We start from the raw sequence: 56,541 nt of genomic DNA on the forward strand, positions 1-56,541 counted from the left end.
CTTGATGTAATCTTGCTCGCGGATGCCGGAATTGCGCAGGCGTGAGGTGAACAACTGCTTGTCGAACTGGCCATTGGTGTTCTTGAAGGCCGGGTCGTCGCCGATCAACTGCGCCAGCCGATCCTGCGACAGGCCCAGATTCATGTCCGATGCCAGCTGATCGAGCGCAGCACCGGCTGTCAGCTGCTGGTAGACCTGCGATTCGATTCCGAGCTGACGGGCCTGCTCGCTGGTCAGCTGCGTACCGAAGCGGCGGCTGAGGTCGGAGATCTGGCGCTGATAGGCGAGGCGGAACTCATTGGCGTTGATGCTCTGGCTACCGACCTTGATTACCTTGTCGGATGTATCGCTCATGATCGAGCTGGAGATACCCCAGATCCCGAAGGACGCGACGAGCAAAAGAAGAAGCCCTTTTGCCACCCAGGTGCCGGCAGCTTTTCTCAGGAACACGAGCATCGAAACGAAAACCTCATCAATATTCTTCGCCGAATGCGAAGCAGACGTCGTTGCTTAAAGCAATCACCGAACAAATTGAAGGCTTCGTTGCGGGAAAACCCCAGCCGGATGGTGCGAAATGCGAATGAGGTGCCGCAAACTTACGAAAAAGCCCGGCGGAGGGAACCGCCGGGCTGTTTTCTGCGACTGAATGCGTGCCAGTTAGCGCTTGGCAACAGCCACGTAGTCGCGCTTAGGAGCGCCGGTATAGAGCTGGCGAGGACGTCCGATGCGCTGCTGCGGATCTTCGATCATCTCGTTCCACTGGGCGATCCAGCCGACGGTGCGGGCGAGTGCGAAGAGAACGGTGAACATTTCCGTGGGGAAGCCGAGCGCGCGCAGCGTGATGCCCGAATAGAAGTCGACATTCGGGTAGAGCTTCTTCTCGATGAAATATTCGTCGCTCAGTGCGATCTTTTCCAGCTCCAGCGCAACCTGCATCAGCGGATCGCCGGCATTGCCGGTGGCTTCCAGCACTTCATACATGGTCTTCTGCATGATCTTGGCGCGCGGGTCGTAGTTCTTGTAGACCCGGTGACCGAAGCCCATCAGACGGAACGGATCGTTCTTGTCCTTGGCGCGGGCGATATATTCCGGAATGCGGTCAACCGTGCCGATTTCGCGCAGCATGTTGAGCGCTGCTTCGTTGGCGCCGCCATGAGCGGGGCCCCAGAGGCAGGCAATGCCGGCCGCGATGCATGCAAACGGGTTGGCGCCGGAAGAGCCGGCCAGACGCACCGTCGAGGTCGAGGCGTTCTGCTCGTGATCCGCATGCAGAATGAAGATCCGGTCCATGGCACGGGCGAGAACCGGGTTGACTGCGTAATCCTCGCAAGGCACGGCAAAGCACATGTGCAGGAAATTGGCAGCGTAATCCAGGTTGTTCTTCGGGTAAACGAAGGGCTGGCCGATATGGTACTTGTAGGCCATGGCCGCAATGGTCGGCATCTTGGCGATCATGCGAAGGCTGGCGACCATCCGCTGGTGCGGATCGGTGATGTCGGTCGAGTCGTGGTAGAAGGCCGAGAGCGCGCCGACCGTCCCGACCATGACGGCCATTGGATGGGCGTCACGACGATAGCCAGAGAAGAACTTCGACATCTGCTCATGCACCATCGTATGGTGTGTGACGCGATGATCGAAATCCTTTTTCTGTGCAGCCGTCGGCAGCTCACCGTAAAGCAGAAGGTAGCAGACTTCGAGGAAATCGCCCTTTTCGGCCAGCTGTTCGATGGGGTAGCCACGATGCAGCAACACGCCTTCATCACCGTCGATATAGGTGATCTTCGATTCGCATGACGCCGTGGAGGTAAATCCGGGATCGTAGGTAAACTTGCCGGTATGCTTGTAGAGGGCGCCGATATCAATGACATCGGGGCCAATTGTGCCGCTTCGCACGGTCAAATCGACAGCCTTGTCCTCAATCTTCAAGTTTGCGCTTTGTTCCGTCATGGTGATCCTCCGGATATAGGCGGGAGACGCGGCTTTCGCTTTGCCTCAGGTTAAGCGTTGGCAATTAGCTATATGATCCAGAGGTTAATGCCAAGCTATCCGAAGGACAAAGTGTGCATTGCAATAAATCGCCACTTGCACATCAGGCATGCGATAATGCCGCAGCTGGGTTTATGTGCCATGGCCTCTATCTCGTGCACCCTTTGATTGATAATCTGCGCCAAGAGAGCCTATCGAAATTCTTGAAGTTAATTTGATCTAAGCGATTTTCAAAAGTGTCCATTCCGGGATTTGCGCCTTCGTCGCAGGTCTTCAGCGAATGGCACCGGAGCGGCGGCAGAATCGATGCCGGACACGGCGGAATGGGAACTGGTCAGGGAGGAGGCGAGGCCGGCGGGACCGGTATCGCCACGGCGCTCCCGTGCCTCGACCGGCCTGTTCGACGAGGTGCTGCGACGCCCTGCCGTAGAGGCGGAAGATGCCGAGGACGACGAGGGATACGGTAGTCCGGCGCTACAGATCTCAACGTGGCGGCGGCTCGGTCAGGGCCTCATCGCGGACATTCGCCAGGAACTCCTTCACGGCCGGCCATTCTTGTTCCTGCCTGTCCTGATCGGGCTTGGATCGATCTGGTGGTTTACCCGGCCGCAGGATTTGCCGCGCCTGCCGATCTTGCTTGCTTTTTGCGCGGCCGGTCTGGTCTGGGTAAGGGTCCGCTTCCGTCATCCGATGCTCGGCCTTGCCTTCGGCATTGCAACCGTCGGTCTCTCCGGCATGTTGCTGGCCGACGCCGAAACCTGGCGGCTCGGCACTGTCATAATCGACTCTCCAGTGACCACCGTTATCCGCGGGCGGGTGCTTTCAAGCGAGCCGAATGCCTCGGGAAATCAAAGATATGTGATTGCGCTGCAGCAAACACGTTTTCCGAGCCTCAAGCGTATGCCGCAACAGGTGGCCCTGCTCGCCAGGGGACGGCACGACTTACTGAAGCCTGGAGACTGGATGGAGGGCAGGGCACGCCTTAGCCCGCCATCCGGGCCGGCTTTGCCGGGGTTGAATGACTTTGCCTTTGCATCCTATTTCGAAGGCATCGGTGCAATCGGCTATTTTTATCAGCCGCCAAAGCGAATCGAGCCTGATGCCAGTGCCGCTTCGCTCGGCCTTATAGAGCGTGCCGGGAATGTTTTTCAGGAAACGACGGAGGACGTCCGAAATGCCATTTCGGATCGAATTCGTTTTCTCGTGCCCGGCGATTCCGGCGCTTTCGCAGTCGCTATCGTCACGGGCGAGCGGCGCGGTTTGTCTGATAAGGCCAATAACGATCTGCGCGTTTCCGGTCTTGCTCATATCATTTCGATTTCCGGGCTGCATATGGCGCTTGCGGGCGGCCTGTTCTTCGTCGGCATACGCCGGTTACTGAGCCTCGTGCCTGGCATGGCAGAGGCATGGCCAATCAAAAAAACCGCCGCCGCCGGCGCCATTGCCACAACGACCGGCTACTTCCTGATTTCAGGCTATGACATTGCCGCTCAGCGCGCCTATCTGATGATGGTCATCATGTTGTCGGCCGCTTTCTTCGATCGGCCTGTGCTCAGCCTGCGCAATGCGGCGCTGGCTGCTTTCCTTGTCATTCTCCTATCGCCCTCGCAGGTCATGGGACCGAGCCTGCAAATGTCGTTTGCCGCGACCTTCGCACTGATTGCCGGCTTCGATCTCTGGCGCCGACGACCGCGCCTGCCGGCGCTCTTGCCGCCAATCCCCTTGTTGGCTCCACTTAAACCGCTGGGAACGGCGGTCGTCGGCAGCTTGATGACGTCGGCGCTGGGTGGCGTATCGACCGCAATTTTCTCGGCCGCGCATTTTCACCGGGTCGGTCTGCATGGTCTCGAGGCCAATCTGTTTGCTGCTCCTATTATCTCAATGCTGGTCATGCCTGCGGCGATGATCGGCGTGCTGCTGATGCCGTTTGGTCTCGACCGATGGCCGATTGAGGCGATGGGCCTCGGGCTTGATGCGGTGCTGGCCATTGCCAGGCAAGTCGCGACTTGGGGCGCAGGCTTTACCTTTGGCCGGTTTGAATGGTGGTTTCTGCCGCTATCGGCCACCGGGTTGATGGTGCTGGCCCTGATGAAGACCCGATTGCGGTTGATTGGCTTGGCCATGATGCTCACGGCCTTCGTTTATGAAGCCGTCAAATCTGATCCGCCTTTGCCCAATCTCGCCGTGACCGAGGATGGCCAACTCTTCGCTATCCTGCGTCAGGGCGATCGCAACATGGTGACCGCAGCGACCAACAGAGCAAAGCCGCCAGGCTTTGTCTTCAGCCAATGGCGTTCGGTGATCGATATTGCTGACCCGGTCCCACCCGAAATGCTGAAAAAACCCGCATCGGCCGGAGAGCCGGCGGAAAAGGGCAAAGCCAAACCGCCTAAAAAGAACCGCGAACGAGAGCAGACTGACCCGCAGCAGGCCCTTGCGGAGATGCAAACCGCAAAGGCAAAGGCCGCCACACAAACAGACATCTTCCATTGTCGCTCAGACGGCTTCTGCATAGCTAAGCTCAGCAATGGCTGGACCGTCAGTCTAGTCCAGAACCGTGATTTTGCGCAGGCCGCATGCCAGTTATCGGACTTGGTCGTGGCCCCACAAGTGGGCTCCGCGCAAATAGAAGCTGCAAAGACTGATTCCGATCAGACCGGCCGTCACGATATGCGAGCGAAACAAGGTAACCAGCCAAAATCAGATGTTTATACCGCCTGCATGCCAACATCACGCCCGGCGCTGACATCGATGACGCCAACAAGGCCAGAAACGGCAAAGGATGAAGCACTGTCTTCCCAAGAAGAACTGGCGCAGACAGAGCCGGCCTCGCAGGCCGAGTTCGGCCAGAACGTGTTAGCGTCTTCGACTCAAGAAGCTCAGCAACCAACTGCTTCAACGTCACGCTCGGCGCCTGTGGTGCTAACGCGTGACGCGCTACGCCACTTCGGTGCCATGGAAATCACCCTCGGCGATCCCGTTGCCCGCAAACTGCACATCCAGACCGCCTTCAACGGCGAATATCGGCCCTGGACGCGCCATCGCTATTTCGACTGGCGCAAAAACACCTACGAACAACCAGTTCCAGACGATCGTCCCGGACAAAGGCAGAGCGTTGACGCCGCTCTCCTCGACAAATCTACGCAAAGCTCAAACACGCCAGCACAAGACGGCGAGGGCAGCAAGGACGATCCGCTCGCCGATATCGCGCCTTTATCCGGCGCTAGTGATAGCGGCGAATGAGGCCGACGAGCTTGCCCTGAATCTTCACCCGGTCCGGCCCGAAAATGCGCGTTTCATAAGCCGGGTTGGCGGCTTCCAGCGCAATCGAGGCGCCGCGGCGGCGAAAGCGTTTCAGCGTCGCTTCTTCATCGTCGACAAGCGCGACAACGATGTCACCGGGATTGGCAGTGGTTGCATTGCGGATGATGACCGTATCGCCGTCGAGAATCCCGGCCTCGATCATCGAGTCGCCCTTGACCTCCAGCGCGTAGTGCTCGCCATTGCCCAACATCTCGGCCGGCACGGAAATATCATGGGTATTGTTCTGAATGGCGGAAATCGGAACGCCGGCGGCTATCCGCCCCATGACTGGAATAGAGGATGAGCTGCGCACTTCTTCGACCGGCTTTACCGGCGCTGACGGCACAGCTTGCAGCTTGCCACGGCTGCCTTCAATGACGGAAGGAGAGAACCCTGTGCGACGCGGCGGTATGCTCGTCGTCATCGCTTCCGGCAGCTTGATAACCTCAAGCGCTCGCGCCCGGTTGGGCAAGCGGCGAATGAAGCCGCGCTCTTCTAGGGCGGTGATCAGCCGGTGAATGCCGGACTTGGACGCCAGATCGAGCGCGTCCTTCATCTCGTCGAAGGAGGGCGGCACGCCGGACTCCTTCATGCGCTCGTGTATAAACAGCAAAAGTTCCTGTTGCTTGCGAGTCAGCATCGGGTCCTACCCTTGATTCATGAAACAAATACAGAACATACGCTATCTGTTCCAGTTGTGTTCCGCAAGGCCCTCTCGTAAATTTCATCGTCACTCGGATCGCTGCTGTAAACCAGGCAGAGATTTTTGGGCTTATCGCGCATTCACGGCGAGCGCGACTCCTTCACCGCGCGGGTCATGGGCGCCGCTGAGGTTTCCGTCTTGGGCAATAGTGATGACGCCAGCCTGACCGGCAATCGGGCTTTGCGGTGGGATGGACGAAAGCTCGTGGCCGAGTGCAGCCAGGCGCGATAAGACCTCGTCGCCGCAATCGCCCTCGATCTTCAAGCTGTCGCGGCTATCGGAAAAAGTCTTGCCAAGCAGGAAGCGCGGGCCGGCCAGCGCCTCTGAAGGGCTCTGGTGGTAATCGATCAGCCGTGTCAGCAGCATGGAAAGGGTCTGCGGCTGGCCGTCCGCGCCTTGGGTTCCGTAAACCAGCGCCGGCATTCCATCCTTGAGTGCGATGCCTGGATTGAGGGTGTAGAAGGGACGCTTTCCCGGCTTAAGACAATTGGGGCTGTCAGGGTCGAGGGAGAAAGCCGCGCCGCGGTTTTGCCAGAGCATGCCGGTATCGCCGACCACGACACCGCTGCCCCAGTCGAAATAGGTGCTTTGCAAGGTGCTGACGCAGCGGCCCTCCGCGTCCACAGCACCGAAAAACACTGTGTCACCGGTCCGATAAGGCTGCGGCCAGGGCAGTGCCTTGCCAGAATCGATGGCATCGGCTGCCTGGCGCAGCGCCTCCGGCGTCAGCCAGTCGTCGATGGCCTGCGCAGTGAATTCAGGATCGGCAATCCGGTGGCGCGTCAGGAAGGCCTGTTTCACCGCCTCGACGGTGAGATGCAGATGATCAGCACTTCCCGGCGCATAGGAATGAAGGTCGAAATGCGCGAGAATGCCCATGATGGTGAGCGTGGTGATACCTTGCGTCGGCGGCGGGGGGGCGAGAAGCTCGTAGCCGCGATAGGCAAGCCGCGCTGGGGCGACCCGGCGGGTGTGCGTTGCTGCGAGATCGTCGGCCGTCAGCGGCGATCCGGCAGCTCGCAGTCCCTCGGCAATCCGCCGCGCCAGCGGCCCCTCGTAGAAGCTGCGCGCGCCCTGACTGGCCAGCGTCTCAAGAACTGTTGCCAGATCCGGCTGGTAAAACATGTCGCCGGCGTCAAGCGGCTTGCCGTCTTTGAAGAACAGCTTGGAGAAGCTCGGCCAATCCGCAACCATGTCCTTGCGCATATCAAGCCAGAAGCCTTGCGAGCGACTGATCGGAAACCCGCCTTTGGCATGGCCGATCGCGTCTTGCAGCAGATCGCCGAAGGCGGTCCGACCTCCCCAAGCCTCCTTGCTATAGCGATGCACCGCATCCCAGGCATCGACGGTCGCCGCCGTGGTCAGCATCGACAGCGGCCCGCGCGTCGGGATGGCGTCGCCGGTAAAGTCCGGCAGGTTTTGCGCGGCCTGGCCGATGCCGAGGAAGGTCTCTTGCCGGCCGGCGCGGTCGGCCAGAAGCCAGACAGAATCACCACCAAGCCCGCAGAAATGCGGGTAGACCACCGCAATGGTCGCGGCCATGGCGATAGCGGCTTCGGCCGCCGTGCCGCCGTCGGCAAGCACAGCAGCGCCGGCAGCGCTCGCCAATGGATGTGGGCTCGTGACCATGCCAGCGCCACGGCGTCCTGAAACGGCTTCATGAGAATTGGCGGTAAGGGCAGAGGCAATCGGCATGGCATGGGTCTCGGCAGCTTTGGGGGAGTAAGGACAAGCTGGCATGGAACGCCTGACAATCGCAATGCTCACGATGCGTGAAATCCATCACATCGATGGCATGCAAATATCGGCGCTGGGATTTCCGACACCACCGCGTAAACAAAGACGCAAACAAAGAGTTGAGTGCGGACTAGCGCGCAAAGGGCTGGCTTTAGGAAAAAACCTCTGCGAAAACAGGGCGAGATGAAGACGAGCTGGCTTTGATTTTTAGAAGCGACAATCGTCCTTTGCCGCGTCTGCCCCATCGCCAAGCCTGCCCCTCGTGAATGAAAGCCGCACCGCCATGAGCGCTACCCTCGTCGTCTTCAATGCCCGCAATTTCCAAGGTGAGGCGGTTGATATCGTCATTGTCGATAGGGCCATCGCGGCGATCGGGCCGGCGGCGGGTGAGGGGGTGTCGAGCGAGAAGCCACGAATTGATGCGCGCGGCGGCCTCGTGCTGCCGGCTCTGGTGGATGGTCATGTCCATCTCGATAAGACGCTGATCGGCATGCCCTTCATCCCTCACATACCGGGTGGAACGGTTGCGGAACGCATCCGGGCGGAAAAGGCGCTGCGGCGGTCCCTGCCGTTGCCGGTCTCGGTGCGCGGCGGCAAATTGCTGGAGAAAATGGCCGCTTTCGGCACCGTCGCCTGCCGCAGCCATGCCGATATCGATACGGAGGTCGGGCTTGCCGGCCTTGAGGCTATTCTGGCGCTGAAACAGAGCCATGGCCATCTCGTCGACATCCAGACGGTTGCTTTCCCGCAGTCGGGCGTGCTTGCCGATCCCGGCACGGCAGACCTTCTGGAACAGGCGGTGAAAGCGGGTGCGGATCTGATCGGCGGTCTCGATCCAGCCGGTATCGATGACGATATCACCGGCCATCTCGATGCGATCTTTGCCATTGCCGGCCGCCATGGTGTGGGTGTCGATCTTCATCTGCACGATCAAGGTGCCCTCGGTGCTTTTGAAATCCGCCAGATCGCCAAGCGCGCCATTGCCCATGGGCTGCAAGGCAAATGCACCGTCAGCCATGCCTTCTGTCTTGGCGCTATCGATGACGTGGATTTTGGCCAGACGGCCGAGGCGCTGGCGCGCGCGGATGTGGCGATCATGACCACCGGTCCCGGCAACACGCCGATGCCACCCATCAAACGGCTGAAGGCCGCTGGTGTGCGGGTGTTTTCCGGCAATGACAATATTCGCGATGCCTGGTCACCGCTCGGCTCCGGCGATCTGCTGGAGCGGGCCGGCATTCTCTGCGACCGGCAAAATTTCCGGGCTGATGCCGATCTGGAACACGCTTTTGCGCTGGTCAGCACGCTTTCGGCTCAGGTGCTGGGCCGCAATGCGAAGGCGCCCGAGAAAAGCGCTCCGGCCGATTTCATAATTCTGCCTGTCGCTTCGGTCGCGGAAGCCGTGGCATCAAAGCCGCTGGATCGCATGGTGTTTAAAGGCGGCGTGATGATTGCCAGCAATGGCGCACTGGTTGCGGCCTGACGTGGCAGCACACGTCGCGTGGCCTTGCGCGTCCCGCGCTATGTGGCATTGTCGCTGCCGCGACGGGCGGCGGTGACGCGGAAAGGGATAGGATCATGAGGCACGACCTTGGCGATTGATTTCGTTTTGCGCCGCGCAAGGCTGCCGTTTTCATCCGAGATCCTCGACATCGCCTTCGAGGGCGGAAGAATTGCCGCGCTGGAGCCGAATTTCCGCTGTGATGCGCCGGATGAGGATGCCGGCGGGCGGCTGGTCTGCCGAGGCCTGATCGAGACCCATATCCATCTCGACAAGGCCGGTATCATTGGCCGCTGTACCGTCTGTCAGGGTACATTGGCTGAGGCGGTGACGGAAACTGCCCGTGCCAAGCAGAGCTTTACCGAAGAGGATGTCTATGCCCGCGCTGCCGATGTAGTGGAGCGTGCGATCGTCAATGGCACCAGCCGAATCCGCACCTTCGTGGAAATCGATCCACGCGCCGGCTTCCGCTCCTTCTCGGCGATCCGCACGCTGAAGCGGGATTATGCGCATCTGATCGATATCGAGATCTGCGCCTTTGCCCAGGAAGGCCTGACCAACGAGCCTGAAACCGAGCGCATGCTGGAAATCGCGCTGTCGCAAGGTGCCGATCTCGTCGGCGGCTGTCCCTATACTGATCCGAAACCGTCCGAGCATATTTCCAGGATTTTCACGCTCGCCGAGCGGTTCGATGTCGCGGTCGACTTTCATCTCGATTTCGATCTCGACCCTTCAGGCTCCAATCTGCCGACCGTGATCGGTCAGACACTGGCGCGCGGCTATCAGGGGCGGGTCTCGGTCGGCCATGTTACCAAGCTCTCGGCCATTCCCCGCGAAGAAGTCGAGCGGGTGGCGAGGCAGTTGGCGGAGGCGGGCATTACGGTCACGGTCCTGCCGGCCACCGACCTTTTTCTGACCGGCCGCGACGCCGATCACCTGCAGCCGAGAGGTGTGGCGCCTGCGCATCTGCTTGCCCGTCAGCGGGTGAATGTCACGATCTCCACCAACAACGTCCTCAATCCCTTTACACCTTACGGCGATGTCTCGTTGATGCGCATGGCCAATCTCTATGCCAATGTCGCGCAACTGGCGACACCTGCCGATCTCGCCCAGGTCTTCGACATGGTGACGCGCTATCCGGCCCGACTGATGGGCCTCGACGAGCAGATCCTGGTTGGTTCGCCTGCCAATCTCGTGTTGTTCGATGCGCTGTCGGGGGACCACGCCGTGGCGACCATCGCGCCGCCGCTGGCGGGCTGGAAGAGTGGCATCAAGACCTTCGAGCGTAAGCCGCCGGTGCTGTTTCGGTGATAGAGGCGGTCATGCATCCGTCATGATCTCGTGATGTGGTGCAAACTGCGTCAGGCGAAATATCTCTTTGTTTCAACGCATTTCCGGAGGCAAAACCGCTTCGCAGTTTTGCTGGAAATGCCTAGGAGTTTTAATGCGTTTTCTCACTCTTCCAGCTGTGGTTGCCACCATGACACTGTCCAGTCTCGGCCTTGCCGCCACGCCAGGTTTCGCTGCTGCAACCTGGCCGGATACGCCTGCTTCCCGCCTGCAAGCGCTGGCTGTCCTGCAGACGCTGAACGCCGATCTGTTGAGCCATGACAGCGCCACGCTGACGCTGGATCGCTGGTGCAGTTCGCACAAACTTGCCGAGGGCGCAAAGATCGTGGCGGAGCGTTTGAAGGATGTCGACAAGCCGGCGACGGCGGAAATTCGGGCGGCACTTGCTGTCGGCGAAAAGGATAAGGTCGGTTATCGCCGGGTGCGGCTGAAATGCGGTGAGCGGGTGCTGTCTGAAGCCGATAACTGGTATGTGCCGGCTCGATTGACCGATGACATGAACCATGTACTCGACACGACCGACGGTGCCTTCGGCCGCGTGGTCCAGCCCTTGCACTTCCAGCGTCATACGCTCTCAGCCGAATTGCTCTGGAAGCCGCTGCCTGACGGTTGGGACATGGGCGCGCCTCTGCCGGCAACTGGCAGCGATACGCTCGCTATTCCTGACTATGTGCTTCAGCATAAGGCGCTGCTCAGCGTACCCGATGGCACACCGATCAGCTTGGTCGTTGAAACCTATCGTCGCGACCTGCTTGATTTCGCTCCGCCAAAGCTGGATACCGGCAAATAATAAACAGGCCTAAGTGAGTATCCCGCATGTCCCATGCAGAAGTTCGTAGCGTCGATCATCTGGTCTTGCCGGTGGAAACCCTCGGCTCAGCGCGAAGCCGATTAACGGCGCTCGGTTTCACCGTGGCGGCAGATGGGTATCATCCCTTCGGCACGGTCAATGCCTGCGTCTTTCTGGCCGATGGCATTTATCTGGAGCCGCTGGCCGTTGATGATGACGAGGTCGCCGCGGCGGCCATTGCGGACGGCAATGTCTTTGTCGCCCGGGACAAAGCCTTCCGGCAGGCGCGGCCACAGGGGGTATCGGCTATCGTCATTGCATCGCCGGATGCCGAAGCCGATCAAGAGGCGTTTGTTGCCGCCGGCGTCAATGGCGGCAAGATGCTGGAATTTTCACGTCCGGTTCGTTTGCCGGATGGCGGAGAGAGCGTCGCCAGCTTCCGTCTTGCCTTTGCTGCGCGCGAAGTAGAGCCCTTCTTTCTGTTCGCCTGCCAGAGGATCGCTCCGCTACCGGCGGATCGAGGCGCCCTGGAGCGTCATGCCAATGGCGCAACCGGCCTGCGGCGAGTGTTTTTCTACGCGCCGCAGCCACATCTATACGCTGACTGGCTGCGCAGGGTCTTCGGCGTTGAGGGGCGTGAAGCCGGCAATGGTGCAGACAACGGCGCAGAAAATGGGCTTGTGTTCGACACGGCCAATCTGTCGATCGAAATCATCCACGGTGAGACCAGTGATGGCCGACTGCTGGCCGAAGCGCTGGTCTTTACCGTTGCCGATCTTGAGGTGACAGCGGCGGTGCTGACTGCTAATGGCGTTGCCCATCAACGACTGCCGGACGCATTGATCGTCCCGGCGGCGCCAGGACAAGGCGTCGCCTTTCTGTTTGAGGAGAACACCCCATGACCGCTTCCGCTGAGCCCAATGCAACCGTGACCGTTGGCGAAGGCGCCGCCAAGGTCTCCTTTTCCAATAGCGCGAAATTCTCGCTGATTTGCGGTCCCTGCCAGATGGAAAGCCGCGAACACGCCTTCATGATGGCGGGCAGCATCAAGGAAATCTGCGATAAGCTTGGCATCTGTCTCGTCTACAAATCCTCCTTCGACAAGGCCAATCGCACCTCGCTGAAGGCCGGCCGAGGCATTGGCATCGAAAAGGGACTGGAAATCTTTGCCGACCTGAAAAAAGAGTTCGGGTTTCCTGTTCTCACCGACATTCACAGCGAAGACCAGTGCGCTGAAGTCGCCGAGGTGGTCGATGTGCTGCAAATCCCGGCTTTCCTGTGCCGCCAGACCGATCTCCTGGTCGCTGCCGCCAAGACCGGCCGGGCGATCAACGTCAAGAAGGGTCAGTTCCTGGCACCCTGGGACATGAAGAACGTGATGGAAAAGATCACCTTCTCCGGCAATCCGAACATCATGCTTTGCGAGCGCGGTGCCTCGTTTGGTTATAACACTTTGGTCTCCGACATGCGCTCGCTGCCGATCATGGCGGGCATGGGTGCGCCGGTCATTTTCGACGCCACCCATTCGGTGCAGCAGCCGGGCGGGCAGGGTGGTTCGACTGGCGGCCAGCGTGAATTCGTCGAGACGCTTGCACGTGCTGCTGTCGCTGTCGGCGTTGCCGGACTGTTCATCGAATCGCACCAAGACCCGGACAACGCCCCGTCGGACGGACCGAACATGGTCTATCTCGACAAACTTGAAGCGCTTCTCGAAAAACTTCTGGCCTTCGATGCCGTCACCAAGGGCGCCTGAGCGGTGCTCTAACCGATTTACTCCGGCGTAAAGCAGCGAAAGATTATTTAAATCGATTAGCTTTTGTCTTTACGCCGGGAAAACCGTCATTGTAATTTCCATTTCATCGGATAAGACAGGGAACCTGAAGGCGGCAGTGCCGCCCACACCGGGCCTTGGCCTTTCATTCAGCAGGGAGCGAACATGACTGCCATCACCGATATCATTGGCCGCGAAATTCTCGACAGCCGCGGTAACCCGACCGTCGAGGTCGATGTCTATCTCGAAGACGGTAGCATGGGCCGTGCGGCCGTTCCCTCGGGCGCATCCACCGGCGCGCACGAAGCCGTGGAATTGCGCGATGGCGGCAAGCGTTACCTCGGCAAGGGCGTTGAAAAGGCTGTTGAAGCCGTCAACGGCGAAATCTACGACGCCATCGGCGGTCACGACGCCGAAAACCAGATCCAGATCGACAACATCATGCGCGAGCTTGATGGAACGCCGAACAAGTCACGTCTCGGCGCCAACGCCATTCTCGGCGTGTCGCTTGCTGTCGCCAAGGCTGCTGCCGAAGCGTCCGGCCTGCCGCTTTATCGCTATGTCGGCGGCCCGAACGCCCGCGTTCTGCCCGTGCCGATGATGAACATCATCAACGGCGGTGCCCATGCCGACAATCCGATCGACTTCCAGGAATTCATGATCATGCCTGTCGGCGCGGAGAATATCCGCGAAGCCGTGCGCATGGGCTCGGAAGTGTTCCACACGCTGAAGAAGGAGCTCTCGGCTCAGGGCTTCAACACCAACGTTGGTGACGAAGGCGGCTTTGCCCCGGGCCTGAAGAGCGCACCTGAAGCGCTGGACTTCGTGATGAAGTCGATCGAGAAAGCCGGCTACCGTCCTGGCGAAGACATGTACCTCGCCCTCGACTGCGCCTCGACCGAGTTTTTCAAGGACGGCAAATACGTTCTGGAAGGCGAAGGCCGTACGCTGGAGCCGGAAGCCATGGCGGAATATCTCGCTGAACTGGCTGCCAAATACCCAATCATCTCTATTGAAGACGGTATGGCAGAAGACGATTGGGATGGCTGGAAGTCCCTGACCGAAAAGATCGGCGCGACGACCCAGCTCGTCGGTGACGACCTGTTCGTCACCAATTCCGCCCGTCTGCGCGATGGTATTCGCATGGGTGTCGCCAATTCGATCCTGGTCAAGGTCAACCAGATCGGTTCGCTGTCGGAAACGCTCGACGCCGTCGAGACTGCCCACAAGGCTGCCTACACCGCCGTCATGTCGCACCGCTCGGGTGAAACCGAAGACTCGATCATTGCCGATCTCTCGGTTGCCACCAACTGCGGTCAGATCAAGACAGGCTCGCTGTCGCGCTCTGACCGGCTGGCGAAATACAATCAGCTGATCCGCATCGAAGAACTGCTCGGCCCGCAGGCAACCTACGCCGGCACATCGATCCTCAAGGGTTGATAGACCGAAATTATTGAGAGGGCCCGTGCCATGCAGATGGCGCGGGCCTTTTTTGTTTGGCCATGACGCTGGGAAATTACCAAACAGGGTCAACACTCGGTTAAGCAAATCCCTCTAATGTCAGGCAAGCAATGTTGTGCGTCGCAGGGCAGATAAGAGAATGTGGACACGTCACCATAAGAACCGCAAATTCGGGCGCCTGATCCTTCCGGTCGTGACCGCTGCATTCATTGGCTATTTCGGGTATCACAGCATTCACGGCGACTACGGTTTGAAAGCTGGCGAGCGTTTTGATGTGCTGCGCGCTGAGCGCAGCAAGGAACTGGCGGCGCTGGTTCACGATCGCAAGAAGCTGGAGACCCAGGTCAAGCTCCTGAGCGACGGTTCGCTGGAACGCGATATGATCGACGAGAAAGCCCGCTACCAGCTGAACATGTCGCGCGCCGACGAAATCGTGATTTTCAATCGCTAATTGTTTGGCGCGTCGTCTTTTTCCAAATTCTCATTGCATCAGCTTTTTTCAAGACCGTAAACGTGCCGCACTGCAGCGATTATGCGCGGCATCAAGGCGACAAGCCCCAGCGGCAAAGGTGTCGTGTTATGGTGCGGCGCAGCATATCATGAGTTGCCGCTCATCTTTAGGGATGGTCCGATTAACTGAAAATAAGTTAATCAGAAAAAACCAATAAAAAACCGGTGTTTATACGGAATACAAGGCATGCATTTAATGCATTGCGGGCTGTCTCATTCTTGCCTATGGTGTGTGCCAATCAAAAACCCTTACACAACTCAGGGAGGGATGAATGGCGCCGCGCAAAAACGCGACTGCTTCGGGCCGCAAAACGGTAGCAAAGCCTGCCAAGGGCGAATTTACGGTTGGTGCGATCGAGGAATTCGACCGCGACAGAGAACTCAAGGCCTACCGCGAAATGCTGCTGATCCGCCGCTTCGAAGAGAAGGCCGGCCAGCTTTACGGTATGGGCTTCATCGGCGGCTTCTGTCACCTCTATATCGGCCAGGAAGCTGTCGTTGTCGGCATGCAGATGGCGCTGAAGCAGGGTGACCAGGTCATCACCGGTTACCGCGACCACGGTCATATGCTCGCCTGTGGCATGAGTGCGCGCGGCGTGATGGCCGAGCTCACAGGCCGCCGTGGCGGCCTGTCCAAGGGCAAGGGCGGCTCCATGCACATGTTCTCGAAAGAGAAGAATTTCTACGGCGGCCACGGCATCGTCGGTGCCCAGGTCTCGCTCGGCACGGGTCTGGCCTTCGCCAACAAGTATCGCGGCAATGACAATGTCTCTCTCGCCTATTTCGGCGACGGCGCGGCCAACCAGGGCCAGGTCTATGAGAGCTTCAACATGGCTCGCCTGTGGAATCTCCCGGTCATCTACGTGATCGAGAACAACCGCTACGCCATGGGCACCTCGGTTGCCCGCGCTTCCGCGCAGACCGATTTCTCCCAGCGCGGCGTTTCCTTCAACATCCCCGGCTTCAAGGTGGATGGTATGGATGTGCGCGCCGTCAAGGCTGCCGCCGAGCAGGCTGTCGAGCATTGCCGCGCCGGCAAGGGCCCGGTCATTCTGGAAATGGAAACATACCGTTACCGCGGCCACTCCATGTCCGACCCGGCCAAGTACCGGTCCAAGGACGAAGTGCAGAAGATGCGGTCCGAGCATGACCCGATCGAGCAGGTTCGCCTGCGCCTCTTGGAAAAGGGTTGGGCCAGCGAAGACGATCTCAAGCTGATCGACAAGGACGTGCGTGATATCGTTGCTGACAGCGCCGATTTCGCCCAGGCCGATCCGGAGCCGGATGCATCCGAGCTCTACACCGATATTCTGCTCTAAGGCGAAAGGGAGGGTTAGCCCATGCCAGTCGATATTCTCATGCCCGCCCTGTCTCCGACCATGGAGGAGGGCACGCTGTCCAAATGGCTGAAAGCCGAAGGTGATAGCGTCAAGTCCGGCGATGTGATCGCCGAAATCGAAACCGACAAGGCGACCATGGAAGTGGAAGCCGTGGATGAAGGCGTGATCGGCAAGTTGCTGATCGAAGCCGGCACCGCCAATGTCAAGGTCAACACTGTTATCGCCGTGCTGCTGCAGGATGGCGAAAGCGCGTCCGACATGTCGGCGCCCAAAGCTGAAAGCGCCGCTGCTCCGGCAGCGCCTGCCGTGCCGCAGGAAGAAAAGCCGACGGAAACGGGTTCGGCCTCCGCGCCGGTTCCGGCTCAGCCGATTTCCAGCGCTGCTAGCGATCCGGCCATTCCGGCCGGCACGGAAATGGTGACGATGACGGTGCGTGAAGCGCTGCGCGAAGCCATGGCCGAAGAAATGCGCGCCAATCCCGATGTCTTCATAATGGGTGAGGAAGTCGCCGAATACCAGGGCGCCTATAAGATCACGCAGGGCCTGTTGCAGGAATTCGGCCCGAACCGCGTTGTCGATACGCCGATCACCGAACACGGCTTTGCCGGCGTTGCCGTTGGTGCCGCCATGGCTGGCCTGCGTCCGATCGTCGAGTTTATGACCTTCAACTTCGCCATGCAGGCGATCGACCAGATCATCAACTCGGCTGCAAAGACGCTGTACATGTCCGGTGGTCAGATGGGTGCGCCGATGGTGTTCCGCGGCCCGAATGGTGCTGCTGCCCGCGTTGCCGCTCAGCACAGCCAGGACTATGCCGCCTGGTACAGCCAGATCCCGGGCCTCAAGGTCATCTCGCCCTACACGGCGGCCGATGCCAAGGGCCTGCTCAAGGCTGCGATCCGCGATCCCAATCCGGTTGTCTTCCTCGAAAATGAAATTCTCTACGGTCACAGCTTCGAAGTGCCGAAGCTTGACGATTTCGTTCTGCCGATCGGCAAGGCGCGTATCCACAAGACCGGTAAGGACGTTACCTTGGTGTCCTGGAGCATTGGCATGACCTATGCGACCAAGGCCGTCGAGGAACTGACCAAGCTCGGCATCGATGTCGAACTGATCGACCTGCGCACCATCCGTCCGATGGACCTGCCGACGGTGATCGAGTCGGTCAAGAAGACCAGCCGTCTGGTCGTGGTCGAAGAAGGCTATCCGCAGTCATCAGTCGGCGATTTCGTCGCCAACCGCATTCAGCGCGAAGCCTTCGACTATCTCGACGCCCCGGTCATTACGGTCGCCGGCAAGGATGTGCCGATGCCTTACGCGGCCAATCTCGAAAAGCTTGCTTTGCCGAACGTTGGCGAAGTGGTCCAGGCCGTCAAAGCCGTCTGCTACAAATAAGGGGAGGCGAGGCTCATGCCGATCAATATTACCATGCCTGCGCTGTCTCCGACGATGGAAGAGGGCAATCTGGCCAAGTGGCTGGTCAAGGAAGGCGATACGGTCAAGTCTGGCGATGTGATCGCCGAGATCGAAACCGACAAGGCGACCATGGAAGTGGAAGCCGTCGACGAAGGCACGGTGGCCAAGCTCGTCGTGCCTGCCGGCACGCAGGGCGTTAAGGTCAACTCGCTGATCGCCATTCTGGCGGCTGAAGGCGAGGATGTATCCGCTGCTGCCGCCGGCGGTGGATCTGCACCGGCCAAGGCCGAGGCACCCAAGGAAGCACCGAAGGCCGAAGCTGCTGCCCCCAAGGCAGAAGCGCCTGCCGCTGCTGCACCCGCACCGCAGGCTGCCGCTCCGGCCGCAGCCTCGGGCGACCGGGTGTTCTCGTCGCCGCTCGCCCGCCGCCTCGCCAAGGAAGCCGGTCTTGATCTCAAGGCGATTTCCGGCAGCGGTCCGAAGGGCCGTGTGGTCAAGAGCGACGTGGAAAAGGCAGTCTCCGGTGGCACTGGCAAGTCTGCCGCTGCACCTGCCGCCGGTGCTGCTGCTCCGGCTCCTGTCCTCGCCAAGGGTCCGTCGGAAGAAGCCGTGCTCAAGCTGTTCGAGCCTGGCTCTTACGAGCTCGTGCCGCATGACGGCATGCGCAAGACCATCGCCAAGCGCTTGCAGGAAAGCAAGCAGACCATTCCGCATTTCTACGTCAGCGTGGATTGCGAACTGGATGCGCTGCTGGCGCTGCGCGCCCAGCTCAATGCCGCCGCCCCTGAAAAGGATGGCAAGCCGGTCTACAAGCTGTCCGTCAATGACATGGTCATCAAGGCTATGGCGCTGGCGCTCCGCGACGTGCCGGATGCCAACGTCTCCTGGACGGATACCAACATGGTCAAGCACAAGCATGTTGATGTCGGCGTGGCTGTGTCGATCCCGGGCGGCCTGATCACCCCGATCATCCGCAAGGCCGAGACCAAGTCGCTGTCTGCCATCTCCAACGAGATGAAGGACTTCGGCAAGCGTGCCAAGGAGCGCAAGCTGAAGCCTGAGGAATATCAGGGCGGCACCACGGCTGTGTCGAACATGGGCATGATGGGCGTCAAGAACTTCGCCGCCGTGGTCAACCCGCCGCACTCTACCATCCTCGCCGTGGGCGCGGGCGAAGAGCGCGTCGTGGTGAAGAAGGGCGAAATGAAGGTTGCCAATGTCATGACCGTGACGCTGTCCACCGACCATCGCTCCGTCGATGGCGCTCTCGGGGCCGAACTGATCGGCGCCTTCAAGCGCTACATCGAAAACCCGATGGGCATGCTGGTGTAATGAGAATGGGAGAGGCGGTTTAGCCCGTCTCTCCCCTCGTTTTCTGGAGGTGGGCCGCGCATGAAAACCGTTCTAGCCTACGGCGACAGCCTGACCTGGGGATACGACCCCATCAATCTTGGCCGTCACGCTCATGAAGATCGCTGGACCAGCGTGCTGCAAAAGGCGCTTGGCCATGGTACCAGGGTGATTGCCGAAGGGTTGAACGGGCGCACCACGGCCTATGACGATTATCTCGGCGATTGCGATCGCAATGGCGTCAAGCTTTTGCCGAGTCTTCTGGCGACCCATAAGCCCATCGATCTCGTCATCATCATGCTTGGCACCAATGACTTGAAGCGGGGCATTCAAGGTACCGCCATCGGTGCGACGAGTGGCATCAAGCGACTGGTGAAACTGGTGCAGCATCACGACTGGGGCTTCGATTTCGAAACGCCAGAGGTGTTGATCGTCTCGCCGCCACCGATTCAAGAAACAGCCGATGTCATGTTCGGGGGGATGTTCAATCACTCTATCGAAGAGGGTGCCATGCTGGCCAGCATGTACCGCGATGCGGCCGATGAACTGGGCTGCGGCTTTTTCGATGCCGGTTCGGTGGCTGAAACGACGCCGCTCGACGGTATCCATCTCGATGCTGACAATACCCGCGCCATCGGGCGCGGTCTGGAACCTGTCGTGCGCATGATGCTTGGCCTTTGAGGCGGGCGTTGCGTATGGCGGTGTGATTGGAATTCCCATTTGATTGGGATCAAGGAGCACTGATGCGGTGGGTTTAAACTGGTCTCGTCAACCTGGAAAGGGGAAGGGATCATGGCCAACACACCACATGAACTGGCAGAGGAATTTCCGCAATTCGTGGCTCTGATGCGGCATCTGAAGGAAACGGACGGTCACTTCGTTCGTCTGTTCGATGCCTATCATGACGTCAACCGGAAGATTCATCGCGCCGAAACCGATATCGAGCCGCTCGACGACTTCCATATGGAAGATCTGAGGAAGACGCGGATGCGGCTCAAGGATGAAATCTACGGGATGCTGGTTCGTCACGAACCGGAGGCCGAGACACCGGCGGCTTAAGCCGGACGCGCTTCCAGTCCCGTCCAGGGCAGTGTCGAAAGACCTGCCCCAATGAAACCGAGGAGTGGAAGCGCCCATGTCGAATGTTTATGACGTCATCATCATCGGATCCGGCCCTGGCGGCTATGTCACGGCGATCCGGTCTGCCCAACTCGGTCTGAAGACGGCGATTGTCGAACGGGAGCACCTGGGCGGTATCTGCCTGAACTGGGGCTGTATCCCCACCAAGGCGCTGCTGCGCTCGGCTGAAATTCTCGATCACGCCAATCACGCCAAGAGCTTCGGGCTGACGCTCGAGGGCAAGATGACCGCCGACGTCAAGGAAGTCGTCGCCCGCTCCCGTGGCGTCTCGGCCCGCCTCAACGGCGGTGTCGGCTTCCTGATGAAGAAGAACAAGATCGACGTGATCTGGGGCGAGGCGAAGCTGACCAAGCCAAACGAGATCAAGGTTGGCCCAACTTCCAAGCCCGCGGTGCAGCCGCAGAACCCGGTTCCGAAGGGCGTGCTGGGCGAGGGCACCTATACCGCCAAGCACATTATCGTCGCGACCGGCGCGCGCCCGCGCGCTCTGCCCGGCATCGAGCCCGATGGCAAGCTGATCTGGACCTATTTCGAAGCGATGAAGCCAGATTTCATGCCGAAATCCATCGTCGTGATGGGCTCTGGCGCAATCGGCATCGAATTCGCCTCCTTCTACCGCTCCATGGGCGTCGATGTGACCGTTGTCGAAGTCATGTCGCAGATCATGCCTGTCGAAGATGCGGAAATCTCCGCCATGGCGCGCAAGCTGCTTGAAAAGCGCGGGCTGAAGATCATCACCGATGCCAAGGTCTCCAAGGTCGAGAAGGGCGCGAATTCCATCACCGCCCATGTCGAAACCAAGGATGGCAAGGTGCAGCAGCTGACCGCTGACCGGCTGATCTCAGCCGTTGGCGTGCTAGGCAATATCGAGAATCTCGGCCTGGAAGCGCTCGGCGTCAAGACTGACCGCGGCTGCATCGTCATCGACGGCTATGGCAAGACCAATGTTCCCGGCCTCTACGCCATCGGCGACGTCGCTGGCCCGCCGATGCTGGCTCACAAGGCCGAGCATGAAGGCGTGATCTGCATCGAAAAGATCGCTGGCGTTCCCGGCGTTCACCCGATGGACAAGGCAAAGATCCCGGGCTGCACCTATTGCAATCCGCAGGTCGCCTCCGTTGGCGTGACCGAAGCCAAGGCGAAGGCCGATGGCCGTGACATCCGCGTCGGTCGCTATTCCTTCGGCGCCAATGGCAAGGCCATCGCGCTCGGGGAAGACCAGGGCATGGTCAAGGTTATCTTCGACAAGAAGTCGGGCGAGCTGATCGGCGCGCATATGGTCGGTGCGGAGGTGACCGAGCTGATCCAGGGCTTCGTGGTCGCCATGAACCTGGAGACGACGGAAGAAGAGCTGATGCACACGATCTTCCCGCATCCGACGCTGTCTGAAATGATGAAGGAAGCGGTTCTGGATGCCTATGGTAAAGTCCTGAACGCCTGACATTGCTCATGGGAACCCGGTCTATTATATAGGGCCGGATTTCATGCTTGAGGCGAGGGTGTCGAAATGGAAAATGTCGGCTGGTTCACGGCCATTATCGTGGGTGGTCTCGCCGGATGGCTGGCGGGCAAGCTCATGGATATGCGCTTCGGCATTTTCATGAATATCGTCATCGGCATTATCGGCTCGGTGATTGCCAATGCCATCTTCCGCCGCTTCGACATCTTCGTCGCCAGCGATTGGGTTGGCTATCTGATCACCAGCTTTATCGGCGCCTGCATTCTTCTGTTTGTCGCCAAGCTGGTGCGGAAATAAATATCTAGTTGCCCGCCCATCGGCGGCAAAGGACATACGATGGTTACCATCCTCGATAGAACCGAAGCCGGCGATAAGCGCATTCGCCATCCGGAGAAGGCCCACAAGCCGGATACGGAAGTGCTGCGCAAGCCGGAATGGATCAGGGTCAAGGCTCCGACCTCCAAGGGCTATCAGGAAACCCGCGAGCTCGTCCGCTCCCACAAGCTGGTCACCGTCTGCGAAGAAGCCGGCTGCCCGAATATCGGCGAGTGCTGGGACAAGAAGCACGCCACCTTCATGATCATGGGCGAGATCTGTACCCGCGCTTGCGCATTCTGCAATGTCGCGACCGGCAAGCCGAATGCGCTTGATCTGGAAGAACCGGTCAATGTCGCCAAGGCCGTCAAGCAGATGGGCCTCAGCCACGTTGTCATCACCTCAGTCGACCGGGACGATTTGGCCGATGGTGGCGCCGAGCATTTCGAGAAGGTCATCTGGGCCATTCGCGAAGCCTCGCCGTTGACGACCATCGAAATCCTTACGCCTGACTTCTTGAAGAAGCCCGGTGCCTTGGAGCGCGTCGTTGCTGCCAAGCCCGACGTCTTCAACCACAACATGGAAACCGTGCCCGGCAATTATCTGACGGTGCGTCCGGGCGCTCGCTATTTCCACTCGGTGCGGCTGCTGCAGCGGGTCAAGGAACTCGATCCGACCATGTTCACCAAGTCTGGCATCATGGTTGGACTCGGCGAGGAGCGCAACGAAGTGCTGCAGCTGATGGACGACCTGCGCACCGCCGACGTGGACTTCCTCACCATCGGCCAATATCTGCAGCCGACCCGCAAGCACCACAAGGTCGAGCGCTTCGTGACGCCTGAAGAATTCAAGTCCTACGAGGATATTGCCTATACCAAGGGCTTCCTGATGGTGTCCTCCAGCCCGCTCACACGCTCCTCGCACCATGCAGGCGACGATTTCGCACGCCTGAAGGCCAACCGCGAGAAGAAGCTGCTGGCGGCCGCGGAGTAATGGGCCTCAGCGGCAAAGGGGTGCTCCTTTGTCCGCCGTGAGCCGGTTCGAGATAACGCTCCGGATTTCTGGGGACCATCTTGATCCGCGTGAGATCACGACGCTCCTCGGCGTTGAACCGCATTTGGCCTATCGCAAGGGCGGGGTCTGGAAGACACCAAAGGGAACATCGGTCGTCGGCAGAACTGGCCTTTGGAATGTCGGGGCCAAGGAGGTCGACAGCGGCAATTTCGAGGAGGCTATCGCACGCTTCCTTTCCGGCATACCGGCAGCGCCCGACGTGTTTCTCGCTCTTGCCTCAAGGTTCAAGGTAGAGCTGTTCTGCGGTCTTTTTCTCGACGAGTATAATTCGGGACTGGAAATTTCTCCTGCTGTCATGACTCTGATGGTTGAGCGTGGGATATCGCTCGATCTGGATATCTATTCCTCCTGCGATAGCGGGGAGGACTGCGAGGATTGACGGCATGGGCTTTTATGTCGATAGCATCGCGGACGCGGCGCAGATTTTAAACAACGCTCGGCGCATATGCGTGGTTGGCTGTTCCGGCAGCGGCAAGAGCACGCTCTCGCAAATCCTCTGCAAGCGGCTCGACATGACCTATATTTCCATGGACCGGGATGTATTCTGGCTGCCCGGCTGGCAGCTGCGCGCACGGCCGGAGGCGCTTGAGCGCGTGCAGGGCTTCGTCGCGGGCGAGCGCTGGGTGATAGACGGCAACAGTCCGGGATCACTGCCGGTACGGCTTGCGCGCGCCGATATGGTGATCTGGATGCGTCCGCCGCGCGTCGTATCGGTTTACGGCGTGCTGTCGCGCTGGCTGAAATATCGCGGTCAGGTGCGGCCCGAAATGACCGAGGGTTGCCCGGAAAAGATCGACGGGCCGTTTCTCAAATATGTCTGGAATTTCGAGGCCAAGGAAGTGCCGCAATTTCAGGCGCAGTTTGCAGCAGCGCGACCAGATTTGCCGGTGCTGGTGTTGAAATCGAGGCGGCAGACGGCCCAACTGCTGGCAAAGGTGGGCTTGCGAGGGTGACAACATGGTTCAGTATGCAGAAATTCCGGCTGCCGTCGATCTTCTCAAGCGGAGCAACAGGGTAATGGTTGTCGGCTGTTCCGGCGGCGGCAAGACCACCTTGTCACAAAAACTGGCCCGGCATCTGAAGCTCGAGTATCAATCCATTGACCGTGACGTCCGCTGGCTATCCGGGTGGACGGCACGTGATAGAGACGAACAGCGGGCCATCATTGAAGGCCTTATTGCCCGCGATCGCTGGGTGATGGATGGGAGCGGGCCGGGCAGTTTCGATTTGCGCCTGCCGCGAACCGATCTGGTCATCTGGTTAAGGATGCCAAGGCGTGTTTGCCTTTGGGGCGTGGCCTGCCGTGTCTGGCGCAATTACGGCAAAGTCCGGGTGGCGATGGCCGAGGGCTGCCCGGAACCACTGCCGGATAGGGCCTTCCTCGAGTACATCTGGAACTTCGAGAAAGACTCCGTGCCAATTTTCATCCGCAATTTCGAGCGGTACGGTCCACAGGTGCCGGTGCTGGTGCTAAAATCCCGCCGCGAGGTCGGTAAGCTTCTCGACCTCGTCGGCGTAGCTGATTAGCCATCAGTTATGCGGCGAAGGCATTCCTCGGCTGTGGACGTCTCGAGAGAATAAGCAGGGTTACCGCCGAAATGGTAGACGCGCCCATGATATACCAGGCAACGGAAGCGGCGCTGCCTGATTTCGCGACCAGCCACGCAGTGATGACGGGGGTGAGGGCGCTGCCCAGGACGCCGGCCAGCATGTAGCAGATCGACAGGCCGGTATAGCGCATCCCGGTTTCGAACAATTCGGCAAGAAAGGTGGCGATTGGCCCGAAATTGGCGGCGAATGCAGTCATCATCAGCAGGAAGCCAAACAGCACGCCAAGCAGGCCACCATGGTCCATAAGCCAGAACATCGGGAAGGCGAACAGGATTTCCGCGATTATGCCGGCAAGGATGACCGGCAGGCGCCCGATCTGGTCGGATAGCGTGCCGAACAGCGGCAGCAGCACCACGCACACGGCGCAGGCAATCAAGATCATCGCCAGTACCTCCTGCTTGGGAAGATGTAGCGTCTGCGTGCCATAGGACAGCCCAAAGACGGCGATGAGATTGAAGGACGAACCGATCGACAGTGTGGCAAAGCCACCGAGCAGCACCGTCGCCCAATGGCGGCTCAAAAGGTTGGCAAGCGGTATTTTCTTGTCTTTCACCTGCTGACGGTGGCGGGCAAATGTCGGGGTCTCGGTCATTGTCAGTCGCATATAGAGCCCGAGCGCGACAAGCACGATGCTGACGAGAAAGGCCAGTCGCCAACCCCACGCCAAAAAACTCTGTTCCGACAGCAAGGTCGACAGCAGCAGAAAAGCGGAGTTGGCAAGGAAGGTGCCGGCGGGAACGCCGATCTGCACCCAGGATCCATAGAGGCCGCGCTTGTCGGCAGGTGCATGCTCCACCGCCAGCAGCACCGCTCCGCCCCATTCGCCGCCCAAGGCCAGCCCCTGCAGCAACCGCAGCACCACCAGCAGGATTGGCGCCCAGACGCCGAGTGTGTCATAGCCAGGCAGAAGGCCGATGGCGAAGGTGGCGAGCCCCATGAGCCCGAGCGATAGCATCAGCGTCGACTTGCGGCCCAGCCGATCGCCGAAATGACCAAACAGGGCAGCCCCCACCATTCGCGACACATAGGCCGAAGCAAACGTGCTGAAGGCCAGCAGCGTGCCGATCAACGGATCGACGCTTGGAAAAAACACCTTATTGAAGACCAGCGCCGAGGCGGTGGCGAAAATGAACAGGTCATACCATTCAATTGTCGTGCCGATCACACTGGCTAGCATGATCCTTCGCAGCGGTGTTGTCTGGGATGTGGAGAGGCTATTGGAGTTGCTGGGCGAGGGGGCGGCCATGATACAAGTCCTTGCTTAAATTATTGAATTTGAAAAGAAGAATAAGTCGCCGTCTGTGTAAAATGGTATCAGGTCGCCAGATCTGTCGCCACCAACCGGGAATTTCGTTTGTTTTGCGAAATCTATAGAGACAAAAGCACCCAACTCCGGCCTTCCGTCCCGGAAATTTGCGGTAAAATCGAGCCGCTGGCCGGCTCACTTCTTGATCTTGTCTCTCGGCGCGATTAAGTCCGGTTCATGCCGAAGTTTGAAACCCGCCGTGTCGTCCAGCACTCCGCCGATCGCATGTATGAGCTCGTCGCCGATGTTGAGCGTTATCCTGAATTTGTGCCGCTCTGCGAGGAGCTTGCCGTGCAGTCACGCAAGGAGCGCGACGGCAAGACCTTGCTCATCGCCAACATGACCGTCGGCTACAAGGCGATCCGCGAGACGTTCGTGTCGCAGGTTCTGCTGAAGCCGGAGGAGCGGGCCATCGATGTGAAATATCTGGAAGGCCCGTTCAAATATCTCGACAATCGCTGGCGTTTCGAAGACCTCGGCGACGGCACCTGCGCCGTCAATTTCTATATCGATTACGAGTTCAAGAGCATGATCCTCGGCGCCTTGATGGGCTCGATGTTCGATCGCGCCTTCCGGATGTTTTCAGAGGCCTTCGAGACCCGCGCCAACAAGATTTACGGCACGGCCTGATCCTCGCCCACCAAGGGCCGCTTTTCGACATAGTGGCCGTAGAGTGTGGTGAGGATTGACATGGTCACGATCAACAGGTCGTGCTGGAAAGTGTTTCCCAAAGCACCAAGCAGAAGCCAACTGTTGTTCAAGAGCAACGAGACGATCTGAAATGGCAGCGCGAACAGGAATAGTTGGATTGTAATCCTTCCTATTGTAGTTTGGATGCTGAACGGCTATCCGGCGTCGGCTACTCCACCTCGGTCGCCGAGGAGGAAAATATACCCTCTATTCGGTCCCAGCCAGAAAAGTCAGGATTAAAGCGACGAGGGTCGATGGCGAAACCAGTGCGTTCGGTATGGGTTATTATGACGTAGCTTCCGTCATTAATATATCGGTAGCCGACTTGCTTCGCGCGCAGCCCTTTCTTTGCCACTATCACCTTTTTGTCGAGAGCGCTGACGTTAACAAACCGCTGTCCGCGATAGGTCGTATCCTCAAACCTGTGTATGTGGCCGAAGAGGAAAAGGGGTATGTCAGGCAGAAAAGCTTTGGTTTTTGTCAGCCTATAGTGACTGACGACTATCGTTCGTTCCGGGCGTTGCGCATTGACGGCTGTCGAAAGTTCTGTTCGCTGTTGTTCAATGTGCTTTCGCCGGGCCGCTGCGATAGCAATTGGATCGCCTGTGTCGTTAGCTAGGCGCAAAGATTCCCATTCCGGGTCGATCCCGTCTACCGACTCGCCGACCACATTCAGACCTTCGACAGCGACGGGCGACAAATGAATATGATGACACCGTTCCCCGAATTTTTGACGATGTCCGAGGCGACGATCCCAGTTGCCGAAGACATATAAAACCGGGCAATCGAAAGTCTGAAGTAAATCAAAAACCTCGTTCGTATTCTCGCTTCCGATATCGCCCGCCACGATCAGTGCGTCGAAGTCGTTTCCTTCGAGTGAGCGAAGCTGACGGACCGCTCTGAGGTTGTTGTGAATGTCAGAACAAGCGAGGATTTTCGCCAATGTTAGCCTCCGCAACCTCTCCCAACAGTCCAAGCGCTGTCCGGACCGTTTCCAGACGGATATTGTCGCGACCTAGGTCGCCGTAGCGCATCTCCCGATGCGCAATATTCCCTGTTCGCGCCATGGCCGCGATATGCACCAAGCCCACCGGCTTTTCCGCTGAACCACCGCCCGGTCCTGCAATGCCCGTGACCGCAACCGAAAGGGAAGCCCCGGAGCGATAGAGCGCACCGTGGGCCATGGCGAGTGCAGTTTCGCGCGAGACGGCGCCATAGGTCTGCAATGTCAGTACCGGTACGCCGAGCATGTCTGATTTCGCCTGATTGGAATAGGTGACAAAGCCGCGATCTACTACGGCGGAGGAGCCGGCGACTTCCGTCAGCAGACCAGCGATCAGGCCGCCGGTGCAGGATTCGGCGGTAGCGACCGTCAGGCCGCGCGTCGCGAAATCCGCGATCAGCGTCTGGGCTGCCTTAAGGAGATCGCTCGGAAACGGGCTCATTGCTGAGGTGCCCGGTAGACAACGGTTGCCGTCGCTATCGCCGCAATGCCCTCGCGACGGCCAACAAACCCAATCTGTTCATTGGTGGTTGCCTTGACCGAGCAGCGGTCGAGCGAAATGCCGAGGATTTCAGAAAGCTTTTCGCGCATGGCCTGCCGATGCGGTCCGATCTTCGGAGCTTCGGCAATCAGCGAGACATCGGCATTCATGATCGTACCGCCGGCATCGCGCACGATCTTGGCGGCGTGTTCGAGAAAGATCCGCGAGGCAGCACCCCGCCATTGCGGGTCCGAGGGCGGGAAATGATCGCCGATATCGCCGGCGCCGCAGGTGGCGAGCAGCGCATCGGTCAGCGCATGCAGGGCCACATCGGCATCGGAATGGCCGCTGAGCGTCTGGTCATGGGTGATGAAGATGCCGCACAGCGTCACCCCGTCGCCCGGCACAAGCTGGTGCACGTCATAGCCATTGCCGGTGCGCACGTCAGGAAGATCGTTGTTGGAGAGGCGGGCATCGGCCATTTCGAGATCTCGTTTCACGGTGAGTTTGACATTGTCAGGTGAGCCATCGACCAGATGCACGGTCAGTCCCGCCCATTCGGCGATCGCCGCGTCGTCGGTAAAATCGTCACGGCCTGCATCGGCTGCGGCCTGATGGGCTGCATGGATTTTGGCGTAGGAAAAGCTCTGCGGCGTCTGAGCCGCGTAAAGTCCGGCGCGCGAAACCGTATCGCTGACCTCGCCGCGATCATTGCCGCGCTTCAGCGTGTCCGTCACGGCTACCGCCGGCAGCACCGCGTCTGCACCGCTCGCCAGCTTTAACACGATTCGGTCGATCATCGCCCGGTCGAAGAATGGTCGCACGGCGTCATGGATCAGCACATGTTCGGGCGCGTGGCCCTCCAGTGCCTTCAACCCCGCCAGCACCGATTGCTGCCGCGTCTTGCCGCCATGGGTGACGATCAATGATGCGGCAAGCTCGGGATAGGCGGCAAGCGCCTCGGCCAGCAGCGTTTCGTCGTCTGGATGGATAACCACGACGACAGCAGCTTGCGGCAGGATATTGGTAAAGCCGAGCAGGCTGTGGACGAGCACGGGCCTGCCGCCGATCCGACGATATTGCTTAGGTCCTTCGCTCGAGGCTCCAGCCCGTTCGCCGCGTCCGGCAGCGACCAAAATGACAGCAGTTGACCTTGCCGCCTGCGCTTTAGTATGCACCATAGTATCTCGCTGCCCTGACCGTTTTCCCCTGTCTATCGGCGCGGTCGAAAGTTTTCCAGCATTTGCCCGAAAAATTGTCTGTATCTCCCGGAAAGAGCTTGGCAATGCGTTTTTTTATGTCTAAAAATCGGGCACATTAGTATCTTGCCCGAAAGATAGACATTTGCCGCAACCGGATCTCCAGACAGGGTTTCAAATCGCCTCGGTTGCCATTCGCAATCGCGTGGTGCTGGCGCCCATGTCCGGCGTCACGGATCTGCCGTTTCGGCAATTGGCCTTCCGCCATGGCGCCGGTCTAGTTGTGACGGAAATGGTGGCAAGCCGCGAGCTCGTCTTCAATGCAGCCGAAAGCTGGTCGCGTCTGAAAGGCGCCGGGTTGACGCCGCACATGGTGCAGCTTGCCGGCCGCGATCCACACTGGATGGCCGAGGCGGCAAAAATCGCCGAGGCCAATGGCGCAGATATCATCGACATCAATATGGGCTGTCCGGCCAAGAAGGTTATCGGCGGCTATGCCGGTTCCGCCTTGATGCGTGAGCCGGAGACGGCGCTTGCCCTGATCGAGGCGACGGTGAAAGCCGTATCGGTTCCCGTGACCGTCAAGATGCGGCTCGGTTGGGATGCGCAGTCGATCAACGCGCCGGAACTGTCGCGCAGGGCCGAGGCGCTCGGAGTGCAGGCAATCACCGTGCATGGCCGCACCCGGATGCAGTTTTACGAAGGCCGCGCCGATTGGGATGCGATCGCAGCCGTGCGCGCGGCAATCTCAATTCCTCTGATTGCCAATGGCGATGTTGAGACGCTTGCCGATGCGCAGGAGATTCTGCGCCGCTCCGGGGCCGATGCCGTCATGGTCGGGCGCGGCTGCCAGGGTCGCCCGTGGCATGCCGGCGCGCTGGCCGGTCATGCGCCACCGGCCCGCGGAGAGATCCCGGCGATTGCCGTTGCCCATTACCGCGCCATGCTCGATCACTATGGAGCCCATGTTGGTGTGCGCCATGCGCGCAAGCATCTCGGCTGGTACCTGGATCGGCATGCCGTGCAACTCGATCCGGAAGAAAAGACAGCGCTGATGACATCGAAAGACCCAGACCAGGTGGCTGAACGCTTCTATGAGGCGTTGGCCCGCACAGCCACGACGCCGCTTGAGGAGGCCGCATGAGCGATCCAGTCCAGCCCGGCGACGGCAATATGCTCGCCATGGCCGTGCTCAATGCCATCCAAAATCCGGTCGTGATGGTCAACGCGGAGGGGCATATCGTCTTTGCCAATTGGGAGGCGGAAGCGTTCTTCGGCGCCAGCGCCAGCCATCTTGCCCGCCACAAGATCTCGACCTTCATTCCCTTCGGCAGCCCATTGCTGGAGCTGATCGACCAGGTGCGGGAGCGGCGTGCGCCGGTCAATGAATATCGTGTGGACCTCAGTTCGCCCCGGCTCGGCCAGGACAAGCTGGTGGACCTCTACGTCGCCCCTGTAACAGTCGAAACCGGCGCCGTGGTCATCGTGTTCCAGGAACGCTCGATGGCCGACAAAATCGATCGCCAGCTTACCCACCGCGCCGCCGCGCGTTCGGTTACGGGGCTTGCCTCCATGCTTGCCCACGAGATCAAGAACCCGCTGTCGGGCATTCGCGGTGCGGCACAATTGCTGGAAAGCTCCGTGCCGCCCGAGGATCGCAACCTGACCCGGCTGATCTGCGACGAGACCGACCGCATTGTCTCGCTTGTCGATCGGATGGAAATCTTTTCCGACGAGCGGCCGGTGGATCGCACCTCGATCAACATCCACTCTGTTCTCGACCATGTGAAGGCGATTGCCCAGGCGGGCTTTGCGCGGCATCTGAAGATCACAGAGAGCTATGATCCGTCGCTGCCGCCGGTCTTTGCCAACCGCGATCAGCTTGTGCAGGTCTTTCTGAACCTGATCAAGAATGCCGCTGAGGCGGTGGGCGACAAGTCTGATGGCGAGATCCAGCTGACGACTGCCTATCGGCCTGGCATCCGCCTGTCGGTGGCTGGCTCGCGCGAAAAGATCTCGTTGCCGCTGGAATTTTGCGTAGCCGACAATGGTCCGGGTGTGCCGTCGGATCTTCTGCCGCATCTGTTCGATCCGTTCATCACGACGAAGACGAACGGCTCTGGGTTGGGGCTGGCGCTGGTCGCCAAGATTATCGGCGGCCATGGCGGCATCGTCGAGTGCGATAGCCAGGGCAACCGGACGATATTCCGTGTGTTGATGCCGGTCTCCAAGGAAACGGTAGATGAAGACGCGCCCGTTGCGAAATCCGTGGGAAGAATAAGATGACAGCCACTATCCTTGTTGCCGATGACGATGCCGCGATCCGCACAGTGCTGAACCAGGCGCTGAGCCGCGCCGGTTACGACGTGCGCATCACATCCAACGCCGCCACCCTTTGGCGCTGGATTTCAGCTGGCGAGGGCGACCTTGTCGTGACGGATGTCGTCATGCCCGATGAAAATGCCTTCGATCTCTTGCCGCGCATCAAGAAGGCACGGCCGGATCTGCCGGTGCTGGTCATGAGCGCCCAAAACACCTTCATGACCGCCATTCGTGCTTCGGAAAAGGGCGCTTATGACTACCTGCCCAAGCCCTTCGACCTGACGGAACTGATCGCCATCATCGGCCGCGCGCTGGCCGAGCCGAAAAAGAAGCCGGCGCGTTTGGGCGACGACATGCAGGACGGAATGCCGCTGGTCGGCCGCTCCGCCGCCATGCAGGAAATCTACCGTGTCCTCGCCCGGCTGATGCAGACCGACCTGACGCTGATGATTACAGGCGAATCCGGTACGGGCAAGGAACTGGTGGCCAAGGCGCTGCATGACTACGGCAAGCGCCGCAACGGTCCTTTCGTTGCGATCAACATGGCGGCCATACCGCGCGACCTGATCGAATCGGAACTGTTCGGCCATGAGAAGGGTGCCTTTACCGGCGCCCAGAACCGCTCAACCGGCCGCTTCGAGCAGGCCGAGGGCGGCACGCTATTCCTCGACGAAATCGGCGATATGCCGATGGATGCCCAGACCCGGCTTTTGCGCGTGCTGCAGCAGGGCGAATATACCACGGTCGGCGGACGCACCCCGATCCGCACCGATGTGCGCATCGTTGCCGCCACCAACAAGGACCTGAAACAATCGATCAATCAGGGCCTCTTCCGCGAAGACCTCTATTACCGTCTGAACGTGGTGCCGCTGCGCCTGCCGCCGCTGCGCGACCGGGCCGAGGACATCGCCGATCTCGTGCGCCACTTCATCCAGCAGGGTGAAAAGGAAGGTCTGGACGCCAAGCGATTCGAGCAGGATGCGCTCGATGTGATGAAGTCCTATGCCTGGCCGGGTAATGTTCGCGAGCTGGAGAACCTGGTGCGCCGGCTGATGGCGCTTTATCCACAGGATGTTATTACCCGCGAAATCATCGAGCAGGAACTGCGCTCCGACATCACCGACAGCCCGATCGCCAAGGCAGGGTCGGGCGGTGGTCACATGACCATTGCCCAGGCGGTGGAAGAGAATATGCGCACCTATTTCGCCTCTTTCGGCGATAATTTGCCGCCTCCGGGCCTTTACGACCGGGTTTTGACGGAAATGGAGTATCCGTTGATCCTTGCGGCTCTCACCGCAACCCGTGGTAATCAGATCAAGGCCGCCGATCTGCTCGGCCTCAACCGCAATACGCTGCGCAAGAAAATCCGCGAGCTTGGCGTTTCCGTCTATCGTAGTTCCCGCGGCGCTTGACATTTAGGCAATGCGCGTTGCAATTTCGCCACAATGCGTTGCTCAATGGCAACGGTGGGGAGACTGACACCAAAGCTCAAGACATCAGACGGCTAGGCGTTTGCGGCGTTGTTGCCCCGACGCCACCGCCGGACTGAGGCTGGTGTAGCAATATTCCCTATGCGGAGACGGGACGAAATGAGGACTGGCAGGCCTGCCGTGCAGACCGAAGAAGAGGCAGCGTTGACGCTCCAGCAGGAGCGGCAGTCTTCCTTTGCCTTGCCTGGGCTCATCCTGGCCGGCGGCGCGCTTGCTTGCGCGATGTTTACGCTGCCGGTCCTGCTCGGTCTCACCCCGATTGCGCCGACCTCGAATGTCCTGATCGGTTCTGCCGTCATCAACGCGCTCTTCGTCGTCGGGCTGCTGTTCCTGATCGGCCGCGAAGTCAGCCGATTGGTCAAAGCGCGGCGACGGGGCAGGGCGGCGGCCAGGTTGCATGTGCGCATCGTCGTGCTGTTTTCGATCGTGGCGATCACCCCGGCCATCCTGGTAGCGATTTTCGCCAGTATCACGCTCAATGTCGGTCTCGATCGCTGGTTCTCGATCCGCACCCAAGGCATCATCAATTCATCGCTGAATGTCGCTCAGGCCTATATGCTGGAGAATGCCAGCTATTTGCAGGGCCAGACGATTTCCATGGCGACGGATCTCGAGCGCAACCGGGCGCTGTTCTTTCTCGATCGCACGGGCTTCATCGAATTGATGAGCCGTCAGGCGAAGGGGCGCGGCCTGCTGGGCGCGTTTCTGGTGCGCAAGGATGGCACGCCGATCCTTCAGGCCGATATCCCGACCGACAAGCCATTACCGGCCATTCCCCAGGACGCGCTGGACAAGGCTGCTGCCGGTCAGCCTACGCTGATCCCGCCTGGCGTCACCAATCTGGTGGGCGGCATCGTCAAGATGGATTCCCTCAGCGGCGCTTTTCTGTACACGGTGCGTGCTGTCGATCCGAAGGTCATGCGGGCCATGCGGGAGATGGAGGACAATACCGCGGAATATAAGTCGATGGAGGCTGGTCGTACGACGCTGCAGATCGCCTTCGCCGTGCTTTATCTTGGTTTTGCGCTGATCGTGCTGCTTGCTGCCATCTGGACGGCGATTGCCGTGGCCGACCGGATCGTGCGGCCGATCCGCCTTCTGATCGGCGCGGCGGACAACGTGGCGTCGGGCAATATGAACGTGGTTGTGCCGGTCCGCGTCGCCGATGGCGATGTCGGCAGTCTGTCGCGCACCTTCAACAAGATGATTTCGCAAATCCGCACCCAGCGCGACGAAATTCTTGAAGCGAAAGATGAGGTCGATGACCGGCGTCGCTTCATTGAGGCCGTGCTCTCCGGTGTGACCGCGGCGGTCATCGGCGTCGAGGACGACGGTCACATCACGATCGTCAATCCGTCGGCGGAGCTGTTCCTGGCCCGCAGCGCCGAGGGATTGCTGGGCGAGACGCTGGAATCCGTTGCGCCGGAAATCAATACGGTGTTTGCCGAAGCCGCGTTGCGCCATAGAGGTGATTTCCGCAAGCAGATCAACCTTGTGCGCAGCGGCAAGGAGCGGACGCTGTCGGTGCAGGTCACCCGCGAGGAAACCCGCAACGCAACCGAATCCTACGTTATTACGCTCGACGACATCACCGACCTTGTTATTGCCCAGCGCTCAACTGCCTGGGCGGACGTGGCGCGCCGCATCGCCCATGAGATCAAGAACCCGCTGACCCCGATTCAGCTATCAGCAGAGCGGTTGAAGCGCCGTTATGGCAAGCAGATTGTGCCGGAAGATCGGGCGGTCTTCGACCAGTGTACCGATACGATCGTGCGCCAGGTCGAGGACATCGGCCGGATGGTCGATGAGTTCTCGTCCTTCGCGCGTATGCCGAAGCCCACCAAACAGCCTGCGGACCTGCGCGACATCCTGAAAGACGCGATCTTCCTGCGCGAAATCGGCCATAGCGAATGCGAGTTTATTCGTGATGTCGGCGATACCCCGCTCGAGGGCTCCTTTGACGCCCGCATGCTGGCGCAGGCCTTTGGCAATCTTATCAAAAATGCGGTCGAGGCGATCGAAGCCGTGCCCGATGATGCCGAAAAGCTGCCGGGCCGCGTCTGGATCAGGGCCCTCACCGAAGAGCAGCGCGACAGTTTCGTGGTCGATATCATCGACAATGGCAAGGGACTGCCGGTCGACAATCGCCACCGCATTCTCGAGCCTTACATGACGATGCGTGAAAAGGGCACGGGCCTCGGGCTCGCCATCGTCAAAAAGATCATTGAAGAGCATGGCGGTCAGCTTGAATTGCATGATGCGCCGGCAGAATTCGACGGCGGGCGCGGCGCGATGATCCGCGTCGTCCTGCCGCGTCATGTCGGCACCGTCCCCGCAGCCGCAGAGCATGGTAAGGAAGCAGCTTATGGCCTCTGATATTCTGGTGGTCGATGACGAGGAAGACATTCGTGAGATCGTCTCCGGCATCCTGAGCGATGAAGGGCACGAGACCCGTACTGCCCATGATGCCGATAGCGCATTGGCGGCAATTTCCGACCGCGTGCCCCGGCTGATTTTTCTCGATATCTGGATGCATGGCAGCCGGCTGGACGGCCTGGCGCTGCTTGACGAGATCAGGGCCCGCCATCCCGAGATGCCTGTCGTGATGATTTCGGGCCACGGCAATGTTGAGACGGCGGTATCGGCGATCAAGCGTGGTGCCTTCGACTTCATCGAAAAGCCGTTCAAGGCTGACAGGCTGATCCTGATTGCCGAGCGGGCGCTGGAAAACTCCAAGCTGAAGCGCGAAGTGACCGAATTGAAGCGCCGCACCGGCGATGCCAATGAGCTGATCGGCAGCTCGGTTGCCGTATCGCAGCTGCGCCAGACGATCGAAAAAGTCGCCCCGACCAACAGCCGCATTATGATCGTTGGCCCCTCGGGTAGCGGCAAGGAGCTGGTCGCCCGGATGATCCACAAGCGATCGGCGCGCGCCGCTGGCCCGTTCGTGACGCTCAATGCTGCCGCCATCACGCCTGACCGGATGGAAGTGGCACTGTTCGGCACCGAGGGCGGTCCCGGCCAGACCCGCAAGATCGGTGCCCTGGAAGAGGCGCATCGCGGCATTCTCTATCTCGACGAAGTCGGCGAAATGCCGCGCGAGACCCAGAACAAGATCCTGCGCGTGCTTGTCGACCAGCAGTTCGAACGCGTCGGCGGCTCCAAGCGGGTGAAGGTCGATGTTCGCATCATTTCTTCGAGCGCCTACAATCTCGAAAGCCTGATTGCCGAGGGACGGTTCCGCGAGGACCTGTTCCATCGCCTGGCGGTCGTGCCTGTGCGGGTGCCGGCGCTTGCCGAGCGGCGCGAGGACATTCCATTCCTGGTCGACATGCTGGTGCGCCACATCGCCGAGCAGGCGGGCATCCGTCCGCGCAAGATCGGCGAAGATGCGATGGCGGTGCTGCAGGCCCATGACTGGCCGGGCAACATCCGGCAGTTGCGCAACAATATCGAGCGCCTTCTGATCCTGACCCAGAATGACGGGGCCGAGGTACCTATCAACGCCGACATGCTGCCGACAGACCTTGGCGAGATGCTGCCGAAGGTTTCAGGCCGCAATGACTACCAGATCATGACGCTGCCGCTGCGCGAGGCTCGCGAAATGTTCGAGCGCGACTATCTGATTGCTCAGATCAACCGGTTCGGCGGCAACATTTCTCGTACGGCGGAATTTGTCGGCATGGAGCGGTCGGCCCTGCACCGGAAGCTGAAATCACTGGGCGTCTGAGGCTTCGAAAAGGCAGGAAACATCGCAATTACGCAATGAATTCGCTCAGGTTTTTCCCGATTGCGGAAAGTCCGACGATTTGATACCAGATATGACTGATGGGCACTGGGGAGGCTCGTCCAAAAAAATCACAAAATTGCAACCGGCACCCCCGGCCGGCAAGATAGAAAGAAGCGGCGCCATGGCGGAACGTTCTCAGAATTTGCAGGACCTTTTTCTCAATACGGTTCGCAAGCAGAAGATTTCCCTCACTATTTTCTTGATCAATGGTGTGAAGCTGACCGGCGTGGTCACCTCCTTTGATAATTTCTGCGTTCTGTTGCGTCGTGATGGGCACTCCCAGCTCGTCTACAAGCATGCCATTTCGACCATCATGCCGGGACAGCCGATGCAGATGTTCGAAAGCGAAGAGGCGGCTTCCTAAAATCGAGCCGACGATTATCCGGGAACAGATCAGGTCGATCTCCGTTGGACACGGTGGAGAGCGACCTTTTCCCATTTTACAAGCAGGATTACGGCTATAGCCACAAGAGACACGACATCCGATTCCATCATTCCCGAACAGGACATGCATCGCGATACTATGCGAGCCCTGGTTCTCGTGCCGGTGCTGAAGCAGGCGCGCGGGGCCGATAAAGGCTCTGGCGACCTAGGTCCTGTGACGACTCGCAGCAATGAAAGCCGGTTGGAAGAGGCAATGGGTCTCGCGCGCGCGATCGACTTGACGATTGTTAAGGGCCTTATCGTCACGGTCAATCAACCGCGTCCGGCGACGCTGATCGGCTCTGGCAAGATCGAAGAAATCAAGGCTGAACTCGATGCGCAGGACGCGGGCCTTGTGATTGTCGATCACCCGCTCACGCCCGTGCAGCAGCGTAATCTGGAAAAGGAATGGAACGCTAAGGTCATCGACCGGACGGGCCTGATCCTGGAAATCTTCGGCCGCCGTGCCTCCACCAAGGAAGGCACGCTTCAGGTCGATCTTGCTCATCTGAACTATCAGAAGGGCCGGCTGGTGCGCAGCTGGACCCACCTTGAGCGCCAGCGCGGCGGCGCGGGATTCATGGGCGGTCCGGGTGAAACCCAGATCGAAGCCGACCGACGCATGTTGCAGGACCGGATCGTCCGGCTGGAGCGCGAGCTGGAGCAGGTGGTGCGCACGCGCCAGCTGCACCGCGCCAAGCGTCGTAAGGTGCCACATCCGATCGTCGCCCTCGTCGGCTATACCAATGCCGGAAAATCGACGCTGTTCAACCGTATCACGGGCGCCGGCGTGCTGGCCGAGGACATGCTGTTTGCCACGCTCGATCCGACCTTGCGCCGGATGAAGCTCCCGCATGGCCGCACGGTGATCATGTCCGATACCGTCGGTTTTATCTCCGACCTGCCGACTCACCTCGTCGCCGCCTTCCGTGCCACGCTCGAAGAAGTGCTGGAAGCCGATTTGATCCTGCATGTCCGCGACATGTCCGATCCTGACAACGGCGCCCAATCCGGCGACGTGCTGCGCATCCTTTCCGATCTCGGCATCGACGAGAAGGAGCGCGAGAGCCGCATCATCGAAGTCTGGAACAAGGTCGACCGGCTGGAGCCGGAAGTCCATGACGCCATCGCCGAAAAGGCCGCCGGTCGACAGAATGTCATGGCCGTATCGGCAATTACAGGCGAGGGCGTCGATGCACTGATGGCCGAGATCGGCCAGCGCCTGTCTGGTGTCGTCACTGAGACGACAGTCATCCTGCCACCGGACAAGCTCTCGCTGATCCCCTGGGTCTACGAAAATGCCATGGTCGATGGCCGAGAGGACCGCGACGACGGCTCGGTCTCCTTTGATTTGCGCCTGTCGGAACAACAGGCCAGCGCGTTGGAGCGCAAGCTCGGCATATTGCAGCCCGTCCGGGACGAGGACTGGGACTGGGACTGAGGTTTGCCGGAGGCAATTAGCAGACAAGCACCACGGCACACGTGATCAACTAACACGCTCTTGCTGCTTGCGAAGCATCAAGCAAGTCCCTTGACGGCCGACAATCGAGTCCTAGGTGCTTTCCTTTGATCGGTGAGGTTGATTTAAGGAGTTGGGGTATGCCAGCATCATGTTCTTTTAAATTGAACGGACAGTCGACCTCCGCGCTCATTTGCAATGGATTTGGGTCTGTTCCGGCGTTCTCAGGAATGACGCCGCATAAAGATGACCCCGGGGCAGTGGGGTTGGCCAATGTTGGCCCTTTGCCGCAAGGGCGTTACTACATTATTGATCGTCAACGCGGTGGACGGCTTGGGCCTCTGAGAGAGTGGATACAGGACGCAGTAACTGGCGTCGACCGGAGCGAATGGTTTACTCTTTACCGTGTCGACGATGTTATTGATGATTATACGTTTGTGAACGGCGTAAAGAGGGGTAATTTCAGACTTCATCCCAATGGTCGATTTGGAATAAGCGAGGGATGCATCACTGTTTTGTCGCTTGAAAATTTTGAAAGACTCCGCGATTTCCTTTTAAAACAGTCATCCGGGTTCATTTCTGGCACGACCATAAAATACTATGGGACGGTGGATGTACAATGAAAGCGCTGTTCACGATACTGACTTCGCTTGTCCTGACAATCCCAATGGCCATTTTGATTGGAAAATTTACCCCCTTGGGCAATTTTCTATTCAGTGAAGCCGGCTACAGGCTTCTTGATCCGCTGTTCGAGCTTTTCGGGAGTATTGGCGCTGAAGATCATATCGATATCATTTCATCGCTCATTCTTCTGATTGGCTTGCTGACTTCTCTCATCGTTACGTTGATTGCCGCCAAGATGATCTTCCGGACCCGTGGGAAATAAGACAGCTACACGTCGCTCGCGGTTGAAGACGATGACGACTTGGCACCGCTCTAAACCGAACTACAGCATCGGACCGCGCAGTGTGAGCCGGTTTTCGGAAAATCCGATTCACACACCACGTTAGGCATGGTGCCGATTCAGGTTTTCGGCGCGGTGCTCTAGTCCCGGTCAAGTGCTACAGATCAAATTACTCAGGTCGGCATCACCGGCATAGCACTCGAAGATCGCCACGGTGCGATCCCGGATCTTTGCCGGGATCAGTTTCGCCCGGTAGGCAAGGCTTTTGTCTGACAAGGCGGGATCGGTCGTGCGTTCTTGGGCCAGGGCATCGGCGATGGCGGCTACATTGGCCCGATCTCGACCTACGAAATCGGCAATTTTCTGGGCGACAATACCGGGGTCGCCGAGGAGATCCGTCTCGCGGGAAATCCAGAGAGGTTTTACCGCGCCGCATGCCTCGGTTTTTTGCCAGGTCGCCAGCCATTGCGCGGTTCTTACAGCATGCGCATCGACCAGCAGGTCCAGGCGTTGGTCGAACGGCAATTGCTGATACACGCCCGGCAATCCGTCCTCGAAGAAGCTTTCGCCTTTGCCAGTATCCCGGGCGCGAGACTGCATGAGTGCATCGTCAAGCACGATCAGCGACACCAGAAAATTGCCGGTGACCACGATAGGGCGCAGGCCGTAAAGGGCGATCTGCTTTGCGGTAAAGGGCGTGCATGCCAATGGATGCTGGGCGAGCGATCCTTTGGCGTCGAGACCGTTGCGCTGCAAGGCAAGTTCGTCCAATCCGCTGGCGCTGAGATTAGCGCCGAGCAGCGATGCGGAATAGTCGGAATAGGCCGTGGATATGAGATGCGCGGGCCTTAGACCAAGGGCCCGGCGGACGGCACCGCCAAGGCTGGAGGCGACCGCTCCGGGTGTGTCGGCCACGAGGATATTGAGCACATCAGCTTTGTTGGCAGTCAGTCGGGCTCGCAGGACTGTTTCGGCAAATTCGCCTGGGCGCAGTGTGCGGTCGGCGGTGATGCCATATCCTTCGACCGGTAGAAAGAAGGGATGGACATGCGAGAGGGCGACCGTCGTTTCCTTGCGATCGTCGGGTGCCATTTTTGCAAGGAAGGCATTTCCCATCCAGCAGGCGGTCTGAACGTCGGGCATGCAGGACAGAATCTGCATGAAATGAGCGATGTCTTCGGGCTGGACGGCCTGCTCGCAGGAACTGGTTTTGATATGCACATTCATGATGCAGGCTCCACGCTTCGCCAACCGGACGAATAAATACAACAATTATTAGCTATAACTATTGCCGCAAGCTTGCGCGAATGTGGAGCGAGATCGCTTATGTCAGTTCATGGGTGACGACGAAGGGCGGGCTATGATGGCGGCGCGCTCTGTCTTGGCAGAGCCGTCTTACCATCCTGACCGCTTATGATCTGCGTTCGAATCGCTTGGCATCCTGCCAAAGCGCTTCCATCCGCTCCAGCGTCGCTTCATCCAGGCTCTCGCCCTCACTTGTCAGCATCTTTTCGATATGGGCGAAGCGACGGCGGAATTTCACATTGGTGCCGCGCAGGGCCTGTTCGGGATCGGCTTTGACGTGGCGGCCGATATTGACGAGGGCAAAGAGCAGATCGCCTAACTCGTCGCTGATCTTTGCTTCGTTGCCGCCCTGCAAGGCCTCGCGCAATTCACCGATTTCCTCCTCGATCTTGTCGAGGATCGGCTCAGCCTTATCCCAGTCGAAGCCGACCTTGGCCGCCTGCTCCTGCAGCTTGACGGCCTCCGTCAGTGCCGGAAAGCTTCGCTGCACCGAGCCGAGATGGCCGGCATTCAACACCTCGGCAATGCCACGCGATGAACGCCGCTCAGCCCGTTCCTGCTTTTCCTGGCGTTTGATCGCGTCCCATTGCAGCTTGACGGCTTCTGGCGTATCGGCCTCAGAGCGGGCAAACACATGCGGATGGCGACGGATCATCTTGCGGGTAATGGCTTCCACCACGTCGCCAAAGGAAAAGAGCCCGGCCTCTTCGGCGATCCGGGCATGAAACACCACCTGCAGCAGCAGATCGCCCAGTTCGTCGCATAGATCATCCGGATCGTTGCGCTCGATGGCATCGGCCACTTCATAGGCTTCTTCCAGCGTGTAGGGCTTGATGGTCTCGAAGGTCTGGACGATGTCCCAGGGGCAGCCGGTCTGCGGGTCGCGCAACGCCGCCATGATGTCGATCAGTTGGGCGATATCCTTGGAAGGCTGCATGGGTATGTCCTAATAATTGGAAGGGTCAGTTCAGCGGAATGTCGTTGCCGCTCTTGCTGGACTGGTATCGGGAGGAAAGGTCGCCGTAGAGACCGCGGATCTTCTGGGACTGCGCGAGCAGCGCGCCGCGCACAGCGTCATCTTCTACTTCGATCATTTCTTCGATGGCAAAGCTGTTCCAGAAGGCATTCTGCTTGCGATAGCCGCCGGGCTCGAGCCCGAATACTTCCTTGAGGATCTTCAAGTCGTGGGGAATGGCAAAGGCATCGCGGCTGTCTTCATGGCTGAAGAAATAGTAGAAATTATCAAAACCCGCCCAGGTGATCGCCGACATGCACATGGTGCAGGGTTCGTGCGTGGAGAGGAAGATCAGCTCCGATGTCGCGGGTCGCTCGCCGAGTTCGTAGAACCGCTTTAAGGTATGGACTTCGCCGTGCCAGAGCGGATTTTCAAGCTCATTGTTGGTCTCGGCCAGCACCAACGATAGATCGGATTTGCGCAGGATGGCAGCGCCGAATATCTTGTTGCCGCCGGCAACGCCCTGCTCGGTCAGCGGGATGATATCCTTTTCGATGACGTCGAGCAGCCGGGAGGTGAGACTTTGATCGGGCATGGCGGTGATCTCCGGGAATCGTGTCTGCATTTAGCGGCAAGCCTTGGCCAAGGAAAAGCCCACGAAGGCGATTCAGGGAAAATTGTCAGTGCCGGGTTGGTTTTGCTCCGATCCGCAGATGCGCTAGCAAAGAAATATCCGCGCCATGATGCCGGCAGATTCCTGTTTCTTCATGCGCGGCTGGGTTTTTATGATAATGAGAGCCAAACTAGGGAATAGGCGTTTGACGATCGATACGGACAAGCTGGCAGTCTTTCCGGCCTTTTTTCGCGTTTCCGGCGCGAAACTGGCCGTTTTTGGCGATGGCGATGAAGCTTTCGCTAAGGCCCGTCTTATTGCCAATACGTCCGCACGCATCATCGCATTCACGCAGGCCCCGGAACCCGCCTATCAGACCTTTCTCGCGCGCCGTAACATCGAGACCGATCAGCGCCCATTTTCCGCCGATGTGCTTGATGGCATCACATTGGTCTTTGCGGCCACCGGCGATGGTGCGACCGACAGAACGATTGTCGAAACCGCCCGGGCGCTGAAAATTCCGGCCAATGCCGTCGACCAGCCCGATTATTGCGATTTCTATACGCCTGCGCTCGTTAACCGTGCGCCGATTGCCGTGGCCATCGGCACGGAGGGCGTCGGCCCGGTTCTCGCGCAGATGATCCGCGCCGGCATCGACCGGCAATTGCCGCGCTCGCTCGGCCGTCTTGGCCGGCTCGCCAATAGCTACCGCCGTGCTGTTGACCGACTTGTGCCGCGCGGCGTCTCGCGCCGGCTGTTCTGGCGGTCGTTCTTCCAGGGTGAAGTGGCCGATGCCATGGAAAAGGGCGATGTGAAATTTGCCCGTCGGCAGGCGACGAAGTTGCTGAAGACGGCAGCCTCTGCAACTCCCGAAGGCCGGATCTTTCTGGTCGGGGCCGGGCCGGGCGCCGAGGACCTGCTGACATTGCGCGCGCATCGGCTGATGATGGAGGCCGACGCCATCGTTTATGACGCGCTGGTGCCGCAGGCTGTAGTCGATATGGGGCGGCGCGATGCGGACCGCATTCCCGTGGGCAAGCGTAAGGGCTGTCATTCCAAATCGCAGAGCGAGATCAATGATCTGCTTGTTTCGCTCGGGCGGGAGGGCAAGCGCGTCGTGCGGCTGAAATCCGGCGATCCCTTGATTTTCGGCCGGGCCGGCGAGGAAATGGCAGCGTTGCGCGATGCCGGCATTGCCTATGAAATCGTGCCGGGCGTGACATCCGCCCTGGCGGCTGCGGCTGATTTCGAATTGCCGCTGACGCTGCGCGGCGTCTCGTCCTCCCTGGTCTTTACGACCGGCCACGATCTGACCGGCGATGTGCTGCCCGACTGGGCGCGGCTGGCGCTGTCCGGCGCAACGGTCGCCGTCTATATGGGTCGCACGGTGGCGGCCTCCGTCGCCGAGCGGCTGATGGCGGGTGGCCTGGCGGAAGACACGACAGTGGCCGTGGTTGAAAATGCCGGGCGCGGCGATCGCCGCCTGCTGCACGGCACCTTGAAGGAATTGCCTGGCCTTGAGGCAAGAACCGAATTGACGGGGCCTGTCATGGTGATTATCGGCGATGCAGTTGCCGGTGCGAATTTCGAGAAGTCCATGCCATTGGGTGAGAGGGCAAGTGCTCCTGCCGTGGTGGACGAACAGACGATGATGAGGGTTTGACGATGGCAGAGAAAGTCTTGACCGCCAACCGCCTGGGCGACGGCATCGCCGTCTGGCTCGATGCCTCGGGCCAGTGGGTGGAAGACCTGCAGTCGGCGCTGGTCGCCCGCCATGCCGAAGCCGTCGAGGCGCTGGAAGCAACCGGCAAGCGCGACTTCGCCGGCAATCTCGTGGTTGACGTCGCTGTCGTCGATGTGGAAGAGCGCGACGGCAAGCTTTGGCCGCTGCGCCTGCGCGAGCGCATCCGCGCCGCCGGACCGACCATTGCCTATGCGGATGGACACGGTCATGCCGACCCCGATTTCGTTGCCGTCTAAAGTTTGTCAGGGAAAAGTGGAAGACGGTTTTCCCGAAGACAAGCGAAAACAAGAAAAGCTAAGAGTGTGTCTGGTTCAATTGAAACCCGGCAGACTTTAGGGCCTGAGGACAGACATGTATCGTTACGATGAATTCGACCACGCCTTTGTCGCCGCCCGGGTGGACCAGTTCCGCGATCAGGTGGCGCGCCGGCTGTCCGGTGAGTTGGCCGAGGATGCCTTCAAGCCGCTCAGGCTGATGAATGGCGTTTATCTGCAGCTTCATGCCTACATGCTGCGCGTCGCCATTCCCTATGGCACGCTGAATGCTCGGCAGATGCGGATGCTGGCCCATGTGGCGCGCAAATATGACCGTGGCTATGGCCATTTCACCACCCGCCAGAACATCCAGTATAACTGGCCGAAACTTTCGGATACGCCCGACATTCTCAAGGAACTCGCAAGCGTCGAAATGCACGCGATCCAAACCTCGGGCAACTGTATCCGCAACGTCACCGCAGACCACTTTGCTGGCGCTGCCCAGGACGAAGTGGCCGATCCGCGACCCTATGCCGAAATCCTGCGGCAGTGGTCCTCGGTCCATCCGGAATTTTCCTTCCTGCCGCGCAAGTTCAAGATTGCCGTGACCGGCGCCGAGCGCGACCGCGCCGCCATTCAGGTGCATGACATCGGTCTGCATGTGAAGAAGGATGAGGCCGGCAAGCTCGGCTTTGCCGTCTATGTCGGTGGTGGTCAGGGCCGCACGCCGATGATTGCCAAGAAGATCAAGGATTTCCTGCCCGAAGAGGACATGCTGTCCTACATCACCGCCATCGTGCGGGTGTATAACCTGCATGGCCGGCGCGACAACAAGTACAAGGCGCGCATCAAGATCCTCGTGCATGAGACCGGCACGGAAGAACTGACCCGTCAGATCGATGCCGAATTCGCGTCGCTGAAGGATAGCCAGTTGAAGCTGCCGGAAGGCGATATCCGCGCCATCGAAAGCTACTTCGCCCTGCCGGACCTGCCGCAGCGCCCGGAAGGCTGGGAAATTCTGGCCAAGGCCAAGAAGGCCGATCCGGCCTTTGCCACTTGGCTCGCGCAGAATGTGCAGCCGCACAAGAACCCGGACTACGGCATGGTCACCGTGTCGCTAAAGCCGATTGGCGGCACCCCCGGCGATGCCAGCGACGAGCAGATGGATTTGGTCGCCGATCTCGCCGAGCGCTACGGCTTTGACGAAATCCGCGTCAGCCACGAGCAGAACCTGATCTTGCCGCATGTGGCGCTGGCCGATCTGCCGGCGCTTCACGAAGCGCTCTCCGGCGCCAAGCTCGCCACTGCCAATGCCGGCCTGATTACCGATATCATTGCCTGTCCCGGGCTGGACTATTGTGCGCTGGCCAACGCCCGCGCGATTCCTGTCGCCCAGGCGATTTCCTCGCGCTTCGGTTCCCAGGCCCGTCAAGCCGAGATCGGCGAGTTGAAGATCAAGATCTCCGGCTGCATCAATGCCTGCGGCCATCACCATGTCGGTCATATCGGTCTGTTGGGTGTGGAAAAGAAGGGTGCTGAGCTTTATCAGATCACCCTTGGCGGCTCCGGCGACGAGCATTCCTCGATCGGTGAAATCATCGGCCGTGGCTTCGAGCCGGAAAAAGTGACGGATGCGGTGGAAACCGTAGTCGATACCTATCTGGGCCTGCGCCTCGATCCGAAGGAAACCTTCCTCGAAGCCTATCGCCGTGTGGGGCCAAAGCCCTTCAAGGAAGCCCTGTATGGCGGCGCTGCTGCCGAAGCCGCCTGAGGAGCAGAACCATGACCCGTATCTGGAAAGAAAATGGTTTTGCCGCGCAGGATCCCTGGGTTGAAGAAACCGAGGAGGTGAAGGCTGCGGACGGGCAGAAAGTTTTGCTGCCGCTCGACGCCTTCATCACCGCCGCCGAAGAGAGCAATGCTGTCGATCTCGGCGTTGTTATTGCGCCGGCTGACGATGTGACAAAGCTCAAGCCTTATCTCGACCGCATCGCCATCGTTGCGGTGAAGTTCCCGGCCTATAACGATGGCCGCGGCTTCAGCCACGCCTCGTTGGTGCGTGATCGGTTGGGCTATCAGGGCGAGGTGAGGGCGGTCGGCGATGTGCTGATCGACCAGATCCCCCTGATGCTGCGCACCGGCTTCGACAGCTTTGCCGTCACCAATGCCGTGGCGCTGAAGCGGCTGGAAGAAGGCCGTCTTCCCGGCATCGCCAACCATTACCAGCCTGCCGCCCGGCCGGCCGCTGAAGTCAGCGGCTATAGCTGGCGCCGCCGTTCAGCGTCTTGAGCCGATGGCGACCTTGCCCCTTGCCGAGCGAAACTGTCGGTTGCACGCTTTGCCCCCTCGGAAAAGCGTGCGCCGCTGCGGTTTATGATCGCATCCACGGATGGCCGCTGGTCATTTGTGGCAATTTCCAGTAACTGGCCGATAAGGCGGATAAAGCATGCCGAGACCCCTCCCGTTTGCGCGGCTCCGGCATGAGATGTGAAGGATCTGAACGCTGATGAATGCTCCCGTCAAAACCGATAATGCCGAACTGATCGTTCCGGAAGGCGTCTATGCCGAAACGGTGCTGAGCGTCACGCATTATACCGACCACCTGTTCCGCTTCCGGATGACCCGGCCGGCCGGCTTCCGCTTCCGCTCCGGCGAGTTTGCGATGATCGGCTTGATGGTCGAGGGCAAACCGCTCTACCGCGCCTATTCGATCGCCAGCCCTTCCTGGGACGAGGAACTGGAATTCTTCTCGATCAAGGTGCCGAACGGCCCGCTGACGCAGCATCTGCAGCGCATCCAGCCAGGCGACCGCGTGCTGATGCGCAAGAAGCCGACCGGTACACTGGTTCTCGACGCGCTCACACCGGGCAAGCGGCTCTACATGTTCTCGACCGGCACTGGCATCGCGCCTTTTGCCAGCCTGATCCGCGACCCCGAGACCTATGAAAAGTTCGAGGAAGTCATCCTCACCCATACCTGCCGCGACGTGGCCGAGCTGAAATACGGCTTCGACCTTGCGGCCGAGATCAAGGGTGACGAGATGCTGAGCGAAATCGTCGGCGACAAGCTGAAGCATTACGCCACCGCCACCCGCGAAGACTACCCCTTCACGGGCCGGATCACCGACCTGATCGAAAACGGCAAGCTGTTTGCCGATCTAGGTGTGCCAGCACTCAACCCCGAAATCGACCGGGCAATGATCTGCGGCTCGACCGCGATGCTGAAGGACACCAAGGCTCTGCTGGAACAGGCGGGCCTGACCGAAGGCGCCAATAATAAACCGGCGGAATTTGTGATCGAGCGGGCTTTCGTCGGCTGATCGCGAAGTGCTAGATTTGCACCTGTCCGTCCCCTGTGGCCGCTGATGTCGCAGGGGACGTTTTCGTTTTGGATAAGTGAGCAGCCAGGGAGGGCATCATGACCACGGAAAAAGTCGCGATCATTACGGCAGGCGGCAGCGGCATGGGCGCGGAATGTGCCAAGCGGCTCGCAGCCGATGGCTATAAGGTCGCGATCCTGTCTTCTTCCGGCAAGGGCGAGGCGCTGGCCGAAGAACTCGGCGGTATCGGCGTCACCGGCTCGAACCAGTCCAATGACGATCTGAAGAGACTGGTCGATGCCACGATGGAGACAAGGGGCAGGGTGGATGTGCTGGTCAACAGTGCCGGCCACGGACCGCGTGCCCCGATCATCGAGATCACCGATGAGCAATGGCACACGGGCATGGACGTCTATCTGATGAATGTCATACGCCCCGTGCGGCTGGTCACGCCGATCATGCAACAGCAGAAGGCTGGCGCCATCGTCAATATTTCCACAGCCTGGGCGTTCGAGCCTTCATCGATGTTTCCGACCTCGGCTGTATTCCGGGCTGGCCTTGCCGCCTACACCAAAATTTTTGCCGATACCTATGCTGGCGACAATATCCGCATCAACAATGTCCTCCCCGGCTGGATCGATAGCCTGCCCGCCGCTGAAGAGCGCCGCGCCGCCGTGCCAATGCAGCGCTATGGCACAAGTGCTGAGATTGCGGCCACGGTGGCCTTCTTGGCTTCGGAAGGTGCAGGTTACATTACCGGGCAGAATATCAAGGTCGACGGCGGCCTGACCCGTTCGGTCTAAATCGCCCCGATTTTAACCGTTCATTAACCATAACTCGAACTTCTCTCCCTAACGTCTTAACCATAATCGCATTTTCGCCATTTTATCCCCATTTCTGTTATGGCACAGTCTGTGTCATTTCGGGGGACTGAAATTTGGCGTTGATGATGTGCGGCGGTCGCGGTGCGGCCTTTGATGGTGTCTGGGTGCGATGACGGTTAGATGGATTTTGCAGCGGCGTCCGGTGTCTGGATGTCTGCGGGTTGCCTGGGTCGTGCTGGCCGGCGTTGCGGTCACGTCCTGTGGCGCCAATCATGATGTCTCCAAAGTGAGCACGAACACCAAGAAGCGGAGCAAGGAATATTTTGCCGAATCCGCCTATGGCGTGAAGGCCAGCCCGCGTGTTGTCGAAAATGGTCCCGTGCCGAAGGGCGGCGGTCGTCGTCTCGTCGGCGATCCCTATGTCGTTGCCGGCAAGGTCTACAAGCCGCGCGAAAATCCAAATTACGAAGCAACCGGCCTCGCTTCCTGGTATGGCTCGGCCTTCCATGGTCGCTACACCGCCAATGGCGAAGTGTATGATCAGTTCGGCATTTCAGCAGCGCACCCCACCATGCCGTTGCCGAGCTATGCCCGCGTTACCAATCTCGATACCGGCAGTTCCGTCATTGTGCGCGTCAACGACCGCGGTCCGTTCCACGAGAACCGCCTGATCGACTTGTCCGACAAGGCGGCTGAACTGCTTGACGTCAAAGGCCACGGCACGGCGCATGTGAAGGTGAAATATGTCGGCCCGGCCGACATGACCGGCCATGACATGCCCTATCTGATGGCGTCCTACGTCCGCAAGGGCCAGCGCATGCCAGGCATTGATCCGCTGGGTGGCGGCCAGATCGCCAGCGGCGTAATGGTGGCCTCCAATGCCCCGCAACAGAACTTCTTTGGCCGCTTTGCCGGTCCATCCAGCGCATCCGCACCAGCTGTAAAGACCGCGAAGCCCGTGGCGGCTCCAATGGCGCCGTCGTCTGCCAGCGCCTATAATGCGCCGGCTCGCACACCTGTCTATGCTGCCCCAGTCCGTTCCAACGCTGTTGCCAGTGCGCCGCTTCCAGTCCAGCGCCAGCCGGTTGCCGCATCCCGTCCGGCACCGGCCCAGTCCTGGCAGGCACCCGCTGTTGCCTATGCGCAGCCCGCGGCCCAGCCTCGCCCGGCAGCTGCATCCTCCGTCAACCGCCGCGAGATCGCTCCCGTTGCCGCAGCACCGCAGCCGGTTCGCGCCACGGCCCGTGCTAAGCCGGTTGCCGAGCCTTCCAATGGTGGTCTGCCTCCGGGCTGGCATGTCGGCCCGGCTCCGGTTGCTGGCGGTGCCACGGCCTATTCAAGCCCGAACGAAGGCTGACCAACCGCCAGTCTGGACGGCCTGCGGCAAAGACCCTATCCATGAGAGCGATCCGGGTGGTGATTCTCGCTTCCCGATCGAGATCAGGGTGAAGGATAACGATGCGCCTCGACTGGCCGGTCACAAAGCGTAGCCGCAAGCGCCGCGGGTTTGGCCCGATCGGACAGCTTGGATCGATCTCCGTGCGATTTACGGTCTTCGCCATCGGCTATGCCCTGACATTTCTCTTTGCGTTGAATGTTCTGACCGCACCCGCCTTGGCGCAAGCGGCGGCTCCCGATGCCTCGACTCCGGCGGTATTTGCCACTGAAGCCAAGCAGGTTCTGCTGATCGAGGCGGAAACCGGTAGCGTTCTGTTTGAAAAGAACAGCGAACAGCCCTTCACGTCAGCCTCCCTGTCCAAGATGATGGTGGCGGATGTCGTGCTTGAGGCGTTGAAGGCCGGACGGCTGTCGCTGACCCAGGACTTTCCCGTTTCCGAATCTGCTTGGCGCACCGGTGGCGCACCGTCACGCACCGCCACGATGTTTGCCGCCGTGCGCTCGCGCGTGCCTGTCGATGCCCTGCTGAAGGGCGTGATGGTGCAGATGGCCAACGACGCGTGCCTGATCCTGGCCGAAGGCATGACCGGCTCGGAACAGGGTTTCGTCAAACTGATGAATGAGCGCGCAGTGCAGCTTGGCTTGAAGGACAGCCATTTCGCCAACGCCACCGGCCTGCCGGATCCCGGCAATAAGGTGACGCTGCGGGATATGCTGACGCTGGCCCAGGCAATCCGGACTGATTATCCCGATTTCTACAAGCTCTACGCCCAGCCTGATTTCGAGTGGAACAAGATTTTCCAGCGCAATCGTAATCCACTGCTTGGTGTATCACCCGGAGTCGACGGTCTCGCGGCGGGATTTACTGAAGGCGAGGGCTATTCCATCATCGCTTCTGCCGAGCAGAACGGCGTGCGCCTCTATCTCGGCCTTGCCGGCAGCGAAAGCGACAAGACCCGCCAGGACGATGCTGCAAAGGCACTGGCCTGGGGATTTTCCGCCTTTGAAAAGCGTCGGCTGTTCGATGCCGGCCAGGTGATCGGTCAGGCCAGCGTCTATGGCGGCGAGCCTGCCGAGGTGCCGCTTGTGTCGCCGCAGCCGGTCGATGTCTACGTCCCGGTAGGCTCTGGTGAGAAGGTTGAGGCGAGGGTGGTCTATCGTTGGCCGCTGCGCCCCGGCATCGAGACGGGTGCCGAAGTGGCCAGGCTGAAGGTGATGCTCGGCGACAGGATGCTGCGCGATCTGCCCCTGCAGGCCGCAGCGCGCTCCGACCTCGGTTCGCTGGTCAAGCGCACCCGCGACGCGCTGGTCGAACTGTTGTTTTCCTGGGTTTGATCAAGGCTTTCCCGTGTCGTGATCCTTGAAAAGGTTTCGCGACGCAGCGGCTTGCGATAAACAGCCCTTGATCACAGTAAGGAAAATGCATCGGTGGCGGTTGGCAGCGGATTGTTCGTAACATTCGAAGGCGGCGAGGGCGCGGGTAAATCCACCCAGATCCGGCTTCTTGCCGAGAAGCTGAAGGCTCTTGGCCACACCGTCGTCACCAGCCGCGAACCCGGTGGCTCGCCCTCGGCCGAGGCGCTGCGCCATGTGCTCCTGTCTGGCGCCGCAGAACCCTTCGGCGTGGAGATGGAGGCAATCTTGTTTGCCGCCGCCCGCAACGATCATGTCGAGGCGCTTCTGCGCCCGGCGCTTTTGCGCGGGGAGATCGTGCTCTGCGACCGCTTCATGGATTCCTCGCGTGTCTATCAGGGCACGACTGGCGACCTTTCCCCCGCCCTGATCGACCGGCTGCAGGCCATTGCCGTCAACGGCGTCGTCCCTGACCTCACGATCATTCTCGATCTTCCGGCAAAGCTCGGCCTGGCGCGGGCCAAGCGCCGGGCGGGCGAGCTTGGGGAGGTAGCGCCTGATCGTTTCGAGAAGGAAAAGATTGCCATCCACCAACGCCGCCGCGAAGCCTTTCTGGCGATCGCCAAGGCAGAACCGGAGCGCTGCCGGGTGGTCGAGGCAACGGGTGGGATCGAAGAGATCGCCGAGGCGATTTTCAACGCCGTATCGCCTGTACTGGCCAAGCGGACAGCGGTCGAAGACGGGGAACGCTGAGATGGAACGACCCGGCCTTCTCGATGGCGCCTTGCCGCCTTTTGCCAATCACCGGCTGTTCGGCCATGGTGACGCCGAACAGTTCCTTGCCGACGCTTACCGATCCGGCAAGCTGCACCACGCCATCCTGATCGAGGGGCCTGAGGGCATCGGCAAGGCGACACTAGCCTTTCGCTTTGCCCATCATGTGCTGAGCCATCCCGATCAGGCACAGGCGCCGGCCATGCTTTCAGAGCCCGAATCGCTGGTCGCCCGGCAAATCGCTTCAGGCGCCTCTCACAATCTCCTGCACATTTCCCGGCCAGTCGATGAAAAGACCGGGCGGGCAAAGACAACGATTACGGTGGAGGAGGTCCGGAAGGCCGGACATTTCTTTTCTCAGACATCGGGTGCCGGCAATTGGCGTATCGTCATTCTCGATCCCGCCGATGACATGAACCGAAACGCCGCCAATGCTATTTTGAAAGTGCTGGAAGAGCCGCCGAAGCGCTCGCTGTTCCTGGTTCTGTCGCATGCTCCCGGCAAGTTGTTGCCAACGATCCGCTCGCGCTGCATGCCGCTGAAATTGCAGCCGCTGGGTGCCCAAGATCTTGCGCAAGCGCTTGATCACCTTGCCGTGCCGCTGCCTGCGGAGCGGCTTGATACTCTGGCCGCCCAGTCCAAGGGCAGCGTGTCGCAGGCGTTGAAGCTGATCAACTACGGCGGCTTGGACATTATCTCGGCCTTCGAGGAGTGCCTTGCCGCCGATGGCCCGGCGCAGCGACGGCAGATGCACAAGCTGGCGGATGCTCTGTCCGGCAAGGACAGCGACGTCGTCTACCAGTTTTTTGCCGAGCATCTCGTCGAATTCCTGGTCGACAGGGCACGACAGACGGCAATGTCTGGCGATCTGCCGCGCGCAGACCGGCTGTCGCGGCTGTCTACCGCCGTCGTCGAGAAGCTCGGCATATCAAGCGCCTACAATCTCGATCGCAAGCAAACGCTGCTGGAAATATTGACGGAAGTGGCGGCTGTCTGACCGCCGTAACTCAAATGGCGATCAGCTTCGACGCTACGATGACCAGGATGACGGCGAGGGTGATGCGGATAGCCCGCTCCGGCAGGCGTGGAGCGGCCAGGCTGCCGAGCACGATGCCGGGAATGGAGCCGATCAGCAGCGAACCGAGCAAGACCCAGTTGAGGTCGCCAATGATGAAATAGCCGATACCGCCGATCAAGGTGAGTGGAATCGCATGGGCGATGTCGGAGCCGACGATGTCGTTGATGGACGAGCGCGGATAGAGAAACAGCAGCACCGTTACGCCAATCGCGCCAGCGCCGACCGAGGTCAGCGTCACGACCGTGCCCAGCACGATGCCGAGAACCACCGTGGCGATTGCAATGGTGCGAGGCTCCGGGCTGCGGTGCTTTTTCAGCCAATTCAGCTCAAAGCGCATGAACACGTCGCGGAAAAGCAGGATCATCGCGGTCATCATCAGCATGATGCCGAGACTGGTGGTCAGCATGGAGACGGAATGGGCGCTCTTACGATCAACGCCGCTCATCAGCCAGAGCGTCAGCGCCGTTGCCGGAACACTGCCAATCGCCAGCAACCCGACGAGCCGCCAGCGGATGTGTCCATGGCGATGGTGGACGGCAGCGCCAGCCATTTTGGTGATGGCGGCGTAAAGCAGGTCCGTGCCGACAGCCGTTGCCGGATGAATGCCAAACAGCAGCACCATCAACGGTGTCATCAGCGACGCGCCGCCAACGCCGGTCACGCCGACCAGCGAACCGACGAGAAAGCCCGAGAGCGATACCAGGGGATCGAAAGAAAAGCCGGTCAGAAACGCACCTCCTCGGATTCGGATAGCTCGGATTCGGACGGCGCCGATGGCATCGATCTAGCGAAAGCCGGGCGGCATGGTCAAGGTGCGGCCGTCCTCAAACCGCCCGCTCAGGAAACTTGTTGTTTCGCAACGCGGCGACATGCGTTAAGAGCGGCTGATAATCCCGATGAAAGACGCGGACTGCAAGGGCCGATCCATGAAAGACACCTACTATATCACCACAGCCATTTCCTATCCGAACGGCAAGCCGCATATCGGCCATGCCTATGAGCTGATCGCCACGGACGCCATGGCGCGCTTCCAGCGGCTGGATGGCAAGGATGTCTTCTTCTTGACCGGCACCGATGAGCATGGCCAGAAAATGCAGCAGACCGCACGCGCCGAAGGCATTACGCCGGAAGAGCTTGCGACTCGCAATTCCAATGAATTCCGTGAGATGGGCAAGCTGCTGAACGCGTCCAACGACGATTTCATCCGCACCACCGAACAGCGCCACCATGCCGCCAGCCAAGACATCTGGAAGCGGATGGAAAAGAATGGCGATATCTACAAGGACAGCTACGCCGGCTGGTATTCCGTGCGCGACGAAGCCTACTATGCCGAGGATGAAACCTCCGTGCGCGATGGCGTTCGCTATGGGCCGCAGGGCACGCCGGTCGAATGGGTGGAAGAGGAAAGCTATTTCTTCAAGCTGTCGGCTTATGAAGACAAGCTCCTGAAGCTCTACGAGGACCAGCCGGATTTCATCGGCCCCAATGAGCGTCGCAACGAGGTGATCTCCTTCGTCAAATCGGGTCTGAAGGACCTGTCGATGTCGCGCACCACCTTTGATTGGGGCATCAAGGTGCCCGGCGATGACAAGCACGTCATGTATGTCTGGGTCGACGCGCTCACCAATTACATCACCGCGACAGGTTATCTGACCGACGAAAACGGCCCGCGTGCCAAATACTGGCCGGCGGATGCCCATATCATCGGCAAGGACATCATCCGCTTCCATGCGGTCTATTGGCCCGCCTTCCTGATGTCGGCAGGCCTTCCGCTGCCCAAGCGCGTCTATGCCCATGGCTTCTTGCTCAACAAGGGCGAGAAAATGTCGAAGTCGCTCGGTAACGTCGTTGATCCTTTCGACCTGTTGCAGCAGTTCGGTCTGGATAATGTCCGCTATTTCCTCTGCCGCGAACTCTCCTTCGGGCAGGACGGTAACTGCAGTCCCGAGCTGGTCGGAACGCGCATCAACGCCGACCTCGCCAACGGCATCGGCAATCTCGCCAGCCGCTCGCTGTCGATGATCGCTAAGAACCTCGAGGGCAAGCTGCCCGAGCCCGGCGAGCTGACCGACGCCGACAAGGCCATTCTCGCCACGGCGGATGAAGCCATTGCCATCTGCCGCGAGGAAATGTCGCGCCAGCAGATTCACAAGGCCGTGGGCGCGATCATGAACATCGTCAATGAGGCCGACCGTTATTTCGCCGCCCAGGAGCCCTGGGTGCTGCGCAAGACGGATGTCGCCCGCATGGCAACGGTACTTTACGTTGCGGCAGAGGTGGTGCGCCAGATCGCCATTCTGTTCCAGCCGATCATGCCCGACAGTGCCGCGAAACTGCTCGACCTCGTAGCCGTTGCCCCGGAAGATCGCGTCTTTGCCAAGCTTGGCGAGGCCGGCCGCCTGAAGCCGGGCACGGAACTTCCGGCCGTTTCGCCGGTCTTCCCGCGTTATTCCGCTCCGGAAACCGACAAGGCCTGACGTTATGCTGATCGATACCCATTGCCATTTGGATTTCGCCGATTTCGAAGAGGAACGCGACGAGCTGGTGAAGCGCGCCCATGATGCGGGCGTGAAGCAGATGGTGACCATTTCGACACGGGTGGCGAAGCTGGATGGCCTTCTGGCGCTGACGCAGCGCTACCCCTCGGTGTTCTGCTCGGTTGGTACCCATCCCAACAACGCCAATGAAGAGCTTGAGATCACCGCCGACGATCTCGTGCGGCTTGCCGATGCCCATGACAAGGTCGTCGCGATTGGCGAATGCGGCCTCGACTATTTCTACGACACCCAGACGCCTGAAGACCAGAAGACCGGCTTTCTGCGCCATATCGAGGCCGCCCGCCGCACGCAGCTGCCGCTTGTCATCCACAGCCGTAGCGCTGATGAGGACATGGCGGATATTCTGCGGCAGGAAACGGAAAAGGGGACTTTCCCCTTTATTCTTCATTGCTTCTCGGCTGGCGAGATGCTGGCCAGGACCGGCGTGGAGCTTGGCGGCTACATCTCCTTTTCTGGCATTCTGACATTCCCGAAATCGCAGG

General features: G+C 59.8%; 55 protein-coding genes (2 of these 55 cut by a window edge). 42 read left to right on the plus strand and 13 right to left on the minus strand.

Features of this window, described 5'->3' with window-relative positions:
* A protein-coding gene (locus BJF91_RS20020) for a peptidylprolyl isomerase (RefSeq protein WP_075616296.1) crosses the window boundary here: on the minus strand, positions 1 to 456 show its beginning. Its footprint begins 1,434 nt before the window's first position; only the first 456 of its 1,890 coding nucleotides appear in the window; it begins with the start codon at positions 454 to 456; the stop codon falls past the left edge of the window.
* Positions 457 to 657: 201 nt separating this feature from the next.
* Positions 658 to 1,947, minus strand: coding sequence for a citrate synthase (gltA, locus tag BJF91_RS20025; RefSeq protein ID WP_075616297.1), 1,290 nt, complete (start codon positions 1,945 to 1,947; stop codon positions 658 to 660).
* Positions 1,948 to 2,292: 345 nt separating this feature from the next.
* Here gltA and BJF91_RS20030 point away from each other — a divergent pair, with 345 nt between their 5' ends.
* Positions 2,293 to 5,229, plus strand: coding sequence for a ComEC/Rec2 family competence protein (locus BJF91_RS20030; RefSeq protein WP_075616298.1), 2,937 nt, complete (start codon positions 2,293 to 2,295; stop codon positions 5,227 to 5,229).
* Here the strand turns inward: BJF91_RS20030 and lexA are convergent.
* Together lexA and BJF91_RS20040 are read right to left on the minus strand one after the other, a co-directional pair.
* Complete coding sequence (gene lexA, locus BJF91_RS20035) at positions 5,210 to 5,929, minus strand: transcriptional repressor LexA (protein ID WP_075616299.1); 720 nt, start codon at positions 5,927 to 5,929, stop codon at positions 5,210 to 5,212. The genes BJF91_RS20030 and lexA overlap by 20 nt on opposite strands.
* A 132-nt stretch (positions 5,930 to 6,061) precedes the next feature.
* Positions 6,062 to 7,621: a gamma-glutamyltransferase family protein gene (locus tag BJF91_RS20040; RefSeq protein ID WP_075616437.1), complete on the minus strand. Its 1,560-nt coding sequence runs from the start codon at positions 7,619 to 7,621 to the stop codon at positions 6,062 to 6,064.
* Positions 7,622 to 7,730: 109 nt separating this feature from the next.
* Here BJF91_RS20040 and BJF91_RS24865 point away from each other — a divergent pair, with 109 nt between their 5' ends.
* The 19 genes from BJF91_RS24865 to BJF91_RS20130 all read left to right on the plus strand — a co-directional run bounded on the left by BJF91_RS24865 (position 7,731) and on the right by BJF91_RS20130 (position 24,733).
* A complete protein-coding gene (locus BJF91_RS24865; protein ID WP_139310789.1) occupies positions 7,731 to 7,916 on the plus strand; it encodes a hypothetical protein in 186 nt (61 codons plus the stop codon).
* A gap of 96 nt (positions 7,917 to 8,012) precedes the next feature.
* Positions 8,013 to 9,212, plus strand: coding sequence for an amidohydrolase (locus BJF91_RS20045; RefSeq protein ID WP_075616300.1), 1,200 nt, complete (start codon positions 8,013 to 8,015; stop codon positions 9,210 to 9,212).
* Positions 9,213 to 9,320: 108 nt separating this feature from the next.
* Entirely contained in the window at positions 9,321 to 10,541 is a 1,221-nt protein-coding gene (locus tag BJF91_RS20050) for an amidohydrolase family protein (protein WP_075616301.1), read from the plus strand.
* Positions 10,542 to 10,674: 133 nt separating this feature from the next.
* A complete protein-coding gene (locus tag BJF91_RS20055) occupies positions 10,675 to 11,370 on the plus strand; it encodes a hypothetical protein (protein ID WP_075616302.1) in 696 nt (231 codons plus the stop codon).
* A 26-nt stretch (positions 11,371 to 11,396) separates the two neighbouring features.
* Entirely contained in the window at positions 11,397 to 12,272 is an 876-nt protein-coding gene (locus BJF91_RS20060; protein ID WP_075616303.1) for a VOC family protein, read from the plus strand.
* Entirely contained in the window at positions 12,269 to 13,123 is an 855-nt protein-coding gene (gene kdsA / locus BJF91_RS20065) for a 3-deoxy-8-phosphooctulonate synthase (protein ID WP_075616304.1), read from the plus strand. The genes BJF91_RS20060 and kdsA overlap by 4 nt, the downstream gene beginning before the upstream one ends.
* 183 nt (positions 13,124 to 13,306) lie before the next feature.
* A complete protein-coding gene (gene eno / locus BJF91_RS20070; RefSeq protein ID WP_075616305.1) occupies positions 13,307 to 14,581 on the plus strand; it encodes a phosphopyruvate hydratase in 1,275 nt (424 codons plus the stop codon).
* Positions 14,582 to 14,741: 160 nt separating this feature from the next.
* Positions 14,742 to 15,053 (plus strand): FtsB family cell division protein, encoded by a 312-nt coding sequence (locus tag BJF91_RS20075; protein ID WP_075616306.1) that lies wholly within the window; start codon positions 14,742 to 14,744, stop codon positions 15,051 to 15,053.
* Between the two features lie 331 nt (positions 15,054 to 15,384).
* On the plus strand, positions 15,385 to 16,431 hold the full coding sequence (gene pdhA / locus BJF91_RS20080; RefSeq protein WP_075616307.1) for a pyruvate dehydrogenase (acetyl-transferring) E1 component subunit alpha: 1,047 nt from the start codon (positions 15,385 to 15,387) through the stop codon (positions 16,429 to 16,431).
* Positions 16,432 to 16,452: 21 nt separating this feature from the next.
* On the plus strand, positions 16,453 to 17,847 hold the full coding sequence (locus BJF91_RS20085) for a pyruvate dehydrogenase complex E1 component subunit beta (RefSeq protein ID WP_075616308.1): 1,395 nt from the start codon (positions 16,453 to 16,455) through the stop codon (positions 17,845 to 17,847).
* A 15-nt stretch (positions 17,848 to 17,862) separates the two neighbouring features.
* Entirely contained in the window at positions 17,863 to 19,200 is a 1,338-nt protein-coding gene (locus tag BJF91_RS20090; RefSeq protein WP_075616309.1) for a pyruvate dehydrogenase complex dihydrolipoamide acetyltransferase, read from the plus strand.
* 60 nt (positions 19,201 to 19,260) lie between these two features.
* The gene (locus BJF91_RS20095; protein ID WP_075616310.1) at positions 19,261 to 19,899 is read left to right on the plus strand and encodes an SGNH/GDSL hydrolase family protein; all 639 of its coding nucleotides are present in this window, start codon (positions 19,261 to 19,263) and stop codon (positions 19,897 to 19,899) included.
* Between the two features lie 111 nt (positions 19,900 to 20,010).
* Positions 20,011 to 20,277 carry a YdcH family protein gene (locus BJF91_RS20100; RefSeq protein WP_075616311.1) on the plus strand — a complete coding sequence of 89 codons (267 nt, stop codon included), beginning with the start codon at positions 20,011 to 20,013 and terminating at the stop codon, positions 20,275 to 20,277.
* 76 nt (positions 20,278 to 20,353) lie between these two features.
* A complete protein-coding gene (gene lpdA, locus BJF91_RS20105) occupies positions 20,354 to 21,799 on the plus strand; it encodes a dihydrolipoyl dehydrogenase (RefSeq protein ID WP_075616312.1) in 1,446 nt (481 codons plus the stop codon).
* A 66-nt stretch (positions 21,800 to 21,865) separates the two neighbouring features.
* Positions 21,866 to 22,114, plus strand: coding sequence for a GlsB/YeaQ/YmgE family stress response membrane protein (locus BJF91_RS20110; RefSeq protein ID WP_075616313.1), 249 nt, complete (start codon positions 21,866 to 21,868; stop codon positions 22,112 to 22,114).
* Between the two features lie 39 nt (positions 22,115 to 22,153).
* Positions 22,154 to 23,125, plus strand: coding sequence for a lipoyl synthase (gene lipA / locus BJF91_RS20115; protein WP_075616314.1), 972 nt, complete (start codon positions 22,154 to 22,156; stop codon positions 23,123 to 23,125).
* A gap of 37 nt (positions 23,126 to 23,162) precedes the next feature.
* Positions 23,163 to 23,585: a DUF4279 domain-containing protein gene (locus BJF91_RS20120; protein ID WP_234801685.1), complete on the plus strand. Its 423-nt coding sequence runs from the start codon at positions 23,163 to 23,165 to the stop codon at positions 23,583 to 23,585.
* Between the two features lie 4 nt (positions 23,586 to 23,589).
* Positions 23,590 to 24,159: a P-loop NTPase family protein gene (locus BJF91_RS20125; protein ID WP_075616316.1), complete on the plus strand. Its 570-nt coding sequence runs from the start codon at positions 23,590 to 23,592 to the stop codon at positions 24,157 to 24,159.
* 4 nt (positions 24,160 to 24,163) lie between these two features.
* Complete coding sequence (locus BJF91_RS20130; protein ID WP_075616317.1) at positions 24,164 to 24,733, plus strand: P-loop NTPase family protein; 570 nt, start codon at positions 24,164 to 24,166, stop codon at positions 24,731 to 24,733.
* Positions 24,734 to 24,740: 7 nt separating this feature from the next.
* Here the strand turns inward: BJF91_RS20130 and BJF91_RS20135 are convergent, their stop codons facing one another.
* On the minus strand, positions 24,741 to 26,063 hold the full coding sequence (locus BJF91_RS20135; protein ID WP_075616318.1) for an MFS transporter: 1,323 nt from the start codon (positions 26,061 to 26,063) through the stop codon (positions 24,741 to 24,743).
* 237 nt (positions 26,064 to 26,300) lie between these two features.
* Here BJF91_RS20135 and BJF91_RS20140 point away from each other — a divergent pair, with 237 nt between their 5' ends.
* Positions 26,301 to 26,753 (plus strand): type II toxin-antitoxin system RatA family toxin, encoded by a 453-nt coding sequence (locus BJF91_RS20140; protein WP_075616319.1) that lies wholly within the window; start codon positions 26,301 to 26,303, stop codon positions 26,751 to 26,753.
* On the opposite strand, the gene BJF91_RS25080 is transcribed toward BJF91_RS20140, so the two are convergent.
* The 4 genes from BJF91_RS25080 to BJF91_RS20155 all read right to left on the minus strand — a co-directional run bounded on the left by BJF91_RS25080 (position 26,738) and on the right by BJF91_RS20155 (position 29,478).
* Positions 26,738 to 26,884, minus strand: coding sequence for a hypothetical protein (locus BJF91_RS25080; protein ID WP_162843897.1), 147 nt, complete (start codon positions 26,882 to 26,884; stop codon positions 26,738 to 26,740). The genes BJF91_RS20140 and BJF91_RS25080 overlap by 16 nt on opposite strands.
* A gap of 98 nt (positions 26,885 to 26,982) precedes the next feature.
* Positions 26,983 to 27,756 carry a metallophosphoesterase family protein gene (locus BJF91_RS20145; RefSeq protein ID WP_075616320.1) on the minus strand — a complete coding sequence of 258 codons (774 nt, stop codon included), beginning with the start codon at positions 27,754 to 27,756 and terminating at the stop codon, positions 26,983 to 26,985.
* Positions 27,731 to 28,258: a CinA family protein gene (locus tag BJF91_RS20150; protein WP_075616321.1), complete on the minus strand. Its 528-nt coding sequence runs from the start codon at positions 28,256 to 28,258 to the stop codon at positions 27,731 to 27,733. Before BJF91_RS20150 ends, BJF91_RS20145 begins: the two co-directional genes overlap by 26 nt.
* The gene (locus BJF91_RS20155; RefSeq protein ID WP_075616322.1) at positions 28,255 to 29,478 is read right to left on the minus strand and encodes a bifunctional 2-C-methyl-D-erythritol 4-phosphate cytidylyltransferase/2-C-methyl-D-erythritol 2,4-cyclodiphosphate synthase; all 1,224 of its coding nucleotides are present in this window, start codon (positions 29,476 to 29,478) and stop codon (positions 28,255 to 28,257) included. The genes BJF91_RS20150 and BJF91_RS20155 overlap by 4 nt, the downstream gene beginning before the upstream one ends.
* A gap of 163 nt (positions 29,479 to 29,641) precedes the next feature.
* Here BJF91_RS20155 and dusB point away from each other — a divergent pair, with 163 nt between their 5' ends.
* The 9 genes from dusB to BJF91_RS20200 all read left to right on the plus strand — a co-directional run bounded on the left by dusB (position 29,642) and on the right by BJF91_RS20200 (position 39,866).
* A complete protein-coding gene (gene dusB / locus BJF91_RS20160) occupies positions 29,642 to 30,640 on the plus strand; it encodes a tRNA dihydrouridine synthase DusB (RefSeq protein WP_075616323.1) in 999 nt (332 codons plus the stop codon).
* Entirely contained in the window at positions 30,637 to 31,782 is a 1,146-nt protein-coding gene (locus tag BJF91_RS20165) for a two-component system sensor histidine kinase NtrB (protein ID WP_075616324.1), read from the plus strand. Before dusB ends, BJF91_RS20165 begins: the two co-directional genes overlap by 4 nt.
* Positions 31,779 to 33,230 (plus strand): nitrogen regulation protein NR(I), encoded by a 1,452-nt coding sequence (gene ntrC, locus BJF91_RS20170; RefSeq protein WP_075616325.1) that lies wholly within the window; start codon positions 31,779 to 31,781, stop codon positions 33,228 to 33,230. Before BJF91_RS20165 ends, ntrC begins: the two co-directional genes overlap by 4 nt.
* Before the next feature lie 177 nt (positions 33,231 to 33,407).
* Positions 33,408 to 35,684, plus strand: a complete 2,277-nt coding sequence (locus tag BJF91_RS20175) for a sensor histidine kinase NtrY-like (RefSeq protein ID WP_075616326.1) — start codon at positions 33,408 to 33,410, stop codon at positions 35,682 to 35,684.
* On the plus strand, positions 35,674 to 37,038 hold the full coding sequence (gene ntrX / locus BJF91_RS20180; protein ID WP_075616327.1) for a nitrogen assimilation response regulator NtrX: 1,365 nt from the start codon (positions 35,674 to 35,676) through the stop codon (positions 37,036 to 37,038). Before BJF91_RS20175 ends, ntrX begins: the two co-directional genes overlap by 11 nt.
* A gap of 181 nt (positions 37,039 to 37,219) precedes the next feature.
* A complete protein-coding gene (hfq, locus tag BJF91_RS20185) occupies positions 37,220 to 37,462 on the plus strand; it encodes an RNA chaperone Hfq (protein WP_003539403.1) in 243 nt (80 codons plus the stop codon).
* 87 nt (positions 37,463 to 37,549) lie between these two features.
* Positions 37,550 to 38,962 (plus strand): GTPase HflX, encoded by a 1,413-nt coding sequence (gene hflX / locus BJF91_RS20190; RefSeq protein WP_407639901.1) that lies wholly within the window; start codon positions 37,550 to 37,552, stop codon positions 38,960 to 38,962.
* A gap of 158 nt (positions 38,963 to 39,120) precedes the next feature.
* A complete protein-coding gene (locus BJF91_RS20195) occupies positions 39,121 to 39,603 on the plus strand; it encodes a DUF2778 domain-containing protein (RefSeq protein ID WP_075616328.1) in 483 nt (160 codons plus the stop codon).
* Positions 39,600 to 39,866 carry a hypothetical protein gene (locus BJF91_RS20200; RefSeq protein ID WP_075616329.1) on the plus strand — a complete coding sequence of 89 codons (267 nt, stop codon included), beginning with the start codon at positions 39,600 to 39,602 and terminating at the stop codon, positions 39,864 to 39,866. The genes BJF91_RS20195 and BJF91_RS20200 overlap by 4 nt, the downstream gene beginning before the upstream one ends.
* Before the next feature lie 168 nt (positions 39,867 to 40,034).
* Here the strand turns inward: BJF91_RS20200 and BJF91_RS20205 are convergent, their stop codons facing one another.
* From BJF91_RS20205 to BJF91_RS20215, 3 genes are all read right to left on the minus strand, one after another.
* Positions 40,035 to 41,111 carry a hypothetical protein gene (locus BJF91_RS20205; protein ID WP_075616330.1) on the minus strand — a complete coding sequence of 359 codons (1,077 nt, stop codon included), beginning with the start codon at positions 41,109 to 41,111 and terminating at the stop codon, positions 40,035 to 40,037.
* A 184-nt stretch (positions 41,112 to 41,295) separates the two neighbouring features.
* Positions 41,296 to 42,126, minus strand: coding sequence for a nucleoside triphosphate pyrophosphohydrolase (mazG, locus tag BJF91_RS20210; protein WP_075616331.1), 831 nt, complete (start codon positions 42,124 to 42,126; stop codon positions 41,296 to 41,298).
* Between the two features lie 25 nt (positions 42,127 to 42,151).
* Positions 42,152 to 42,739, minus strand: coding sequence for a deaminase (locus BJF91_RS20215; RefSeq protein WP_075616332.1), 588 nt, complete (start codon positions 42,737 to 42,739; stop codon positions 42,152 to 42,154).
* 196 nt (positions 42,740 to 42,935) lie between these two features.
* On the opposite strand from BJF91_RS20215, the gene cysG reads away from it, so the two are divergent.
* The 10 genes from cysG (at position 42,936) to BJF91_RS20265 (ending at position 53,420) form a co-directional block, all read left to right on the plus strand.
* The gene (gene cysG, locus BJF91_RS20220; protein WP_075616439.1) at positions 42,936 to 44,420 is read left to right on the plus strand and encodes a siroheme synthase CysG; all 1,485 of its coding nucleotides are present in this window, start codon (positions 42,936 to 42,938) and stop codon (positions 44,418 to 44,420) included.
* Positions 44,421 to 44,422: 2 nt separating this feature from the next.
* Complete coding sequence (locus BJF91_RS20225; protein WP_075616333.1) at positions 44,423 to 44,737, plus strand: DUF2849 domain-containing protein; 315 nt, start codon at positions 44,423 to 44,425, stop codon at positions 44,735 to 44,737.
* 115 nt (positions 44,738 to 44,852) lie between these two features.
* Positions 44,853 to 46,526 carry a nitrite/sulfite reductase gene (locus BJF91_RS20230; protein WP_075616334.1) on the plus strand — a complete coding sequence of 558 codons (1,674 nt, stop codon included), beginning with the start codon at positions 44,853 to 44,855 and terminating at the stop codon, positions 46,524 to 46,526.
* 11 nt (positions 46,527 to 46,537) lie between these two features.
* Positions 46,538 to 47,044 (plus strand): DUF934 domain-containing protein, encoded by a 507-nt coding sequence (locus BJF91_RS20235; protein ID WP_075616335.1) that lies wholly within the window; start codon positions 46,538 to 46,540, stop codon positions 47,042 to 47,044.
* A 217-nt stretch (positions 47,045 to 47,261) separates the two neighbouring features.
* Positions 47,262 to 48,074: a ferredoxin--NADP reductase gene (locus BJF91_RS20240; protein ID WP_075616336.1), complete on the plus strand. Its 813-nt coding sequence runs from the start codon at positions 47,262 to 47,264 to the stop codon at positions 48,072 to 48,074.
* Between the two features lie 98 nt (positions 48,075 to 48,172).
* On the plus strand, positions 48,173 to 48,877 hold the full coding sequence (locus BJF91_RS20245; protein WP_075616337.1) for an SDR family oxidoreductase: 705 nt from the start codon (positions 48,173 to 48,175) through the stop codon (positions 48,875 to 48,877).
* A 223-nt stretch (positions 48,878 to 49,100) separates the two neighbouring features.
* Positions 49,101 to 50,255 (plus strand): septal ring lytic transglycosylase RlpA family protein, encoded by a 1,155-nt coding sequence (locus tag BJF91_RS24615; RefSeq protein ID WP_234801678.1) that lies wholly within the window; start codon positions 49,101 to 49,103, stop codon positions 50,253 to 50,255.
* Between the two features lie 101 nt (positions 50,256 to 50,356).
* Positions 50,357 to 51,631: a D-alanyl-D-alanine carboxypeptidase family protein gene (locus tag BJF91_RS20255; protein WP_083943404.1), complete on the plus strand. Its 1,275-nt coding sequence runs from the start codon at positions 50,357 to 50,359 to the stop codon at positions 51,629 to 51,631.
* 93 nt (positions 51,632 to 51,724) lie between these two features.
* Complete coding sequence (gene tmk, locus BJF91_RS20260; RefSeq protein ID WP_075616338.1) at positions 51,725 to 52,402, plus strand: dTMP kinase; 678 nt, start codon at positions 51,725 to 51,727, stop codon at positions 52,400 to 52,402.
* 1 nt (position 52,403) lies between these two features.
* Entirely contained in the window at positions 52,404 to 53,420 is a 1,017-nt protein-coding gene (locus BJF91_RS20265; protein WP_075616339.1) for a DNA polymerase III subunit delta', read from the plus strand.
* A gap of 10 nt (positions 53,421 to 53,430) precedes the next feature.
* On the opposite strand, the gene BJF91_RS20270 is transcribed toward BJF91_RS20265, so the two are convergent.
* On the minus strand, positions 53,431 to 54,228 hold the full coding sequence (locus BJF91_RS20270; RefSeq protein WP_075616340.1) for a sulfite exporter TauE/SafE family protein: 798 nt from the start codon (positions 54,226 to 54,228) through the stop codon (positions 53,431 to 53,433).
* 199 nt (positions 54,229 to 54,427) lie between these two features.
* Here BJF91_RS20270 and metG point away from each other — a divergent pair, with 199 nt between their 5' ends.
* Together metG and BJF91_RS20280 are read left to right on the plus strand one after the other, a co-directional pair.
* Positions 54,428 to 55,978 (plus strand): methionine--tRNA ligase, encoded by a 1,551-nt coding sequence (gene metG, locus BJF91_RS20275; RefSeq protein WP_075616441.1) that lies wholly within the window; start codon positions 54,428 to 54,430, stop codon positions 55,976 to 55,978.
* A 4-nt stretch (positions 55,979 to 55,982) separates the two neighbouring features.
* Positions 55,983 to 56,541: the 5' portion of a TatD family hydrolase gene (locus tag BJF91_RS20280; protein ID WP_075616341.1), read on the plus strand. It continues 224 nt past the right edge of the window; only the first 559 of its 783 coding nucleotides appear in the window; its start codon is at positions 55,983 to 55,985; its stop codon lies off the right edge, out of view.

The sequence above is a fragment of the Gillisella taibaishanensis genome, from assembly GCF_001938985.1.
Taxonomy (GTDB): Bacteria; Pseudomonadota; Alphaproteobacteria; order Rhizobiales; family Rhizobiaceae; genus Allorhizobium; species Allorhizobium taibaishanense.

What these genes read in the sequence shown, in the direction of transcription:
- BJF91_RS20090 (WP_075616309.1), top strand. Translation starts at nt 17,863, where the DNA reads ATGCCGATCAATATTACCATGCCTGCGCTGTCTCCGACGATGGAAGAG.
- BJF91_RS20055 (WP_075616302.1), top strand. Translation starts at nt 10,675, where the DNA reads ATGCGTTTTCTCACTCTTCCAGCTGTGGTTGCCACCATGACACTGTCC.
- BJF91_RS20060 (WP_075616303.1), top strand. Translation starts at nt 11,397, where the DNA reads ATGTCCCATGCAGAAGTTCGTAGCGTCGATCATCTGGTCTTGCCGGTG.
- metG (WP_075616441.1), top strand. Translation starts at nt 54,428, where the DNA reads ATGAAAGACACCTACTATATCACCACAGCCATTTCCTATCCGAACGGC.
- BJF91_RS20140 (WP_075616319.1), top strand. Translation starts at nt 26,301, where the DNA reads ATGCCGAAGTTTGAAACCCGCCGTGTCGTCCAGCACTCCGCCGATCGC.
- BJF91_RS20045 (WP_075616300.1), top strand. Translation starts at nt 8,013, where the DNA reads ATGAGCGCTACCCTCGTCGTCTTCAATGCCCGCAATTTCCAAGGTGAG.
- BJF91_RS20225 (WP_075616333.1), top strand. Translation starts at nt 44,423, where the DNA reads ATGGCAGAGAAAGTCTTGACCGCCAACCGCCTGGGCGACGGCATCGCC.
- lexA (WP_075616299.1), bottom strand. Translation starts at nt 5,929, where the DNA reads ATGCTGACTCGCAAGCAACAGGAACTTTTGCTGTTTATACACGAGCGC.
- BJF91_RS20195 (WP_075616328.1), top strand. Translation starts at nt 39,121, where the DNA reads ATGCCAGCATCATGTTCTTTTAAATTGAACGGACAGTCGACCTCCGCG.
- gltA (WP_075616297.1), bottom strand. Translation starts at nt 1,947, where the DNA reads ATGACGGAACAAAGCGCAAACTTGAAGATTGAGGACAAGGCTGTCGAT.
- BJF91_RS20135 (WP_075616318.1), bottom strand. Translation starts at nt 26,063, where the DNA reads ATGGCCGCCCCCTCGCCCAGCAACTCCAATAGCCTCTCCACATCCCAG.
- BJF91_RS20075 (WP_075616306.1), top strand. Translation starts at nt 14,742, where the DNA reads ATGTGGACACGTCACCATAAGAACCGCAAATTCGGGCGCCTGATCCTT.
- cysG (WP_075616439.1), top strand. Translation starts at nt 42,936, where the DNA reads ATGAGAGCCAAACTAGGGAATAGGCGTTTGACGATCGATACGGACAAG.
- ntrX (WP_075616327.1), top strand. Translation starts at nt 35,674, where the DNA reads ATGGCCTCTGATATTCTGGTGGTCGATGACGAGGAAGACATTCGTGAG.
- BJF91_RS20165 (WP_075616324.1), top strand. Translation starts at nt 30,637, where the DNA reads ATGAGCGATCCAGTCCAGCCCGGCGACGGCAATATGCTCGCCATGGCC.
- mazG (WP_075616331.1), bottom strand. Translation starts at nt 42,126, where the DNA reads ATGCAGCCTTCCAAGGATATCGCCCAACTGATCGACATCATGGCGGCG.
- lipA (WP_075616314.1), top strand. Translation starts at nt 22,154, where the DNA reads ATGGTTACCATCCTCGATAGAACCGAAGCCGGCGATAAGCGCATTCGC.
- BJF91_RS20125 (WP_075616316.1), top strand. Translation starts at nt 23,590, where the DNA reads ATGGGCTTTTATGTCGATAGCATCGCGGACGCGGCGCAGATTTTAAAC.
- eno (WP_075616305.1), top strand. Translation starts at nt 13,307, where the DNA reads ATGACTGCCATCACCGATATCATTGGCCGCGAAATTCTCGACAGCCGC.
- BJF91_RS20245 (WP_075616337.1), top strand. Translation starts at nt 48,173, where the DNA reads ATGACCACGGAAAAAGTCGCGATCATTACGGCAGGCGGCAGCGGCATG.
- BJF91_RS20175 (WP_075616326.1), top strand. Translation starts at nt 33,408, where the DNA reads ATGAGGACTGGCAGGCCTGCCGTGCAGACCGAAGAAGAGGCAGCGTTG.
- BJF91_RS20215 (WP_075616332.1), bottom strand. Translation starts at nt 42,739, where the DNA reads ATGCCCGATCAAAGTCTCACCTCCCGGCTGCTCGACGTCATCGAAAAG.
- BJF91_RS20200 (WP_075616329.1), top strand. Translation starts at nt 39,600, where the DNA reads ATGAAAGCGCTGTTCACGATACTGACTTCGCTTGTCCTGACAATCCCA.
- BJF91_RS24865 (WP_139310789.1), top strand. Translation starts at nt 7,731, where the DNA reads ATGGAACGCCTGACAATCGCAATGCTCACGATGCGTGAAATCCATCAC.
- BJF91_RS20040 (WP_075616437.1), bottom strand. Translation starts at nt 7,621, where the DNA reads ATGGTCACGAGCCCACATCCATTGGCGAGCGCTGCCGGCGCTGCTGTG.
- BJF91_RS20265 (WP_075616339.1), top strand. Translation starts at nt 52,404, where the DNA reads ATGGAACGACCCGGCCTTCTCGATGGCGCCTTGCCGCCTTTTGCCAAT.
- hfq (WP_003539403.1), top strand. Translation starts at nt 37,220, where the DNA reads ATGGCGGAACGTTCTCAGAATTTGCAGGACCTTTTTCTCAATACGGTT.
- BJF91_RS20230 (WP_075616334.1), top strand. Translation starts at nt 44,853, where the DNA reads ATGTATCGTTACGATGAATTCGACCACGCCTTTGTCGCCGCCCGGGTG.
- BJF91_RS20085 (WP_075616308.1), top strand. Translation starts at nt 16,453, where the DNA reads ATGCCAGTCGATATTCTCATGCCCGCCCTGTCTCCGACCATGGAGGAG.
- BJF91_RS20095 (WP_075616310.1), top strand. Translation starts at nt 19,261, where the DNA reads ATGAAAACCGTTCTAGCCTACGGCGACAGCCTGACCTGGGGATACGAC.
- BJF91_RS20150 (WP_075616321.1), bottom strand. Translation starts at nt 28,258, where the DNA reads ATGAGCCCGTTTCCGAGCGATCTCCTTAAGGCAGCCCAGACGCTGATC.
- BJF91_RS20235 (WP_075616335.1), top strand. Translation starts at nt 46,538, where the DNA reads ATGACCCGTATCTGGAAAGAAAATGGTTTTGCCGCGCAGGATCCCTGG.
- BJF91_RS20240 (WP_075616336.1), top strand. Translation starts at nt 47,262, where the DNA reads ATGAATGCTCCCGTCAAAACCGATAATGCCGAACTGATCGTTCCGGAA.
- BJF91_RS20100 (WP_075616311.1), top strand. Translation starts at nt 20,011, where the DNA reads ATGGCCAACACACCACATGAACTGGCAGAGGAATTTCCGCAATTCGTG.
- ntrC (WP_075616325.1), top strand. Translation starts at nt 31,779, where the DNA reads ATGACAGCCACTATCCTTGTTGCCGATGACGATGCCGCGATCCGCACA.
- BJF91_RS20205 (WP_075616330.1), bottom strand. Translation starts at nt 41,111, where the DNA reads ATGAATGTGCATATCAAAACCAGTTCCTGCGAGCAGGCCGTCCAGCCC.
- lpdA (WP_075616312.1), top strand. Translation starts at nt 20,354, where the DNA reads ATGTCGAATGTTTATGACGTCATCATCATCGGATCCGGCCCTGGCGGC.
- BJF91_RS20030 (WP_075616298.1), top strand. Translation starts at nt 2,293, where the DNA reads ATGCCGGACACGGCGGAATGGGAACTGGTCAGGGAGGAGGCGAGGCCG.
- BJF91_RS20155 (WP_075616322.1), bottom strand. Translation starts at nt 29,478, where the DNA reads ATGGTGCATACTAAAGCGCAGGCGGCAAGGTCAACTGCTGTCATTTTG.
- BJF91_RS20110 (WP_075616313.1), top strand. Translation starts at nt 21,866, where the DNA reads ATGGAAAATGTCGGCTGGTTCACGGCCATTATCGTGGGTGGTCTCGCC.
- kdsA (WP_075616304.1), top strand. Translation starts at nt 12,269, where the DNA reads ATGACCGCTTCCGCTGAGCCCAATGCAACCGTGACCGTTGGCGAAGGC.
- pdhA (WP_075616307.1), top strand. Translation starts at nt 15,385, where the DNA reads ATGGCGCCGCGCAAAAACGCGACTGCTTCGGGCCGCAAAACGGTAGCA.
- BJF91_RS20255 (WP_083943404.1), top strand. Translation starts at nt 50,357, where the DNA reads ATGCGCCTCGACTGGCCGGTCACAAAGCGTAGCCGCAAGCGCCGCGGG.
- BJF91_RS20130 (WP_075616317.1), top strand. Translation starts at nt 24,164, where the DNA reads ATGGTTCAGTATGCAGAAATTCCGGCTGCCGTCGATCTTCTCAAGCGG.